The sequence below is a fragment of the uncultured Roseobacter sp. genome (assembly GCF_947488185.1).
In the GTDB taxonomy this organism is placed as follows: Bacteria; Pseudomonadota; Alphaproteobacteria; order Rhodobacterales; family Rhodobacteraceae; genus Roseobacter.
Genome location: NZ_CANKYM010000001.1, coordinates 841,109 through 897,185, shown reverse-complemented (window position 1 = coordinate 897,185; position 56,077 = coordinate 841,109). Strand labels below are relative to the sequence as shown.

Annotated in this window: 56 protein-coding genes (2 of these 56 cut by a window edge); 33 read left to right on the top strand and 23 right to left on the bottom strand. The window is 59.4% G+C overall.

Translation table 11 applies throughout. The annotated features are described in order from the left end of the window. Positions 1-555, top strand: partial view of a SpoIIE family protein phosphatase gene (locus tag Q1A52_RS04505; RefSeq protein WP_300011422.1) — the final stretch only. 726 nt of this gene lie to the left of the window's left edge; only the last 555 of its 1,281 coding nucleotides appear in the window; the start codon falls outside the window, past its left edge; its stop codon occupies positions 553-555. On the opposite strand, the gene Q1A52_RS04500 is transcribed toward Q1A52_RS04505, so the two are convergent. Beyond that, on the bottom strand, positions 543-980 hold the full coding sequence (locus Q1A52_RS04500) for an NUDIX hydrolase (protein ID WP_300011419.1): 438 nt from the start codon (positions 978-980) through the stop codon (positions 543-545). The genes Q1A52_RS04505 and Q1A52_RS04500 overlap by 13 nt on opposite strands. A gap of 81 nt (positions 981-1,061) precedes the next feature. Between Q1A52_RS04500 and Q1A52_RS04495 the strand changes: the two genes are divergently transcribed. The 8 genes from Q1A52_RS04495 to Q1A52_RS04460 all read left to right on the top strand — a co-directional run bounded on the left by Q1A52_RS04495 (position 1,062) and on the right by Q1A52_RS04460 (position 10,273). Next, a complete protein-coding gene (locus Q1A52_RS04495; protein ID WP_300011416.1) occupies positions 1,062-2,051 on the top strand; it encodes an Hsp33 family molecular chaperone HslO in 990 nt (329 codons plus the stop codon). Continuing rightward, positions 2,041-2,637 (top strand): CoA pyrophosphatase, encoded by a 597-nt coding sequence (locus tag Q1A52_RS04490; RefSeq protein WP_300011412.1) that lies wholly within the window; start codon positions 2,041-2,043, stop codon positions 2,635-2,637. The genes Q1A52_RS04495 and Q1A52_RS04490 overlap by 11 nt, the downstream gene beginning before the upstream one ends. Continuing rightward, positions 2,613-3,785, top strand: coding sequence for a CCA tRNA nucleotidyltransferase (locus Q1A52_RS04485; protein ID WP_300011409.1), 1,173 nt, complete (start codon positions 2,613-2,615; stop codon positions 3,783-3,785). The genes Q1A52_RS04490 and Q1A52_RS04485 overlap by 25 nt, the downstream gene beginning before the upstream one ends. A gap of 166 nt (positions 3,786-3,951) precedes the next feature. After that, on the top strand, positions 3,952-5,790 hold the full coding sequence (locus tag Q1A52_RS04480) for an ABC transporter ATP-binding protein (protein ID WP_300011406.1): 1,839 nt from the start codon (positions 3,952-3,954) through the stop codon (positions 5,788-5,790). Then, positions 5,787-7,619 carry an ABC transporter ATP-binding protein gene (locus Q1A52_RS04475; RefSeq protein WP_300011403.1) on the top strand — a complete coding sequence of 611 codons (1,833 nt, stop codon included), beginning with the start codon at positions 5,787-5,789 and terminating at the stop codon, positions 7,617-7,619. Before Q1A52_RS04480 ends, Q1A52_RS04475 begins: the two co-directional genes overlap by 4 nt. A 40-nt stretch (positions 7,620-7,659) precedes the next feature. After that, complete coding sequence (locus tag Q1A52_RS04470) at positions 7,660-8,889, top strand: class I SAM-dependent RNA methyltransferase (RefSeq protein ID WP_300011400.1); 1,230 nt, start codon at positions 7,660-7,662, stop codon at positions 8,887-8,889. A gap of 17 nt (positions 8,890-8,906) precedes the next feature. Further along, on the top strand, positions 8,907-9,686 hold the full coding sequence (locus Q1A52_RS04465; protein WP_300011397.1) for an ion transporter: 780 nt from the start codon (positions 8,907-8,909) through the stop codon (positions 9,684-9,686). An 86-nt stretch (positions 9,687-9,772) separates the two neighbouring features. Continuing rightward, positions 9,773-10,273, top strand: a complete 501-nt coding sequence (locus tag Q1A52_RS04460; protein WP_300011394.1) for a L,D-transpeptidase family protein — start codon at positions 9,773-9,775, stop codon at positions 10,271-10,273. 3 nt (positions 10,274-10,276) lie between these two features. On the opposite strand, the gene Q1A52_RS04455 is transcribed toward Q1A52_RS04460, so the two are convergent. Next, positions 10,277-10,804 (bottom strand): CAP domain-containing protein, encoded by a 528-nt coding sequence (locus Q1A52_RS04455; protein WP_300011391.1) that lies wholly within the window; start codon positions 10,802-10,804, stop codon positions 10,277-10,279. A gap of 165 nt (positions 10,805-10,969) precedes the next feature. Between Q1A52_RS04455 and Q1A52_RS04450 the strand changes: the two genes are divergently transcribed. Together Q1A52_RS04450 and Q1A52_RS04445 are read left to right on the top strand one after the other, a co-directional pair. Next, positions 10,970-11,581 carry a L,D-transpeptidase gene (locus tag Q1A52_RS04450; protein WP_300011388.1) on the top strand — a complete coding sequence of 204 codons (612 nt, stop codon included), beginning with the start codon at positions 10,970-10,972 and terminating at the stop codon, positions 11,579-11,581. Positions 11,582-11,721: 140 nt separating this feature from the next. After that, positions 11,722-11,898 carry a hypothetical protein gene (locus Q1A52_RS04445; RefSeq protein WP_299780050.1) on the top strand — a complete coding sequence of 59 codons (177 nt, stop codon included), beginning with the start codon at positions 11,722-11,724 and terminating at the stop codon, positions 11,896-11,898. 81 nt (positions 11,899-11,979) lie between these two features. Here Q1A52_RS04445 and hemH read toward each other — a convergent pair whose 3' ends face one another. Both hemH and Q1A52_RS04435 read right to left on the bottom strand, forming a co-directional pair. After that, positions 11,980-13,050, bottom strand: a complete 1,071-nt coding sequence (gene hemH / locus Q1A52_RS04440) for a ferrochelatase (RefSeq protein WP_300011385.1) — start codon at positions 13,048-13,050, stop codon at positions 11,980-11,982. A 55-nt stretch (positions 13,051-13,105) separates the two neighbouring features. Continuing rightward, the gene (locus Q1A52_RS04435; RefSeq protein WP_300011382.1) at positions 13,106-13,918 is read right to left on the bottom strand and encodes a methyltransferase domain-containing protein; all 813 of its coding nucleotides are present in this window, start codon (positions 13,916-13,918) and stop codon (positions 13,106-13,108) included. A 15-nt stretch (positions 13,919-13,933) separates the two neighbouring features. On the opposite strand from Q1A52_RS04435, the gene Q1A52_RS04430 reads away from it, so the two are divergent. Genes Q1A52_RS04430 through Q1A52_RS04415 form a run of 4 tightly spaced genes read left to right on the top strand, consistent with a single transcriptional unit; the run spans position 13,934 to position 16,232 of the window. Beyond that, entirely contained in the window at positions 13,934-14,665 is a 732-nt protein-coding gene (locus tag Q1A52_RS04430) for a ComF family protein (protein WP_300011379.1), read from the top strand. 39 nt (positions 14,666-14,704) lie between these two features. Continuing rightward, a complete protein-coding gene (gene grxC / locus Q1A52_RS04425) occupies positions 14,705-14,962 on the top strand; it encodes a glutaredoxin 3 (protein ID WP_195821000.1) in 258 nt (85 codons plus the stop codon). After that, a complete protein-coding gene (locus Q1A52_RS04420; protein ID WP_300011374.1) occupies positions 14,959-15,789 on the top strand; it encodes a carbon-nitrogen hydrolase family protein in 831 nt (276 codons plus the stop codon). Before grxC ends, Q1A52_RS04420 begins: the two co-directional genes overlap by 4 nt. After that, positions 15,789-16,232 (top strand): MarR family winged helix-turn-helix transcriptional regulator, encoded by a 444-nt coding sequence (locus tag Q1A52_RS04415; RefSeq protein ID WP_300011372.1) that lies wholly within the window; start codon positions 15,789-15,791, stop codon positions 16,230-16,232. Before Q1A52_RS04420 ends, Q1A52_RS04415 begins: the two co-directional genes overlap by 1 nt. On the opposite strand, the gene ubiG is transcribed toward Q1A52_RS04415, so the two are convergent. Beyond that, positions 16,229-16,975 (bottom strand): bifunctional 2-polyprenyl-6-hydroxyphenol methylase/3-demethylubiquinol 3-O-methyltransferase UbiG, encoded by a 747-nt coding sequence (gene ubiG / locus Q1A52_RS04410; protein WP_300011369.1) that lies wholly within the window; start codon positions 16,973-16,975, stop codon positions 16,229-16,231. The genes Q1A52_RS04415 and ubiG overlap by 4 nt on opposite strands. A gap of 48 nt (positions 16,976-17,023) precedes the next feature. On the opposite strand from ubiG, the gene pip reads away from it, so the two are divergent. The 6 genes from pip to infB all read left to right on the top strand — a co-directional run bounded on the left by pip (position 17,024) and on the right by infB (position 24,357). Beyond that, on the top strand, positions 17,024-17,995 hold the full coding sequence (gene pip / locus Q1A52_RS04405) for a prolyl aminopeptidase (RefSeq protein ID WP_300011366.1): 972 nt from the start codon (positions 17,024-17,026) through the stop codon (positions 17,993-17,995). Beyond that, positions 17,992-18,888 carry an ABC transporter substrate-binding protein gene (locus Q1A52_RS04400; RefSeq protein ID WP_300011363.1) on the top strand — a complete coding sequence of 299 codons (897 nt, stop codon included), beginning with the start codon at positions 17,992-17,994 and terminating at the stop codon, positions 18,886-18,888. Before pip ends, Q1A52_RS04400 begins: the two co-directional genes overlap by 4 nt. A 134-nt stretch (positions 18,889-19,022) precedes the next feature. Continuing rightward, positions 19,023-19,613, top strand: a complete 591-nt coding sequence (rimP, locus tag Q1A52_RS04395; protein WP_300011360.1) for a ribosome maturation factor RimP — start codon at positions 19,023-19,025, stop codon at positions 19,611-19,613. Further along, positions 19,614-21,233, top strand: a complete 1,620-nt coding sequence (gene nusA / locus Q1A52_RS04390) for a transcription termination factor NusA (protein ID WP_300011357.1) — start codon at positions 19,614-19,616, stop codon at positions 21,231-21,233. 22 nt (positions 21,234-21,255) lie between these two features. Then, a complete protein-coding gene (locus Q1A52_RS04385) occupies positions 21,256-21,876 on the top strand; it encodes an RNA-binding protein (protein ID WP_300011354.1) in 621 nt (206 codons plus the stop codon). A gap of 9 nt (positions 21,877-21,885) precedes the next feature. After that, a complete protein-coding gene (infB, locus tag Q1A52_RS04380; protein ID WP_300011352.1) occupies positions 21,886-24,357 on the top strand; it encodes a translation initiation factor IF-2 in 2,472 nt (823 codons plus the stop codon). A gap of 68 nt (positions 24,358-24,425) precedes the next feature. Here infB and Q1A52_RS04375 read toward each other — a convergent pair whose 3' ends face one another. The 4 genes from Q1A52_RS04375 to Q1A52_RS04360 all read right to left on the bottom strand — a co-directional run bounded on the left by Q1A52_RS04375 (position 24,426) and on the right by Q1A52_RS04360 (position 27,193). Then, positions 24,426-24,560, bottom strand: a complete 135-nt coding sequence (locus Q1A52_RS04375) for a hypothetical protein (protein ID WP_268247480.1) — start codon at positions 24,558-24,560, stop codon at positions 24,426-24,428. Positions 24,561-24,689: 129 nt separating this feature from the next. Further along, on the bottom strand, positions 24,690-25,088 hold the full coding sequence (locus Q1A52_RS04370) for a (deoxy)nucleoside triphosphate pyrophosphohydrolase (protein WP_299780064.1): 399 nt from the start codon (positions 25,086-25,088) through the stop codon (positions 24,690-24,692). A 6-nt stretch (positions 25,089-25,094) separates the two neighbouring features. Then, entirely contained in the window at positions 25,095-26,321 is a 1,227-nt protein-coding gene (gene argJ, locus Q1A52_RS04365; protein ID WP_300011350.1) for a bifunctional glutamate N-acetyltransferase/amino-acid acetyltransferase ArgJ, read from the bottom strand. A gap of 2 nt (positions 26,322-26,323) precedes the next feature. Beyond that, positions 26,324-27,193, bottom strand: a complete 870-nt coding sequence (locus tag Q1A52_RS04360) for a peptidylprolyl isomerase (protein ID WP_300011347.1) — start codon at positions 27,191-27,193, stop codon at positions 26,324-26,326. A gap of 173 nt (positions 27,194-27,366) precedes the next feature. Between Q1A52_RS04360 and secA the strand changes: the two genes are divergently transcribed. The 3 genes from secA (at position 27,367) to Q1A52_RS04345 (ending at position 32,796) form a co-directional block, all read left to right on the top strand. Continuing rightward, positions 27,367-30,078, top strand: a complete 2,712-nt coding sequence (gene secA / locus Q1A52_RS04355; protein WP_300011344.1) for a preprotein translocase subunit SecA — start codon at positions 27,367-27,369, stop codon at positions 30,076-30,078. A gap of 107 nt (positions 30,079-30,185) precedes the next feature. Then, a complete protein-coding gene (locus tag Q1A52_RS04350) occupies positions 30,186-31,214 on the top strand; it encodes a hypothetical protein (protein ID WP_300011341.1) in 1,029 nt (342 codons plus the stop codon). Between the two features lie 22 nt (positions 31,215-31,236). Next, on the top strand, positions 31,237-32,796 hold the full coding sequence (locus tag Q1A52_RS04345) for a phosphate ABC transporter substrate-binding/OmpA family protein (RefSeq protein ID WP_300011339.1): 1,560 nt from the start codon (positions 31,237-31,239) through the stop codon (positions 32,794-32,796). A 3-nt stretch (positions 32,797-32,799) separates the two neighbouring features. Here the strand turns inward: Q1A52_RS04345 and radC are convergent, their stop codons facing one another. From radC to dnaK, 3 genes are all read right to left on the bottom strand, one after another. Next, positions 32,800-33,561, bottom strand: a complete 762-nt coding sequence (gene radC / locus Q1A52_RS04340; protein WP_300011337.1) for a DNA repair protein RadC — start codon at positions 33,559-33,561, stop codon at positions 32,800-32,802. Between the two features lie 176 nt (positions 33,562-33,737). Beyond that, positions 33,738-34,892 (bottom strand): molecular chaperone DnaJ, encoded by a 1,155-nt coding sequence (gene dnaJ / locus Q1A52_RS04335; protein WP_300011333.1) that lies wholly within the window; start codon positions 34,890-34,892, stop codon positions 33,738-33,740. A gap of 76 nt (positions 34,893-34,968) precedes the next feature. Next, positions 34,969-36,879 carry a molecular chaperone DnaK gene (dnaK, locus tag Q1A52_RS04330; protein ID WP_300011330.1) on the bottom strand — a complete coding sequence of 637 codons (1,911 nt, stop codon included), beginning with the start codon at positions 36,877-36,879 and terminating at the stop codon, positions 34,969-34,971. A gap of 211 nt (positions 36,880-37,090) precedes the next feature. Here dnaK and Q1A52_RS04325 point away from each other — a divergent pair, with 211 nt between their 5' ends. From Q1A52_RS04325 to Q1A52_RS04315, 3 genes are all read left to right on the top strand, one after another. Next, complete coding sequence (locus tag Q1A52_RS04325; protein WP_300011327.1) at positions 37,091-37,693, top strand: alpha-ketoglutarate-dependent dioxygenase AlkB; 603 nt, start codon at positions 37,091-37,093, stop codon at positions 37,691-37,693. 74 nt (positions 37,694-37,767) lie between these two features. Next, the gene (locus Q1A52_RS04320) at positions 37,768-39,054 is read left to right on the top strand and encodes a caspase family protein (protein ID WP_300011323.1); all 1,287 of its coding nucleotides are present in this window, start codon (positions 37,768-37,770) and stop codon (positions 39,052-39,054) included. 143 nt (positions 39,055-39,197) lie between these two features. Next, positions 39,198-40,052, top strand: a complete 855-nt coding sequence (locus Q1A52_RS04315) for an NAD(P)-dependent oxidoreductase (protein ID WP_300011320.1) — start codon at positions 39,198-39,200, stop codon at positions 40,050-40,052. 3 nt (positions 40,053-40,055) lie between these two features. On the opposite strand, the gene Q1A52_RS04310 is transcribed toward Q1A52_RS04315, so the two are convergent. Next, a complete protein-coding gene (locus tag Q1A52_RS04310; protein WP_300011317.1) occupies positions 40,056-40,880 on the bottom strand; it encodes an ABC transporter permease in 825 nt (274 codons plus the stop codon). A gap of 118 nt (positions 40,881-40,998) precedes the next feature. Between Q1A52_RS04310 and cysQ the strand changes: the two genes are divergently transcribed. From cysQ to Q1A52_RS04280, 6 genes are all read left to right on the top strand, one after another. After that, on the top strand, positions 40,999-41,796 hold the full coding sequence (gene cysQ / locus Q1A52_RS04305; protein ID WP_300012179.1) for a 3'(2'),5'-bisphosphate nucleotidase CysQ: 798 nt from the start codon (positions 40,999-41,001) through the stop codon (positions 41,794-41,796). After that, positions 41,796-42,596 carry a 3-deoxy-manno-octulosonate cytidylyltransferase gene (locus Q1A52_RS04300; RefSeq protein WP_300011314.1) on the top strand — a complete coding sequence of 267 codons (801 nt, stop codon included), beginning with the start codon at positions 41,796-41,798 and terminating at the stop codon, positions 42,594-42,596. Before cysQ ends, Q1A52_RS04300 begins: the two co-directional genes overlap by 1 nt. 258 nt (positions 42,597-42,854) lie before the next feature. Next, entirely contained in the window at positions 42,855-43,748 is an 894-nt protein-coding gene (galU, locus tag Q1A52_RS04295) for a UTP--glucose-1-phosphate uridylyltransferase GalU (protein ID WP_299825715.1), read from the top strand. Positions 43,749-43,976: 228 nt separating this feature from the next. Continuing rightward, complete coding sequence (locus Q1A52_RS04290; protein ID WP_300011310.1) at positions 43,977-44,993, top strand: glycosyltransferase family 2 protein; 1,017 nt, start codon at positions 43,977-43,979, stop codon at positions 44,991-44,993. 205 nt (positions 44,994-45,198) lie between these two features. Beyond that, positions 45,199-46,185 carry a glycosyltransferase family 2 protein gene (locus Q1A52_RS04285; RefSeq protein WP_300012176.1) on the top strand — a complete coding sequence of 329 codons (987 nt, stop codon included), beginning with the start codon at positions 45,199-45,201 and terminating at the stop codon, positions 46,183-46,185. Then, positions 46,182-47,882 (top strand): beta-1,6-N-acetylglucosaminyltransferase, encoded by a 1,701-nt coding sequence (locus tag Q1A52_RS04280; protein ID WP_300011307.1) that lies wholly within the window; start codon positions 46,182-46,184, stop codon positions 47,880-47,882. The genes Q1A52_RS04285 and Q1A52_RS04280 overlap by 4 nt, the downstream gene beginning before the upstream one ends. 36 nt (positions 47,883-47,918) lie before the next feature. Here Q1A52_RS04280 and Q1A52_RS04275 read toward each other — a convergent pair whose 3' ends face one another. From Q1A52_RS04275 to Q1A52_RS04230, 10 genes are all read right to left on the bottom strand, one after another. Continuing rightward, positions 47,919-48,383: a PTS sugar transporter subunit IIA gene (locus tag Q1A52_RS04275; protein ID WP_300011304.1), complete on the bottom strand. Its 465-nt coding sequence runs from the start codon at positions 48,381-48,383 to the stop codon at positions 47,919-47,921. A gap of 42 nt (positions 48,384-48,425) precedes the next feature. Further along, positions 48,426-48,992, bottom strand: a complete 567-nt coding sequence (gene raiA / locus Q1A52_RS04270; RefSeq protein ID WP_195820973.1) for a ribosome-associated translation inhibitor RaiA — start codon at positions 48,990-48,992, stop codon at positions 48,426-48,428. Positions 48,993-49,243: 251 nt separating this feature from the next. Next, a complete protein-coding gene (lptB, locus tag Q1A52_RS04265) occupies positions 49,244-50,002 on the bottom strand; it encodes an LPS export ABC transporter ATP-binding protein (RefSeq protein WP_300011301.1) in 759 nt (252 codons plus the stop codon). After that, positions 50,003-50,455, bottom strand: coding sequence for an LptA/OstA family protein (locus tag Q1A52_RS04260; protein WP_300011298.1), 453 nt, complete (start codon positions 50,453-50,455; stop codon positions 50,003-50,005). Positions 50,456-50,497: 42 nt separating this feature from the next. Beyond that, entirely contained in the window at positions 50,498-51,079 is a 582-nt protein-coding gene (locus Q1A52_RS04255; RefSeq protein ID WP_300011295.1) for a hypothetical protein, read from the bottom strand. A gap of 33 nt (positions 51,080-51,112) precedes the next feature. Beyond that, complete coding sequence (locus tag Q1A52_RS04250; protein ID WP_300011292.1) at positions 51,113-52,075, bottom strand: SIS domain-containing protein; 963 nt, start codon at positions 52,073-52,075, stop codon at positions 51,113-51,115. Next, positions 52,072-52,686: a ribonuclease D gene (locus Q1A52_RS04245; protein ID WP_300011289.1), complete on the bottom strand. Its 615-nt coding sequence runs from the start codon at positions 52,684-52,686 to the stop codon at positions 52,072-52,074. The genes Q1A52_RS04250 and Q1A52_RS04245 overlap by 4 nt, the downstream gene beginning before the upstream one ends. A 42-nt stretch (positions 52,687-52,728) precedes the next feature. After that, positions 52,729-53,505: a PaaX family transcriptional regulator C-terminal domain-containing protein gene (locus Q1A52_RS04240; protein ID WP_300011286.1), complete on the bottom strand. Its 777-nt coding sequence runs from the start codon at positions 53,503-53,505 to the stop codon at positions 52,729-52,731. Then, positions 53,495-55,525 (bottom strand): phenylacetic acid degradation bifunctional protein PaaZ, encoded by a 2,031-nt coding sequence (gene paaZ, locus Q1A52_RS04235; protein ID WP_300012173.1) that lies wholly within the window; start codon positions 55,523-55,525, stop codon positions 53,495-53,497. The genes Q1A52_RS04240 and paaZ overlap by 11 nt, the downstream gene beginning before the upstream one ends. Positions 55,526-55,546: 21 nt before the next feature. Beyond that, positions 55,547-56,077, bottom strand: the final stretch of a protein-coding gene (locus Q1A52_RS04230) for a 2Fe-2S iron-sulfur cluster-binding protein (protein ID WP_300011283.1). Its footprint extends 534 nt past the window's final position; only the last 531 of its 1,065 coding nucleotides appear in the window; its start codon lies beyond the right edge, outside the window; it ends in the stop codon at positions 55,547-55,549.

Below are 56,077 nucleotides of genomic sequence, written 5' to 3'. Positions count from 1 at the left end.
GGGTATCTGTCGGCCAGCGCGCTGGACCAGAACATCGCGCTGGAGAAAACGGAGGACGGGTACAGGTCGCGACCGCCGGATGAGGCGATCGAGACGCTGAACGAGCTTGTTCTCGATGAAATGGAAACCGAACACTACTTCACTCTGATGCTGGCTGATGTTGATCTGAAGACCGGCAAAGTGGTGCTCGGGCAGGCAGGCCACCCGCACCCGGTCATTCAACGAATGGACGGCACGATGGAGCAGGATGGCACGGGCGGTTTTCCGGTCGGCCTGATGTCCGGTGTGACGTTTTCGAAGTTCGAGATGCAGCTGCACCCCGGTGACAGGCTGATGATCTTCTCGGACGGGATAACGGAATGTCCGGACGGCTGCGGCGCCCTGATCGGTGAGGAGGGGCTGGAGGAAATCCTGGACGGGCTGCGCGAGGTCAAAGGCCCCGACCTGTTCGACTCGCTGGTCGCGTCGCTCACAGAGATTTCCGGTCTGTCGGAGTTTCCGGACGATGTCTCAGGTGTCCTCTTTGAATTTACCGGACAACGTCAGGAAAAATAGCGCGCAAGAAACAGGCGATCCCCATCGTTGCCCAAGGCGTCCACGGCATCCCGTGGGGACAGAACCAGCGTTTCGTGGTCCGGCTCCGACGGCGCTGCCCTGCAGAGCACCGGGCGCGCGACATATATATGACAGACCTTTTCCGCCATCATGTCGTATTCGGGCATATAGACGAACCGGCGAAACGCGCCCAGTTTTCGAGGGTTTGCGATGCGCCAGCCGGTCTCTTCCATGACCTCGCGGTGCAGCGCCTGCACAGGGCTTTCACCGGGATCGATCCCGCCGCCGGGCAGTTGGATGTCCACGGTCTCTCCCAATTGGGCGGTCAGTAAAACAGCGCGATCCAAGGGCAGAATAGCATAGGCGCCGGGCCGCAAAACATATCTCTGGTCTGCGCGGGGTGCATGGCCGACACGTCTTATCATTCTGGCTTGCCCTCTTTTCAACGGACCCAAGACGGTTATATGGAGCCGGTATGCCGACCCTTTGGCGATAAGGAAACCCCAATGACACTCGGACACCAGATCGCGTGGGACGATACGGTCCTGCCTTTCCAACTTGATGCCAGCGACATCCGCGGCCGTGTTGCGCGGCTGGACGGGGCGTTGAATGGTATTCTGAAACAGCATGATTATCCGCCACAGGTCGAAGCCTTAGTGGCCGAGATGGCGTTGCTGACTGCCTTGATCGGACAGACCATCAAACTGCGCTGGAAACTGCAGCTGCAGGTCCAGTCCAAAGGGGCCGTGCGCATGATTGCCACGGACTACTACGGTCCCGAGGTCGAAGGCGAGCCGGCGCGGATCAGGGCCTATGCGAGCTATGATGCGGATCGGCTGACCGATGCGGCGCCGTTCGATCAGGTCGGCGAAGGGTATTTTGCGATCATGATCGATCAGGGCAAGGGTATGACGCCCTATCAGGGCATCACGCCGCTCGAAGGAGGCTCGCTTGCGGCCTGTGCAGAGACCTATTTTGCGCAATCAGAGCAATTGCCGACACGCTTCTCGCTGAGCTTTGGGAAATCGACCGAACCCGGCGTGGCCGAGCATTGGCGCGCCGGTGGCGTCATGCTGCAGCATATGCCCAAGGCCTCGCCCTTTGTCGCCGAGGGCGACGGCAACGGTGAAACGCTCACCGCGGCAGATCTGGTGCAGGACGATGAGGCGGAGAACTGGAACCGCGCGAACATCCTGCTCGACACGGTTGAAGAGATCGAGCTGATCGGGCCGACGCTGGCCCCGAATGATCTTTTGCTGCGCTTCTTTCACGAGGAACAGCCGCGCGTATTCGATGCGCAAACCGTCCGGTTCGGGTGCACCTGCTCGGAAGATCGCGTGCGTCAGAGCCTGTCGATCTATTCGGCGCGCGACATTGAAAAGATGACCACCGATGCGGGGCGCGTCACAGCAGACTGTCAGTTCTGCGGTGCGCACTACGATCTCGACCCTTTGTCGGTTGGGTTCGAAGCCGAAAAAAGCGGCGATGACGCCTGATCTGCAAACGCTGCGTGCGGCGCTGGGCCGTCCCGGCCGCCCCTCGTCTGATTTTGACCTGAACCCGGAGACGGTTCTGCCCGCCGGGCGCAAATTGCGTCCGGCGGGTGTTCTGGCGCCCATCGTGGCGCAGGAGGACGGGCTGCATCTGCTGCTGACCAAACGCTCCTCCGCGCTGAAACATCACCCGGGTCAGATTGCCTTTCCGGGCGGCAAGCAGGACGAGGGGGATGCGGATGTCACCGCCGCCGCGCTGCGCGAAGCACATGAGGAAATCGGTCTGCCGTCGGGCAATGTCCAGGTGCTTGGCACGCTGCCCGCGCATGAAACGGTCACCGGGTTCATTGTCACACCAGTCATCGGCCTTGTGACCGATTCCTTTGAGATTGTGCCCGAGCGGGGAGAGGTGGAGGAAGTTTTCTCCGTGCCGCTGACCCATGTGATGACGGAGGCGAATTACGTGATCCAGTCGCGCCGCTGGCGGGGGCAGCAGCGGTCGTATTTCGCAGTGCCGTACGGCCCCTATTACATCTGGGGCGCAACTGCGCGTATGTTGCGGGCATGGACCGACCAGATTTCGCAGTAGTCCCCGCAGACACCCCCTGGCTGACCGACCCGGCGGTGCGGGCCGTCTGTGATGCGCTGGGTGCGGATCAGGTTTTCATGGTCGGCGGCTGCGTACGCGATGCGGTGTTGCGGCTCAACGGATCGGACGTCGATATGGCCACGCCCCTGACGCCGCAGGAGGTGGTGCGACGCGCCGAGGCGGCGGGGCTGAAAACCGTACCCACCGGGATAGACCATGGCACGGTCACGGTTGTCGCGCAGGGCACCGGTTTTGAGGTCACCACCTTCCGGCAGGATGTGGACACGGATGGTCGGCGCGCCACGGTCGCCTTTTCAACGGACATCGTACAGGACGCGCGGCGGCGGGATTTCACGCTCAACGCGCTCTATGCCACGCCGGAAGGTCGGATCATCGATCCGCTGGGCGGCCTGCCGGATTGTCTGGCGCGGCGCATCCGCTTCATTGAAAACGCGCAGGACCGCATTCGCGAAGACTATTTGCGGGTGTTGCGGTTCTTTCGGTTTCATGCCTGGTATGCGGACCCCGAAAACGGGTTCGACGCCGAGGCTTTGGATGCGATTGCCTCCAACACCGATGGATTGGAGAGGTTGTCGGCAGAACGCGTGGGCATGGAGATGCGCAAGCTGCTGGCCGCACCCAATCCGGCGCCTGCTGTCGCCGTGATGCACCAGTCGGGCGTTTTGTCCCGCGTTCTGCCGGCGGGTGATCCAACCCTGCTGGGGCCGGTTGTGCATCTGGAAGAGCGGTTGAACCGCCGCCCCGACTGGCGCCTGCGCCTTGCAGCACTGGGCGGTTCCGATGTGCGGGACCGGCTGCGGCTCAGCAGCAAGGACGCCAAGGTGCTGACGGCCCTGAAAGCCGCCATGGGCGAGATGACGCCAGCGCCTGAAATCGCCTACCGGCAGGGGTTCGACATCGCCGCCTCCGTGGTCATTCTGCGTGCGGCTTTGGCCAATCAATCGGTGGACTTGGACGCTCTTGAGCCCTTGAAAACAGCGGCCAGCGCCCGGTTTCCCATACGGGCGCAGGATCTGATGCCCGCCCTCAGCGGCAAGGCATTGGGGGCGCGGCTGGAGGTGCTGGAACGGCGCTGGATCGCGTCTGACTTCCGGCTCACACGTGAAGAATTGATGACATCGGAATGAAGTGGTCGACAAGCCGCGACTTCTTTTGTACATACCAATTCATCAAGACGGAGGAATACGAAATGTATCGTGGGATTTGGTTCACCTGACTTTGTCATAACCACGCTCCTGAAGGCCTGCACCGCAGCGCCCGATCATTTCGAAATTTCCGACGAAGGCCCCCACTATGTTCCGTTTCTTTGAACGTCTTGTAGACCCCTATTGCCCCTATACAGAGACAAATACCCCACCGCAGACGTTGTGGCCGTTCATGCTGCAATACGCCCAGCCGTTCAAAAAGGTCTTTGTCTGGGCAGGCATCATGTCGGTCATTGTGGCCGCGATTGAGATCAGCCTGATCTTCTACATGGGCCGCGTCGTCGACGTGCTGGAGGGTGCGCCCGAAACCGTCTGGGAAACCTATGGCACTGAGTTGATTCTCATGGCCATTTTCATCCTGACCGCGCGGCCTCTGTTGCAGGCGCTGGATGTCTTGCTGCTGAACAACGCGATTCTGCCGAATTTCGGCACGATGATCCGCTGGCGAGCACATCGGCAGGTGTTGCGGCAATCAGTGGGCTGGTTCGAGAACGACTTCGCCGGACGGATCGCCAACCGGATCATGCAGACACCGTCCGCCGCGGGTGAAGTTGTCTTTCAGGTCTTTGACGCGATTTCCTTCTCGCTGGCCTATCTTCTGGGGGCGGCGATCCTGTTGTCATCTTCGGACCCACGGCTGCTGATCCCGCTGCTGGGGTGGTTCCTGCTTTACGGCCTGTTGCTGCGGTGGACCATCAAGCGGGTGGGTCCGGCCTCGCAGGCGGCCTCCAACGCGCGGTCGGTTGTGACCGGGCGTGTGGTTGACGCATATACCAACATTCATTCGGTGAAGATGTTCGCCCATCATGAACAGGAGCTGGACTACGCCAAGGAAGCCATCGAGGAGACGCGCAAAACCTTCCAGGTCGAGATGCGGATTTTCACCCTCATGGATGTGTCGCTGGTGCTGCTCAACGGTGTGCTGATCGTTGGCGTTGTGGGCTGGGCCATCCTGCTGTGGATGCAGGGGACGGCGAGTGTGGGCGTTGTTGCAGCGGCCACGGCGCTGACCCTGCGGCTGAACGCCATGACGGGCTGGATCATGTGGGCGCTGACCACATTTTTCCGCGAGTTGGGCGTGGTGTCCGAGGGGATGGAGACCATCGCGCAGCCCGTGACCCTGACCGATGATGAGCACGCGACACCGCTGAAACTGACCGATGGCACCATCGAGGTCAAAGGGTTGTCGCACCACTATGGGCGCGAGTCCGGCGGGTTGGACGGCATCGATCTGACCATCCGGCGGGGCGAGAAAATCGGCCTCGTGGGCCGGTCCGGTGCCGGGAAATCGACGCTGGTGAAGCTGCTGCTGCGGTTCTATGACCCCGAGAGAGGGCAAATCCTGATCGATGGTCAGGACGTCACCAAGGTTCAGCAGGACACGTTGCGTCTGGCGATTGGCATGGTGCAACAGGACAGCTCGCTTCTCCATCGTTCGGTCCGGGACAACATCCTCTACGGACGTGTGGATGCGACCGAAGAGGACATGTATTCTGCCGCCCGGCAGGCGCAGGCGCATGAGTTCATTCTCGATCTGGAGGACCCGCAGGGCCGCCGGGGCTATGACGCGCAGGTGGGCGAGCGCGGCGTGAAACTGTCGGGTGGTCAGCGGCAGCGGGTCACGCTGGCGCGGGTCATTCTGAAAAATGCGCCGATCCTGCTGCTGGATGAGGCGACAAGCGCGCTCGACAGCGAAGTGGAGGCGGCAATTCAGGATACGCTCTATGGCATGATGAAGGGCAAAACCGTGATCGCCATTGCCCACCGCCTGTCGACCATTGCCCAGATGGACCGGATTCTGGTGCTTGATCAGGGGCGCATTGTCGAAGATGGCAGCCATGACGCGCTTTTGGCCCAAGGCGGACTATATGCAGACTTCTGGGCCCGGCAGTCGGGCGGATTTCTGGCCATTGAGGAGGCGTCGTGAAGATATCAGACTGGATTGACGCCTTCCGGCCTGCGGAAGGCCCACCGCCACAGACGCTTGGCGCCTTCATGCGGTGGTGCCTTAGCGGGTCCTGGCCTGCGCTCTGGCTCGCCGCCTTCCTCTCCGCCGCCGCCGGGGCGATGGAGGCGGGCACGGCGTTGATCCTGGGCCTTGTCATTGATGCCACGGCGAGCGCTGGGCCAGAGGCGTTTTTTGACGGTCGGAACATCGGGATGATCGTCGCGGCGGTGGCGTTTTTCATGGTGGCGCGGCCGATATTCTTTGGTCTTTCCGCCTCGGCCAACGCGATCATCGTGCAGCCCAATGTGAATCCGCTGGTCCTGTCGCGGCTGCATCGCTGGACGCTGGGACAGACGGTCGGATTTTTCGACGATGATTTCGCAGGCCGGATCGCGCAGAAGCAGATGCAGGCAGCACGCGCTGTGACGGATGTCGTGTCCGAAGCCATCAACGTCGTGGCCTTTGCGCTGGCCTCGCTGGCCGGGTCGGTGCTGTTGCTGCTGGCGATTGACCTGCGCGTCGCGCTGGGGTTTGCCGTCTGGTTGGTGCTTTACTTTGCCATGATCAACTGGTTCCTGCCACGCGTCCGCAAACGCTCCGCCGGTCGGGCGGGGGCCCGGGCGATGGTCTCGGGCCAGGTGGTGGACACGATCACCAACATCAAGACGGTCAAGCTTTTTGCCCATGCGGATCACGAAGACCGCGCCGCCCTTGGCGCGATGCAGACCTTTCGTGCGCGGGCTTTGGAATTCGGATACCTCGCTGCAGGCTTTCGGTTTTCGCTGATGACGCTGGCCGGGTTGCTTCCCGTGCTCCTGCTGGGCGGCACGATCCTGCTCTGGCAATCGGGGCAGGCGAGCCAGGGGGATATCGTGGCGGCAGGTGCGGTTGCCATCCGCATCGCGCAGATGACCGGTTGGGTCAGTTTCACGCTGATGGCGATCTACTCCAACATCGGCGAGATCGAAGACGGCATTCGCACGCTGACCCCGCGCAATCGTGTCGAGGATGACCCCGAGGCCAGTGCTCTTCAGGTGCCTGACGGGCAGATCGTGCTGCGCGATATCGGCTTTGCCTACGGGCGGGATACCGGCGGGGTGCGGGACATTAACCTGACCATTAAGCCCGGCGAAAAGCTGGGGATCGTTGGCGCCTCCGGTGTGGGTAAATCGACGTTGGTGGCGCTGCTCCTGCGGCTCTACGATGCCGAAGAGGGTGCCATCGAGATCGACGGGCAGGAGATTACCGCCGTGACGCAGGAAAGCCTGCGCCGCAACATCGGGATGGTCACGCAGGAAACGGCCATGTTCAACCGCTCCGCGCTGGACAATATCATCTACGGGCGGCCTGACGTGGGTGAGGACGCGGTGATCGAAGCGGCGAAGAAAGCCGAAGCGCATGATTTCATTGTCGATCTGGTCGATCACCGGGGGCGCACCGGCTATGACGCGCATCTGGGCGAGCGCGGCGTTAAGCTTTCGGGCGGGCAACGACAGCGCATCGCCCTGGCGCGAGCGATTCTCAAGGACGCGCCGATTCTGGTGCTGGACGAAGCGACAAGCGCGCTGGACAGCGAGGTTGAGGCCGCGATTCAGGCCGCACTTGAGCGGGTGATGGACGGCAAGACGGTTCTGGCCATCGCGCACCGCCTGTCGACGCTCACGGAAATGGACCGGATCATCGTCATGGATGACGGGCAGATCGTCGAGAATGGCAGCCACGAGGAATTGCTGGCCAAGGGTGGGCTCTACGCGCAGTATTGGGACCGGCAATCGGGTGGGTTCATCCGAACGCAAGCGGCGGAATAGGGGCTTTTGTGCCGGTCGATCCTGCCGTAAGGCAGGCGGCATGACGGAATTCGTGATCAAGCATTTGGGTCTGCAGGGCGATGGCGTGGCCGAGGGTCCCTTCTTTGCACCTCTGACCCTGCCGGGGGAAACGGTCACCGGGCAGTTGGAGGGGTCTACCTTGCAGGATGTGAAGGTCCTGACCCCATCTGACCGCCGGGTCGCCCCTCCCTGCCGCCAATTCAAATCCTGCGGCGGCTGCCAGCTGCAGCATGCGGATGATGATTTTGTGGCAGAATGGAAGGTCGATGTGGTGCGTCGCGCGCTGGAAGCGCAAGGGTTAGAGACTGTTTTCAGGCCGATCCAGACGTCGCCCGCCCAGTCCCGCAGACGCGCGGGCTTTGCCGCGCGGCGCACCAAGAAGGGGGCCTTGGCCGGGTTCCACGGGCGCGCGTCTGATACCATTGTGGCCATTCCGGATTGTAAATTGGTGGCACCGGAGGTGCTGGACGGGATGCAGGTGGCGGAAACGCTGGCCACCGCAGGGGCGAGCCGCAAAACGCCACTTTCCGTCATGATCACGACAACCAAAACCGGCCTCGACGTGGCGGTCAGTAATGGCAAACCGCTGGACGGACCCTTGCGCCAGCAACTGGCGGCGATCTGCGATCAGATGGGGTTGGCACGGCTTGCATGGTCGGGTGAGGTTGTCGCCATGCGCACCCCGCCGGTGCATAGTCTGGACAGTATCGACATCACGCCGCCACCCGGCGCCTTTTTGCAGGCCACGGCCCATGGAGAGGCAGCACTGCTGGCCGCCGTGCGGGAGATCACCGACGGGGCCACGCGGATCATTGATCTCTTTGCAGGGTGCGGGACTTTCGCCTTGCCCCTGGCGCGGACCGCTGAAGTGCATGCGGTGGAGGGCGCGTCCGAGATGATCGCGGCACTGGATCAGGGATGGCGCAAGGCCAAAGGGCTGAAACGGGTCACGTCCGAAGTGCGCGACCTGTTCCGGCGGCCGCTCTTGCCGGACGAGATGACAAAGGCACAGGCGATTGTGCTGGACCCGCCGCGCGCGGGGGCCGAGGCGCAGGTCATTGAACTGGCAAAGACAACGACCCTTCGCATCGCCTACGTGTCCTGCAACCCGGTGAGTTTCGCCAGAGATGCGAAGGTCCTGCTAAACGCGGGCTTTACGCTTGATTGGGTACAAGTGGTCGATCAATTCCGCTGGTCGGCGCATGTAGAGCTTGCCGCCAGCTTCACCGCCCCCCATATGCGCGGATAGCTCTTGAGGAGAGATCGATGACGTTGCGCCAAAAACTGGATGTCTGGCTGGATCAGACCTGGGTGATCAACCTTGTGATGGGGGTGATCATTTTCAATGCGATCCTGTTGGGGATGGAGACGTCGCCAACCCTGATGGCGCAGGCGGGCACGTTGATCGTCGCGCTCGATACGGCCTGTCTGGGATTTTTCATCGCAGAGCTTCTGTTGAAGATTTTCGCGCGGGGGAAGCGGTTTTTCAAAAGCGGCTGGAACCTCTTTGATTTCGCCATCGTGACTGCCGCGCTGATCCCGGGATCACAGACCATGTCGGTGCTGCGGGCCTTGCGGATTTTGCGGGTGCTGCGGGTCATCTCAGTCGCGCCGCGCCTGCGCCGCGTGGTCGAGGGGTTTGTCACTGCGCTGCCGGGCATGGCGAGCGTCTTTGTGTTGATGGCGATCATTTTCTACATTGGCGCGGTGATCGCGACCAAGCTTTTTGCCGCCAGCTTCCCCGACTGGTTCGGCTCGCTGGCGCTGAGCGGGTATACCCTGTTCCAGATCATGACATTGGAGAGCTGGTCCATGGGCATCGTGCGCCCGGTGATGGAAGTCTACCCTTATGCCTGGGTGTTCTTCGTGCCCTTCATCATGATCACGACCTTTGCCGTGGTGAACCTGCTCGTGGGTCTGATCGTGAACTCCATGCAGGACGCGCATCAGGAAGAGGCGGGCGCGGTGACCGACGCTTACCGTGACGAAGTACTCACCCGTTTGATTGCAATCGAAAAACAACTGGCGAAAAAATCGGACACCTGACAAATTTGTGAGGTGGTTTAACCGATTTTCCATGATAATCGTGCCACAAGAGCAGAATGTCGAAAAGACAAACGGGACAGCAGAAAATGCGTCGCAGAGATTTGATGATCACCACGGTCGCCGCCATGGCGTTGGGTGGATGTGCAGGCAGTTCAAAGTTTCGCCGGTACGATGGGCCGGAGGTCACCTATGTCGTGGTCAATAAGGGCCAGCGTCGGATGCATCTTTTGCATCACGACGCGTTACTGAAAAGCTATGACATCAATCTGGGATTTGCACCGATTGGTCACAAGCAGATCGAAGGCGACGGCAAAACGCCGGAAGGTGTCTACCGCATCGACCGCCGCAATCCGAACTCTCAGTTTCACCTGTCATTGGGGATCTCTTACCCGAATGTAAATGATGTCGCCTTGGCCAAGGCCCTGGGGAAATCTCCGGGGGGTGACATCTTTATCCACGGTCAGAAAAACCCGTTCAAGCGAGATGACAAGGATTGGACTTGGGGATGTATCTCCGTCACCAACGATGAGATGGAAGAGATTTATGCGATGGTGCGTGATAACACGCTGATCTCCCTGAACGCCTGACGGTCAGACTGGGCCGGCACCGGGAATCGTACTGCCGGTGACCAGCGTCCACCAGATTTTACCATTGTTTTCCTGAAACCACGAAAACCCCATCTGGGTTGCATTCGGTGACAGGATCACGCGGCGCGTATCCGGTTTTTCCATCCAGGCCGCCAGTGTTTCCAGTTCGGATTCGTATGTCTCTGATATGTTCTCGCCGATGAGAACGCCGGGGTATCCCACGCGCTGAACCCGATCAATTGGCGAGGATCCATCGGAGCCAAAATGCCATGGACGGTTTTGGATGGACATGTCGCGAGAATGGGTCGCGGCGGCCGCATTCAGCTTGGGATCAAGTTCGAGGGGGGCCTGGCCGGAGGCGCTGCGCAGCGCGTTCACGGAGTCCAACATGCGAAATTGGATTTTGCCCGTATCCCCGCGACCGATTCGGTAAAGTTGGGGTGCATCCGCGCCACCGGTGACCACCGGACCGGGCGCGCAGGCCGCCAATGTTAACCCCAGCACGAGAAAAATCGAAATCAGGCGGATCATTTTGCACTCCTTAAGCGTTGCTTTACCGCATATCTTGCAATGCGTTGTAATTCAAACGCACATCAGGGCATGAAGTTCAGATGACAAGTGTTTGATTTGCGACTGCGACTTTCGCGCAATAAACTGCGCGAAATTCCTTGTCTTTCGTGCATATGGAGGCATCCGATGTCTGTTAAACGTTTCAAGTCCCCAAGCCGCCGGTCCTTCCTGGCTGGCAGCGCAGCCATGTTGGCCACGCCTGCGATTGCGCAGGACGCCTCTTCCGTGAATTCGGCTGCGACCACGCAGGGCGAGCGCGATCTGAGTGAGGTTGTGCGCCGGAATATTTCCAGCTTTCGCACACTGGACTGGCGCCCCTATTTCTCTAACCTGAAAAACGGCGCCGTATTGGTGGATATCGATAGTCGCGCCCTGCATTACTGGGCCGAAGATGAAAGCTTCTACAAGCTGTATCCGTCAAGTGTCCCGCTGACCGAAGAGTTGACGCGGCGTGGACGCACGAAAGTCGTGCGCAAAGTCGAAGGCCCCAGCTGGCGCCCGACACCCTCCATGCTCAAGCGCAATCCGGAATGGCCGGAATACATCGGGCCCGGTCCCGATAACCCGATGGGAACACACGCACTTTACCTCAGCTGGACCTACTACCGTATCCACGGAACGCACGATACACGCAAAATCGGGCGGCAATCCTCGAATGGCTGCATCGGTCTTTACAACGAGCATATCGCTGAGCTTTTCGGGCTAACCAAGGTCGGTACGCAAGTGTTGCTAATTTGACGACATTAACCTTGATCTGTTGGGCGGCGGGGGAATCCAGTTTGCAAACATCACGTTATGATGCTTTACCAACAATCACGAGGTAAGTCTTGGGTGCGTGCTATCGCTTTGCGTGGCTCGCCGATTCTGGAGGTTATGATATGAAAAAACTCGTTCTCGCCGCTGCTCTGACAGCCGCCGCATCGACAGCATACGCAGGTTCGCTTGCAGAGCCAGTCGTTGAAGCACCAGTTGTGGTTCAAGAAGCAGAAAGCTCGTCTTCCGGCGTTCTTCTGCCGATCCTGCTTCTGATCATTGTTGCTGCTGCCATTTCCTAATCGGAAATTCAGTACTTCAGTTTAAAAAGGCGGTGTGTTTTGCACCGCCTTTTTTACGTTTAAAAGAGTGATGAGACGACGTCAGTCGATCCATCCCTTGAGATTGTCATCGATCACATTCGATAGAGCTTCGATATGGGCCCGGTCATCGTTGAGGCAGGGAATATAGGTGAAGGTTTCGCCCCCCGCTTCCTCAAAACTCTCCTTGATCTCTTCATTGATCTCTTCGAGTGTCTCGATGCAGTCAGCTGAAAAAGCAGGAGCACAGACTGCGATATTCTTCTTGCCCGCTTCCGCCAGACGCGCGACCTCTTCGACGGTGTAGGGCTGCAACCATTCTTCGGGGCCGAATTTTGACTGGAATGTTGTTGTGATTTCAGTGTCTTTCCAGCCCAGACGTTCCTTGAGCAGGCGCGTCGTTTTCTGGCATTGGCAGTGGTAGGGATCACCTTCCATCAGGTAGCGGATGGGCACGCCGTGATAGGAACAGACCAGGATATCGGGTTTCTTTTCCATGTGGCCATAGGCCCGCTCAATCGATTGCGCCAGCGCCTCAATATAGTCCGTTCGATCGAAATAGGGCTCCACGGTGCGGGTCACCGGCTGCCACTTTTCATAGGTCAGCGCGCGAAAGAATTCGTCGTTTGCCGTCGCCGACGTGGCACCCGCGTAGTGCGGATAGAGCGGGAAAAACAGGATTTTCCGACATCCCGCTGCCGTCATTGCGGCCACCTTTGACCGGGTCGACGGGTTGCCGTAGCGCATGCAGAAATCCACCATCACTTCGTCACCGTGGCGTTTATGCATTTCGGCGGTGATCTTGGCGGCCTGGGCCTTGGTGATGGTCATCAGCGGGCTTTCGCCCTCCGACTCGTTCCAGATGGATTTATAGGCGGCACCGCTGGAAAACGGACGTTTCGACAGGATGATCAGCTGCAAAAGTGGTTGCCAGATCCACGGGCTGTAGTCGATCACCCGGCGGTCGGACAGGAATTCGTTCAGATAGCGGCGCATCGACCAATAATCGTAATTGTCCGGCGTGCCGAGATTCGCAAGCAGAATGCCCACCTTAGGTGTTGCGACCTCGGGATGGTCGTCTTTGGCATGTGCCGGGCGCACGGTCACGGGCGCGGAGGCGCGGCTGTCCAGCATGATATGGTCCTTGTGCAGCACGTATGCGCCTCAGATAGACAGTTTTACGCGGGCGTCAATCGCGCAGGGGGGTTTCAGGGACTGCCAGCGCATCCGCCAGACGCTGGCGGGCGGAGCCGGGGCGCAGCGGTTTTTGCTGGCTTTCATCCGGCGCCCATCCGGTCAGGAACACCATTTCGAACGTGGCCGGGATACGACCCTCACCCGTGGCGTAATGCGCAGTATAGAGCCGCGATGTCTCTTCAAAAAGAGCGCGCCGCGTCGGTGTCCGGTGCCGGTCGTGCAGCGCATTGCTTTCCCCCATCGCCCGCAGATCCCGCATCAGGTGCCAGGCGTCGCGGTATTCCACCGTCAGGGTGAGACTATCTGCCACGGGCAGGGCGAGGCCTGCGCGCTGCAGCAAGGCCCCCAGATCGCGGATTTCCCCCATGGGCGCGATGCGTGGTGACAGCCCGCCGGTCAGCGCGATTTCCGCCTGACCCAGACAGCTGCGCAATTGCTCAAGTGTTTGCCCGCCCAAGCTTGCCATGATCAGCATGCCATCGGGTTTCAAAGCGCGGCGGCATTGGATCAGCTGGCCCACCGGGTCGTTTGCCCAATGCAGCCCCATCGCGTGGATGACCAGATCGTGAGCGGCTTCGGATAAATCCAGTCGATCACTGTCTGCGCAGATCACCGCATTCGGCAGTCTTGGGATCCAGACTTGCGGGAAAGGCGTCACAACAACGGGCGCTGTAAACGACCTGTTAACCATCATGAGGCGATCCTGCACTTCGTCCGCCGCGGCCTCTTGCAGAAAGAGCGCGTCGGCGCGCGCGCGATGTCGCTGCAGGGCAGGAATGTCCGTCAGGATTTTTGGGCCAGTCATGAAGGGGACAATAGGGTGGCAGAACTGAGTTTTCAAACAGCGGTCTCGATGATCTATCCGCCACGGTGCCTGGGCTGTGGCGGCAAGGTGCTGAGTGACTTTGGTCTTTGCGGGACCTGTTGGCGCGACACCCTTTTTATCGGCGGGTCGATCTGCGATTGCTGCGGGACGCCGCTGCCGGGAGAGGATCACTCGGATACACTTAAATGTGATGACTGCATGCGCACGCCGCGCCCCTGGAAACAGGGGCGATCAGCGTTGATCTACAAGGATAACGGCAGGCGGCTGGTTCTGGGCCTGAAGCACGGCGACCGACAGGAGATCGCAAAGCCGGCGGCGCAATGGATGGCGCAGGCAATGGCAGATTTGCCCAAGGACAATATGATCATCGCCCCCGTGCCGCTGCATTGGACGCGGATGGTCAAGCGACGCTACAACCAGTCTGCACTTTTGGCCCAAGCCCTTGCAAAAAATGTAGGATTACCCGTTTGTCCGGACCTTTTGCAGCGGCAAAAACGTACGCTGCCGATGGAAGGTATGACGCGGGAAGTGCGGTTCTCATCCGTCAAGGGCGCGATCTCGGTGCATCCTCGGCGCAGGCACCGGCTGGTGTCCCGTCCGGTCCTGATCGTTGATGATGTGTTCACCTCCGGGGCGACGCTGTCGGCAGCTGCGGATGCCTGCCTTGCAGCAGGGTCAGGGCCGGTATACGTCGTAACACTGGCACGCGTGGTCAAGGATGCCTAAGTTCCTCACCAACGCTTCGCGCAATGAGGAAAGACCAGGATGCAAACCGTTGAAATTTATACCTCGCCGCTCTGTGGCTTTTGCCATGCGGCCAAACGCCTGCTGAAACAGAAAGGCGTCGACTTCGCCGAGGTCGATGTCTGGGCGAACCCGGACCGCAAGCCGGAGATGATCCAGCGCGCGAATGGCGGGCGCACGGTGCCGCAGATTTTTGTGGGTGAAACCCATGTGGGCGGTTGCGATGACCTCTACGCGCTCGAACGGGCCGGGAAACTCGACACGCTTCTGGCGGCATGAGAACCGCCCTCCTGCAGCTGAATGTCTCTGAAGATCCCGTGGCGAACCTTGAGGGTACGCTCGGGTATCTGCGGCAGGCGGCTGCGGAGGGGGCGGAGTTTGTCCTGACGCCCGAGGTCACGAATTGTGTCTCAACCAGTCGGACGCATCAAAATACTGTGCTGCAGCTTGAGGCGGATGACATCACGTTGGCAGCCCTGCGCAAAGAGGCCAAGGCCTTGGGTCTCTGGGTGTTGATCGGCTCTCTGGGGCTGAAGACAACCGATGCGGACGGTCGCTTTGCCAATCGATCGTTCATGATCAACCCCGGTGGCGAGATCGTCGCGCGCTACGATAAAATCCATATGTTTGACGTGGATGTCACACCCGAGGAAACATGGCGCGAATCGCAAGGGTATCGCCCAGGGACGCAGGCCGTTGTGGCGGAAACCGCCTTTGGTCCTGTTGGAATGACCATCTGCTATGATCTGCGGTTTCCCAAACTGCACGCGGCACTTGCGAATGCGGGGGCGCATATCCTGACCGTTCCAGCGGCGTTTTCGCCAGTGACCGGTGCCGCACATTGGCACACGCTGTTGCGGGCCCGTGCCATTGAAACCGGATGCTTTGTGCTGGCTCCGGCACAGACCGGGCTGCATGCCAGCGCAGGCCATAAAACACGCCGCACCTACGGGCATTCTCTGGTCGTAACCCCTTGGGGCGAGGTCCAAATGGACGCAGGAGAGACGCCGGGCGTTTACATCACGGACCTCGATATGGGAGAAGTGGCCAAGGCTCGGGCCCGCGTCCCCAGCCTTGAGAATGCGCGACCCTTTGATGGACCCTGATGAACGAAGACAGAAATGCCTTGGCGATTGCGCTCTTTAGCGAAGTGCTCGCAGCGGACCAGATGGTGCGCGCGCGGCTGAGCAAGGTGTTGCCGAAGGGCATGGAAATCTCTCATTTTTCGGTGCTCAACCATCTGGCGCGCACGATGGATGAACGTACGCCCGCACAACTGGCAGAGACATTCCATGTCACCCGCGGGGCCATGACCAATACTTTGAGCAAGCTGGAGTGGGCCGGTTACGTGCATATTCGGCCCGATTGGGATGACGCGCGGCGCAAGATGGTCGCGATCAGCCCGGCGGGACGGCAGGCGCGCGACCATGCGGTGGGGTCAATTACGCCGCTGATCAATCAGGTGGTCGAGAAGCTGGGTGACGCCCAAGTGCGCGAGGCGTTGCCGATTCTACGCGAGATGCGCCGTCAGCTGGGCGAAGAAACCTAGGCCGGTTTCAGGCTGGCGGTCACGTAGTTCACGCTCAGATCCCGGTCCGACAGCCGCCAGGACCAGGTGAGCGGGTTGAAGACGAACCCTTTGCGATCCACCGGATCGAGGCCAGCCTGCCGCATCAGGTCATAAAGTTCATCCGGCGTGATGAATTTTGACCATTCATGCGTGCCTTTGGGCAGCCAGCGCATCACATGCTCCGCGCCGATGATCGCCATCATGTAGGACTTTGGATTGCGGTTCAGGGTGGAGCAGATGTGCAGTCCACCCGGTTTCAGAAGTTTCCGGCAGGCGATCAGGTAGTCGATGGGGGAGGCGACATGTTCGACCACCTCCATGTTCAGGACGACGTCGAATTGCTCACCTGCCTCGGCCATATCCTCGGCGGTGGTGTGGCGGTAGTCGATCACCAGCCCGGATTGTTCCGCGTGGATTTTTGCCACGGGGATGTTGCGTTCGGCGGCATCAGCCCCCACAACATCCGCGCCCAGACGCGCCATCGGCTCCGCCAGCAGCCCGCCGCCGCAGCCGATATCCAGAATGAGCAGACCCTTGAACGGCGCTGGCGTCTTCAGATCACGGTCGAATTCGGCGGCGATCTGGGTGGTGATATAGTCGAGCCGGCAGGGGTTCAGCATGTGCAGCGGCTTGAACTTGCCGTTCTCGTCCCACCACTCCGCCGCCATCGCCTCGAATTTAGCAATCTCGGAGGGGTCAACCGTGGTTTGAGGCGCTTGCATTCTGATCTCCATGTGCTCAAGTGCGTTTTCGTATTATATAGGCCTGTAATGGACAAATTCTCGGACCAAAAGCGCGCAGTGCAATATCTGTACCCGCCGATCGATCCTTTCGATCAGCGGATGCTCGACGTGGGTCAGGGACATAAGGTCTATGTGGAGCAATGTGGTAACCCGGATGGCATTCCGGTGATTGTTTTACACGGCGGCCCGGGTGGTGGATGCAGCCCGGCGATGCGGCGGTATTTTGACCCAGAGGTCTACCGGGTGATTCTGTTTGACCAGCGGGGCTGTGGCCGGTCGCGTCCGCATGCGAGCGTGACGCACAACACCACCTGGCATCTTGTTGATGATATTGAGCTGATCCGGCATGAGCTGGACATTGATCACTGGATCGTCTTTGGCGGCAGCTGGGGGGCGACGCTGGCGCTGATTTATGCGCAGGCGCATCCCGATCATGTGCGTCATATCGTGCTGCGCGGCGTTTTCCTGATGACCCGCGCCGAGCTGGACTGGTTCTATGGTGGTGGGGCCGGCAAGTTCTGGCCCGAAGTCTGGGCGCGGTTCACGGCGCTGATCCCTGAAGACGAACGCGGCGATCTGATCGAAGCCTACAGGCGACGTCTGTTTTCTGGTGATATTGGGTTGGAGACACGCTATGCCAAGGCATGGTCCGCCTGGGAAAACGCGCTGGCATCGATCCATTCGTCAGGCTCCACCGGTGAAAGCCCCGGCGAATATGCGCGGGCTTTTGCCCGGCTCGAGAATCACTATTTCTCGAACAATGGATTTCTGGAATTCGATGGTCAGATCCTCGCCCATATCGGGCGGATTGCGCATATCCCCGGTGTGATTGTGCAGGGCCGCTACGATATGATTTGCCCCCCTGACAGCGCCTATGCCGTGGCGCAGAAGTGGGACAATTGCGATCTCAAGATGGTGCGCAATGCGGGTCATGCCCTGTCAGAACCCGGCATCAGCGCGGAGTTGGTGCGCACGATGGACCGGATTGGCGGCAAATGAGTCGGGCCTTGCGTCATATCGACAGGCGGGCGCTTTTTGCTTCCGGTGCGGCGGCGGCGCTGCTGGCAGCGACCGGTGTATCTGCTGGCCCGTCGCCCGTGCGCGGTGGACGGTTGCGCATGGCGCTGTCCGGTGCGATGCGCTCGGACAGCTTTGATACACGGTTCCCACAGGGCCTTTTTATGCAGGTCGCCATGGTGGGTATGGTGTTTGACACGCTGACCGAAGTCGGTGCCGACGGGACCCTGCGGGGTGAGCTTGCAGCCCGTTGGAAAGGCAGCGCAGACGCCAGGGTCTGGCACGTCGACCTGCGTCCCGGCGTCACCTTTCACAACGGCGCTCCCTTTACCTCGGGAGATGTGCTGGCCTCTCTGGCGCTGCATCGAGACACCCTCCTGTCCGATGTCGTAGAGATCGACGCGGTAGGTGCCCGTCAGATCCGGATCACGTTGACCGACCCTGATCCGGACTTCCCATATCGTCTGTCCGCGCCTGAGCTGGTGATCTACCCGTCAAACCACATGGCCGAGGCGATTATGGGCGGAATCGGCACCGGTCTCTACCGGGTGCACAAGTTTCTGCCCGGTCGGCAGTTGATCGGCCAGCGTGTCGATCAGCACTACAAGGACGGCGCGGCAGGCTGGTTTGACAGCGTCGAGCTTGTTTCCGTGCCCGCCGAGCCGGTGCGCGCCGAAGCCTTGCGCGACGGCTATGTCGATGCGGTCGATCTGGCCGAAGCGGCGCTGCTGGAGGGTGTGGCGGATGTCGCCCTGCTGCCGGACTCCAAACAGGTCACCTCTGCCGCAACCCTAAATCTGCACATGCCGCAGATGGTTGGCAGCCGTGCGCCTTTGGACAATCTGCGCGCGGCGGAACGGTGGTGGATGGGCTGACCTGATCAGGGGTTGCAGACTCAGGTCCGCGCGCGTATATCCTGCGGTAACAGCGGCGCGTTCGGGTCCAAACCAGACGCACCACCGAAACACGATACGGGCCGCGCGCCCGTTTTTTTGTGCCTGAAAGACTGATGACAAACGACCTGATTGCAAAAGCTGCCATTGATCGCCGCATGGCCGAGATCATCACCCCGGTGATCGAGGATATGGGGTTTGAGCTGGTGCGCGTGCGCCTGATGTCGGGGAAATCCACGATCCTGCAGATTATGGCCGACAAGCCCGACGGCGGCATCGAGGTCGATGATTGCGCCGAGATCAGCCAGGCGGTCAGCGCTATTCTCGATGTCGAAGACCCTATTCTCGACGAATATACGCTAGAGGTGTCCAGCCCGGGGATCGACCGTCCGCTGACACGGCTCAAGGACTTCGAGATGTTCGAAGGCTATGAGGCCAAGATCGAGACGGGCGAGATGATTGACGGCCGCCGCCGCTTTAAGGGTGAGTTGGCAGGCATTGAGGACGACGAAGTTCTGATCAATGTCGCCGAAGGCACCATCGGTTTGAAATTCGACTGGCTGTCGGATGCGAAACTGGTGCTGACGGACGATCTGATCAAGGAAATGCTGCGCCAGCGCAAAGCGAGCGGCGCAATTGACGAGACAAAGTTTGACGAAATTTCCGATGAGGTGTCATCGGAGGATTCCGCTGAGGGAGACCAATAAATGGCAATTACTTCTGCAAACCAGCTTGAACTGCTGCAAACCGCCGAGGCCGTGGCCCGCGAAAAGATGATCGACCCCGGTCTGGTGGTCGAGGCGATGGAAGAATCGCTCGCCCGGGCGGCCAAGTCCCGCTACGGCGCCGAGATGGACATTCGTGTGCATATTGATCGCAAGACGGGCCGCGCGACCTTTACCCGCGTGCGCACCGTGGTTGAGGATGAAGAGCTGGAAAACTATCAGGCCGAATTCACGGTCGAGCAGGCCAAGCAGTACATGGAAAACCCCGAAGTTGGGCAGGAATTCATTGAAGAGGTTCCCCCGGTCGAGATGGGCCGGATTGCCGCGCAGTCTGCCAAACAGGTAATCCTGCAAAAGGTGCGCGAAGCCGAGCGTGACCGTCAGTTCGAGGAATTCAAGGACCGCGCTGGCACCATCATCAATGGGCTCGTCAAGCGCGAGGAATATGGCAACGTCATCGTCGATGTGGGCGCGGGCGAGGCGATCCTGCGCCGTAACGAAAAGATCGGACGCGAAAGCTACCGCCCCAACGACCGTATCCGCGTCTACATCAAAGATGTCCGGCGTGAACAACGTGGCCCGCAGATTTTCCTGAGCCGCACGGCACCGGAATTCATGGCCGAGCTCTTCAAGATGGAAGTGCCGGAGATTTATGACGGCATCATTGAGATCAAGGCGGTTGCCCGGGACCCGGGTTCCCGCGCCAAGATCGCGGTGATTTCCTATGACAACTCCATCGACCCGGTGGGCGCTTGTGTTGGTATGCGCGGCTCCCGCGTGCAGGCCGTTGTGAACGAGCTGCAGGGCGAAAAGATCGACATTATCCCGTGGAACGAAGACCAGCCGACGTTCCTTGTGAACGCGCTGCAACCTGCGGAAGTCAGCAAGGTGGTTCTGGACGAGGAAGCGGGCAAGATCGAGGTGGTGGTGCCCGAAGAGCAGCTGAGCCTCGCCATCGGGCGTCGTGGCCAGAACGTGCGTCTAGCGTCGCAACTGACCGGGCTCGACATCGACATCATGACGGAAGAGCAGGAAAGCGCGCGCCGTCAGGCTGAGTTCGAGCTGCGCACCAAGCTCTTTGTCGATAACCTCGATCTGGACGAGTTCTTTGCCCAGCTTCTGGTGTCCGAAGGGTTCACCAACCTCGAAGAGGTAGCGTATGTTGAACTGGATGAACTGCTGGTCATTGACGGGGTGGACGAAGACACCGCGAACGAACTGCAGGCCCGGGCCCGCGATGTGCTGGAAGCGCAGAACAAGGCCGCGCTTGAGAACGCCCGCAGCATGGGTGTCGAGGACAGTCTGGTTGAATTTGAGGGCCTGACACCCCAGATGATTGAAGCGCTCGCAAAGGATGATGTGAAGACACTGGAAGACTTCGCCACCTGCGCCGATTGGGAGCTGGCTGGCGGATGGACAACCATCGACGGCGAGCGCGTCAAGGATGACGGTGTCCTGGAACCCTTTGATGTCTCGCTGGAAGAGGCGCAGGATCTGATCATGACCGCACGGGTCATGTTGGGCTGGGTTGATCCCGCCGATCTGGAAGCTGCCGCTGAAGAAGAGCTGGAAGAGGCAGACGCCGAGGAGACCGAGGCCTGATTTCAGGCCTCGGGGTCACCTGATGGGTCGCGGTGGCGCTCCCAAAGACCGCACCGACGGTCCAGACCGCAAGTGTATTGCCACGGGCGAGGTGCAGCCAAAATTTGGGCTGATCCGCTTTGTAGCAGGTCCGGAGGGGCAGATTGTGCCGGATATTCTTGGCAAACTGCCCGGGCGCGGGATTTATGTAGCGGCGGACAGGGGTGCGCTTGAAAAAGCGGTGCAAAAACGCCTCTTTGCCCGTGGCGCAAAACAACCGGTGACGGTGCCGGAAGATTTGGTGGGGGAAGTGGAACGGCACCTGGCGCGCCGGGTGATTGACCTCATCTCCCTGCAACGCAAGGCCGGCAAGGCGGTTGCCGGATACGAAAAGGTAAAAAGCTGGCTGCAGTTGGAAGAGGCAGAGGTTCTGATCCAGGCGGTGGATGGATCGGGGCGCGGGAAATCGAAATTGAGCACGCCGCACTATGGCCATTATATCGGCTGGCTGACGGCGGACGAATTGGGTTTGGCATTCGGACGTCAAACTGTGATACATGGGGCGCTCGCCTCTGGTGGACTCACGCAACGTGTTGTAGAGGAAGCCAACCGACTTAAAGGCGTGCGCGAAAACGAGGGTGGCAACGGCCATTCGAAAGGATAGACGAGCTTCATGAGCGATACTGACGGCAAGAAAACATTGGGTCTGCGTGGCGGTGGCGCGCGTCCGGGCAACGTAAAGCAAAGCTTTAGCCACGGGCGGACCAAGAACGTCGTGGTGGAGACCAAGCGCAAGCGCGTTGTGGTGCCGAAACCGGGTGCGGGTAAAACCGGATCGGGCGGCGCTGCCACAGGTGATCCGTCCCGGCGTCCGGCGGGTATTTCCGATGCGGAGATGGACCGCCGCCTGAAGGCCGTTCAGGCTGCCAAGGCGCGTGAGGTCGAAGAGGCGGCCGCACGGGAAGCCGATGAGAAAGCGCGCGCGGAAGAACGTGAGCGTCGTCGCGCCGAGCAGGAAGCCAAGGAACAGCAGGAACGCGAGCGCGAAGAGAGCCTCAAGGCGAAGGCCGAGGAAGACGCGCGCCGCAAGGAAGAGGCGGAAGCAGCGGCCAAGGCGGCTGCGGCGCCGGTTGAAGAGCCCGTTGTTGCACGTCCCACCAGCACCAAGGCGCCGGAAGCGGCCCCGCGCAAACAGCAGGACCGTGACCGCGATAACAAGCGCGGCAAGGGTGGCGAAGACAACCGCCGGTCCGGCAAGCTGACGCTTAATCAGGCGTTGCGTGGCGGCGAAGGCGGGCGGCAACGCTCCATGGCTGCGATGAAACGCAAGCAGGAACGTGCTCGTCAGAAAGCCATGGGTGGTCAGGTCGAGCGTGAAAAGGTCATGCGCGATGTGCAGGTGCCCGAGGCGATTGTCGTCTCGGAACTGGCGAACCGGATGTCTGAAAAAGTTGGCGAGGTCGTCAAGGCGTTGATGAACAACGGCATGATGGTCACGCAGAACCAGACCATTGACCAGGACACCGCCGAGCTGATCGTTGAGGAATTCGGTCACAAGGTGGTCCGGGTTTCCGATGCGGACGTTGAAGACGTGATCAAGGAAGTCGAAGACGACGCAAAAGATCTCAAGGCGCGGCCGCCAGTCATCACCATTATGGGTCACGTTGACCACGGTAAAACTTCGCTGCTCGATGCGATCCGCAACGCCAAGGTTGTTGCCGGTGAAGCGGGCGGGATCACGCAACACATCGGTGCCTATCAGGTGAAAACCGATGGCGGCCAGCTGCTGAGCTTCCTTGATACGCCCGGTCACGCCGCGTTCACATCAATGCGGTCCCGCGGAGCGCAGGTGACAGATATTGTTGTGCTGGTGGTGGCTGCGGATGACGCGGTGATGCCGCAGACCATCGAGGCGATCAACCATGCGAAGGCGGCAGAAGTGCCAATGATCGTGGCGATCAACAAGATTGACCGCCCGGCAGCTGATCCGGACAAGGTGCGGACAGACCTGCTTCAGCACGAAGTTATTGTCGAGAAGATGTCCGGTGAAGTGCAGGACGTCGAAGTCTCCGCGATCACCGGTCAGGGTCTGGATGAGTTGCTGGAGGCCATTGCGCTTCAAGCCGAAATCCTGGAGCTGAAGGCTAACCCGGATCGTGCGGCGCAGGGTGCTGTGATCGAAGCACAGTTGGATGTGGGCCGCGGACCTGTGGCGACTGTTCTGGTGCAGAACGGCACATTGCGTCAGGGCGATATCTTCGTTGTGGGCGAGCAATACGGTAAGGTCCGTGCGCTGATCAACGATCAGGGCGACCGCGTGAAGGAAGCCGGTCCGTCAGTGCCCGTCGAGGTTTTGGGCCTGAACGGCACACCCGAAGCGGGCGACGTCTTGAACGTGACCGAAACCGAAGCACAGGCTCGTGAAATCGCCGAATACCGTGCGAATGCGGCGAAAGACAAACGTGCGGCGGCAGGTGCGGCGACCACGCTCGAACAGCTTATGGCAAATGCGAAGGCCGATGAGAACGTCAACGAGTTGCCTATTCTGGTCAAAGCGGATGTGCAGGGTTCTGCCGAGGCGATCGTTCAGGCGATGGAAAAGATCGGTAACGATGAAGTACGCGTCCGCGTGCTGCATTCGGGTGTTGGCGCCATCACCGAAACGGACGTGGGTCTGGCCGAAGCATCGGGCGCACCGATCATGGGTTTTAACGTGCGGGCAAATGCTTCTGCACGGAACACGGCTAACCAGAAAGGTGTGGAAATCCGCTATTACTCGGTGATCTACGATCTCGTGGACGACGTGAAAGCGGCGGCTTCCGGCCTACTCAGCGCAGAAATCCGCGAAAACTTCATCGGGTATGCGACGATCAAAGAGGTCTTCAAGGTGACCGGCGTCGGCAAAGTTGCCGGTTGTCTGGTGACGGAAGGCGTCGCGCGCCGGTCTGCCGGGGTGCGTTTGCTGCGGGACAACGTTGTGATCCACGAAGGCACGCTGAAAACGCTCAAGCGCTTCAAGGACGAAGTTGCCGAAGTTCAGTCTGGTCAGGAATGTGGTATGGCGTTCGAGAATTACGACGATATCCGTGCCGACGATGTGATCGAGATTTTCGAGCGCGAGGAAATCACGCGGACTCTGAGTTAAGCAGCAGAACAAAAAAAAAGGGAACAGCGCAAACGCTGTTCCCTTTTTCATGTGTGTTTGAGTGCTTATCAGGCCGCTTTGGTGACCGGCGCGCCCGTATAGCTTGTGTCATCCACTTTCACGACGATACGTCCGTCGGGCAATGCCCTCACGTATAGCCCCTGAATCGACACAGCACTCCCCAGAGTGATCGTCCGTAACATGTCGTTCTCCTCCCCAGGATAATGACTATGAAACAATTATCTCAGTTTGATTAAATTACCATAAACAAAATTCGTGTTTTCCTCTAATAGGCGAAAAATTGCGAACAATGTCGCCCGCAGAGAGATTGCCTACAGCCAATCGCGCAGAATAGGGATCAAAGGCACGTCCGCAGCAGGCATAGGGTAGTCCCTGAGGGCTGTCGGTCGCACCCATTTCAGTGTCTGATTTTCACGTGACATCGGGGTGCCTTCCCACTTGCGGCAGGCAAAAAGCGGCATCAGCAGGTGAAAGTCATCGTAGCTGTGGCTGGCAAATGTCAGCGGGGCCAGACAGGACGCCCATGTATTGATCCCCAGCTCTTCCTCCAGCTCGCGGATCAACGCTACTTCGGGTGTCTCGCCCGGCTCGACTTTGCCGCCGGGAAACTCCCAGAGACCGGCCATGGATTTGCCTTCGGGCCGTTGCGCCAGCAGGACGCGCCCATCCACATCAATCAGGGCGACAGCGGAAACGAGAACAGTTTTCATGAGAGATTAGGACCGGTAATCGGCGTTGATGTCGATGTAGCCGTGGGTCAGATCGCAGGTCCAGACGGTGGCCCGGCCGTCCCCCAAACCGATGTCCACGCCGATGAACAACTCCTGGCCTTTCATATGTGCGGCGGCCTGCGCCTCGTCGTACCCCGGGCTGACCCATCCCTTTTCGGCCACAATCACGTCTCCGAACCGGATGGACAGCAGGTCGCGATCTGCTGCGGCACCGGATTTGCCCACGGCCATGACCACGCGGCCCCAGTTGGGGTCCTCACCCGCGATGGCGGTTTTCACCAGCGGGGAGTTCGCGACGGAAAGGGCGTGCGTTTTGGCGTCGGTATCCGTTTTGGCGCCGGTAACGTTGATCTCCACAAATTTCGTGGCACCTTCACCGTCGCGGACAACCTGATGCGCAAGGTCCAGCATGACCCCATGCAGCGCATCGGAAAACGCCAGATCGCCGCTGACGTCCACACCGGACGCGCCCGTCGCCGCGACCAGAAGCGTGTCGGAGGTCGAGGTGTCACTATCGACCGTAATGCAGTTGAAGGTGCTGGCGTTGTGACCCGACACCATCGCCTGAAGTTCTGCCTGCGGTATTTTCGCATCCGTAAAGATATAGACCAGCATTGTCGCCATGTCCGGCGCGATCATGCCCGAGCCTTTAGCGATGCCCGCGATGGTGACGGCTCTGCCCGCTATATCGACCGTGGCGCTGGCCCCCTTTGGGAAGGTGTCTGTCGTCATGATGGCCCGCGCTGCCGCGGCGATGCCTTTTGCGTCTTGTATGTCAGACAGAGTTTTCAGATGCGCGGTGATGCGGTCGAAGGGCAACGGCTCTCCGATCACCCCGGTTGAAGAGGTAAAAACGCGCTCTTGCGGGATATTGCAGGCGTTTGCGGTGGCAAGGGTGATTGCTCCCACCGCATCGTCACCATTGCGCCCGGTAAAGGCGTTTGCGTTGCCCGAGTTGACGAGGAACGCAGCCGCCGATCCGGAATCCCCCCCCAGCTTGGCCTGACAATCCAACACTGGTGCAGCCCGGGTCGCCGAGGTGGTGAATACACCGGCAATCGCCGTGCCGGGTGACATGCATGCAAGCATGACGTCATCGCGTCCCTGATACCGAACACCGGCAGCGATGGTGGCAAATGTCACACCCTCGACAGCGGGCAGGTCCGGAAACGCCTTGGGCGCCAGCGGCGAAACCGCGGAAATCTTGGCCATCGTTATTCCAGAAGGTCTGTCTGTTTCAGCACCGCCGGGTCGACTTCCAGATCGGCAGGGACCTGAACATCCGCCGCATCGGTTGCGTCCCGGATCGCTTCCTGCGCCGCAATCTGACTGAGTTCCTGGGTCAACTCTTCCCGGACATCTTCCAGCGCCGGGATATCCGCTTTGCGCGTTTCGTTGAGCTTGATGATGTGCCAGCCGAACTGGGTCTGCACCGGGGCCGAAACCTCACCCACCTCAAGCGCGATGGCCGCTGCTTCGAACGCAGGCACCATCATACCAGCGCCGAACCACCCCAACTCCCCACCGTTCGGACCGGACGGCCCCGTCGATTTTTCCCGCGCGGTGGCGCCGAAATCGGCACCCCCGTCAATGGTTTCCTTGACGGCCAAGGCGGCCTCTTCGGTTTCCACCAGAATATGGGAGGCGTTGTATTCCTCTTCGGGATCGATATCCCCGAATTGCCGATCATAGAGCGCCTGGAGGGCTTCGTCTGTGATCGCGTCCTGCAACACGGCCTCTACGACTTCGCCAGCCACCAGCGAACGGCGTTCATTCTCCAGCGATTTGGTGATCCGCAGGGGCAATTCGCCTTCGAAGTTCTGCGCCAGGGCACTTTGTTGAACCAGCTGCTCCAGAATGCCGTCATAAAGGACTTTGTCATCCAGTTGCTGATATTGTTGCGGCAGGCTGGCGCGCGCAGCGATCATGTGACCCAGTGTGATCTCGACACCATTAACTGTCGCGACAACCGTTTCGGCGGTGGGCGGCTCTGCATTGGCTTCCGTTTCTGTCTGGGCCCAGGACGGCATAGCCAATGTGACCAGCAGCGCGGCGCCGGCCATGAGGGTGAGGTGTTTTTGCATGGATTGGTCCTTGGGCTGCGTCACGGCAGGGCGCGACATTGACACGGTTTGGCGTGACCCTTACATCGCCCTATGGGCGCGGCTAGGGTGCTGCGTTCCCTTTCTATCTATGGGCTGTGCCGCAGACGAGCAAGCAAATCGGCGCCATTCCCTAAACTTCGGCTGGAGAACGCATGCTGGGCATCGGAACAATCGCAAAAAAGGTCTTTGGGACACCAAATGACCGCAAAGTCAAAGCGACCCGCCCGCTGATCGAGAAGATCAACGCGCTTGAGCCAGAGTTCGAAAAACTGAGCGACGACGGCATCAAGGAAAAGACCGAAGAGCTGCGCAAGCGCGCGCTGGATGGCGAAAACCTTGACGACCTGCTGCCCGAAGCCTTTGCCAACTGCCGTGAAGCGGCGCGCCGGGCCTTGGGCCTGCGCGCCTTTGATACGCAGCTCATGGGGGCAGTGTTCCTGCATCAGGGCAATATTGCGGAACAGAAGACCGGTGAAGGCAAGACGTTGACCGCGACATTCGCCGCCTACCTGAACGGTCTAACCGGTAAGGGCGTGCATATCGTCACTGTGAACGAATACCTCGCCAAACGCGATGCCGCTTGGATGGGGCAGGTCTTTGGCGCGCTCGGTCTGACCACGGGCGTGGCTTATTCCGAGATGTCCGAGGAGGACAAGCGCAACGCCTATAGCAGTGACATTACCTATGCGACGAATAACGAGCTTGGGTTTGACTATCTGCGCGACAATATGAAATCCGAGCTGAGCCAGATTTTCCAGAAGCATCACAACTTCGCGATTGTGGACGAAGTGGATTCGATCCTGATCGACGAAGCGCGCACGCCCTTGATCATTTCCGGTCCGGCGCAGGACCGGTCCGAGATGTACAAGACCATCGACGTGGTGATCCCGGAGCTGGACGACAGCCATTTCGAGCTTGATGAAAAGACGCGGAACGTGACCTTCACAGATGAGGGCAACGAATTCCTGGAAGACCTGCTGCGGTCGCGCGAGTTGCTGGAAGAGGGGCAAACCCTCTACGATCCGGAAAGCACGACCATCGTGCACCACGTGAACCAGGGTCTGCGGGCGCACAAGCTGTTTCAGCGCGACAAGGACTATATCGTCCGCGATAACGAGGTGGTGCTGATTGATGAATTCACCGGCCGGATGATGGCGGGACGTCGTCTGTCGGACGGTTTGCACCAGGCGATTGAGGCCAAGGAACACGTGGCCATCAAACCCGAGAACGTGACGCTGGCCTCGGTGACGTTCCAGAACTACTTCCGTCTTTACGACAAGCTGGCAGGCATGACCGGTACGGCCCTGACCGAAGCAGAAGAGTTCCAGGAAATTTACGGGCTGGGTGTGGTCGAAGTACCCACCAACAGGCCGATTGCCCGGATTGACGATGACGATCAGGTCTACCGCACCGTCCGCGAAAAATATTCTGCCATGCTGGACCAGATCAAGGAAAGCAACGGCAAGGGCCAGCCGGCGCTGGTTGGCACCACCTCGATCGAGAAGTCCGAAGTGCTGAGCAAGATGCTGACGGATGCCGGGATCAAGCACAACGTTCTGAACGCGCGCCAGCACGAGCAGGAAGCGCAGATCGTCGCGGACGCAGGCAAATTCGGCGCGGTGACGATTGCGACCAACATGGCTGGCCGCGGGACGGACATCCAGCTGGGCGGCAACGTGGACATGCAGGTGATGAACGCCATCGCTGCCGATCCCGAAGCCGATCCCGAGGAAATCCGCGCCAAGGTCGAAGCCGAACATGCGGGTGAGAAAGCCAAGGTGCTGGAGGCCGGCGGGCTCTATGTTCTGGCCTCCGAGCGCCACGAAAGCCGCCGGATCGACAACCAGCTGCGGGGTCGGTCAGGACGTCAGGGGGACCCCGGCCGGTCGTCGTTTTACCTGAGCCTCGAAGACGACCTTATGCGTATTTTTGGGTCCGAGCGTCTCGAAAAGGTGCTGACAACGCTTGGCCTGAAGGAGGGGGAAGCCATTATTCACCCCTGGGTTAACAAGTCACTGGAGCGGGCACAGGCCAAGGTCGAAGGGCGCAATTTCGACATCCGCAAGCAGCTCTTGAAGTTCGATGACGTGATGAATGAGCAGCGCAAAGTGGTCTTCACCCAGCGTCGCGATATCATGGAAGCCGCCGATCTCAGCGAGATCACGACCGACATGCGGCACCAGGTGATCCACGATATGATCGATCAGTACCTGCCGCCGAATACCTATGCGGACCAATGGGACTCCGAAGGTCTGTACGATGCGGTGAAGGAGCAGCTTGGCGTTGACGTGGCGGTCATGGACTGGGTTGAAGAAGAAGGCGTCGATGATGAGGCGATCCAGGAGCGTCTGGTCGCGGCCACTGACGAATTCATGGCCAACAAGGCCGAGCAGTTCGGCTCCGAGAACATGCGCAACATTGAAAAGCAGCTTTTGCTGCAGGCCATTGACAGCAAGTGGCGCGAGCATCTGCTGACGCTGGAACACCTGCGATCTGTTGTCGGGTTCCGCGGATATGCCCAGCGTGATCCGCTAAACGAGTACAAGAACGAGTCCTTCCAGCTTTTTGAAGGCATGCTTGATAGCCTGCGGTCGGACGTTACGCAGAAGCTTTCGCAGATCCGGCCTCTGTCCGAAGAAGAGCAAAGCGAGATGCTTGAGCAGATGCGGGCGCAGCAGGCAGCGGCTCAGACTGCGGCAGCGGTTGCGACGGCGGGCAGTGCGGAAGCCGGTGAATCGGGCGGTGATGCGGCACCAGGCTTTGTCGAAGGCGATCCGTCGACCTGGGGAAATCCCGGGCGGAACGAGCAATGCCCTTGTGGGTCTGGAAAAAAGTTCAAACACTGTCACGGACGCCTCGTCTAACCTGTCTGCCTTCTTCTTGCCCGAATGACTCCCCTCCGCGGTCACAACTCAGCCGTGTTTACCTTTCATTAAGGTTTTGTCCGACTGGTGGAGAGGGATCAAAACAGATGTCGCATAAGACAGAAATCATGACGGCTGTAGGCACTTTAGCCTGCGCTGTCGGCATCGGTTTCGTGATGCAGAGCGGCGAAGTTGCCGAGCTTCGTTATGGGTCCGCGCAGGCGTCTCCTGAAAAGCTCAAAGTACAAAGCGCGTTGCCGCTGGATGTCATTGAATTCCCCGACACACCGTTCTCCAAAGATGAACCGGCATTGGACATCAGCGAAATCATCCTGACCTCTGCCGATGTCGAGACTTTGCGTAAACTACCAACACTGGATGAACCGGTTTTGGTCTACGCCTCAGCGGTCAGTCCTCTTTATGAGCCTGCCGCGCCTGAGAGCCGCCCAAAACATCTCTGCCCCGTGAAATTGTCTGCCGAGCCCTTTGCCGCCGCTATGGTAAAGCTGAGCCTGACAGCCCCGTGCATGCAGAACGAACGGGTGACTGTGCGCCACGAGGGGCTGGAATTCACTGAAACCACATCCGCGTCCGGCGGGTTGGACATGACCGTACCGGCTCTGTCCGAAGATGCGAAATTCGACGTCATATTTGTCAATGAGTACATGGCGCATGCTCAGGCATCGGTGCCCAGCGTTTCGCTCTATGATCGCGTGGCCGTCCAATGGGAAGGTAACAACACCGTTCAGCTTCACGTACGGGAGTTTGGTGCCCATTATGGTGAACCAGGTCACGTTTGGGCCGGCGCCATGCGCGACATTTCGGTTGTGACGGATGGATCTGGTGGCTTTCTGACACGCCACGGGGACAGTGCCGCTGCAAACGCCAGAATGGCCGAAGTTTATACCTATCCGGCGAAGATCGCGCAGACCATGGACGCGCTGGACGTCAGCATTGAGACGGAAGTGACAGCGGCCAACTGCGGTCGCGAAGTAGAGGCAACCGCGTTGAAACTGATGAGCGGAACCGCGCTGCCGGCCCGCACGGTATCACTTTCCGTGCCAGGATGTGGAGCCGTTGGCAACTTTCTGGTGTTGAATAATCCGCTCGAAGACCTGACAGTCGCATCGAACTGACACTGCGACGAGGTCCTTTCAAATGAAATTGAGACGTGCGGCGGCTTTCGCTGCACTTTTTCTATGCAGTCTCTGGCTTCCTGTGGTCGCGCAGGATGTTACCCTGACATCGCGCGATGGCCGTATCGAGCTGACCGGTACCTTGCTTGGGTTTGACGGAGAGTTCTACCGCATCGACACGCTGTACGGCGAATTGACCGTGGATGGCTCCGGCGTTTTGTGTGACGGGCCCGGCTGTCCCAATCTGCAGGACTACGTGGCAGAACTTAGTATCTCCGGATCGGCAACCATGGGCGCGGTCCTGATGCCTGCGCTCATCGAAGGGTTTGCCTTGCGTAATGGGTACATTGCTCTGCGCATGGTCGAGGAAAAAACACGTTTCAACTACAGCCTGACCGACGAACGGACTGGCAAGCTTGCAGCCGTCTTCTTCTTTCGCGTGACCAATACAGACGAAGGCTTTGCCGATCTGTTGGCCAATGAGGCGGATATTGTCATGGCGCTGCGTGAAATTCGCGAAGACGAGCTGTTGCGTGCCGCGGAAGCGGGCATGGGGGACATGACCGGCAACAACCGCAGCCGTGTGCTGGCCCTGGATGCCGTGGTGCCCATTGTTGCGCCGAACAATCCCGTCCGGGACATCTCGCCCGTTGATCTTGCGCGCGCGTATGCGGGTCAGATCACCAATTGGTCCGACCTGGGGGGACCTGATGCGCCCATCGCCCTGCACGCGCCCGCGCCTGAAACCGGTTTGGGGCAGGCCATTGAGGATGAGATCATCGCCCCTGCTCAACTGCAGATGTCATCCAGAATAATACGCCATGCGCGGGGTGCCGACTTGTCAGATCACGTGGCGCGGGACGCTTTTGCACTGGGTGTGGCGAGCTTTGCCGAGGTTGGAAACGCACAGGCCCTTACGCTGACAGGCCTTTGCGGGCGGCCCTTGCGCGCAACCCGGCGCACGATCAAGACAGAGGACTACCCCCTTACCGCACCGATGTTTATCTACCTGCCCGCCCGGCGTTTGCCCAGGATTGCGCGCGAGTTTCTGGCCTATACGCGTGGCCCCTCAGCGCAGATCGTGATCCGGCGCGCCGGGTTCGTTGATCAGGCTCCGGAAGAGGTGCCGGTGGATGATCAGGGCAACAGGTTTGTCAATGCAATCGCCTCTGCAGGCGCCGAGGTGCCGCTCTCCGAGTTGCAACGCATGGTCTCCGTATTGTCACCCATGAAGCGGCTGACGACCTCCTTCCGCTTTGAGGCCGGGTCTGTTCGGCTGGATGCCCAGTCGCGCTCCAATATCCAGCAATTGGCGCGCGGGCTGGAACAGGGGCGGTATGACGCGCGTAAGCTTTTGCTTGTCGGGTTCAGCGATGGCGAAGGGCCAGCTGAGGCCAACCGCGGCATTGCTTTGCGCCGCGCGGAGGCGGTGCGCAGTGCAATCATCGAGGCGGCGGAAACTGCCGATCTGGATCATGTTGTGATAGATGTGGATGCCTTTGGTGAGGCGATGCCCATGGCCTGCGATGGCAGCGCCTGGGGGCGTCAGGCCAATCGCCGGGTCGAGGTCTGGGTGCGCTAAAGCTCAGAGATAGCCTTCGCTGCGAAAACTCAACTCACGCGATTTACCGATGATCAGGTGGTCATGCAGCGTGAGCCCGAGGGCCTGACAAGCGGCGTTGATCTGGTCAGTCATGGCGATATCGCCCTGTGAAGGTGTTGGATCGCCTGAGGGATGATTATGTACCAAAATCAAAGCGCTGGCATTCAACTCCAGCGCTCGCTTGGCAACTTCGCGTGGATAAACCGGCACATGATCGACAGTGCCCTGGGCCTGCTCTTCGTCGGCGATCACCACATTCTTCCGGTCCAGATACAGTACGCGGAATTGCTCGGTCTCCCGGTGGGCCATGGTGGTGTGGCAGTAATCTAGCAAGGCGTCCCAACTGCTGACGACGTTTTGTTCGAGTACGCGGGCGCGGGCCATCCGGTGGGCCGAGGCTTCGACAATTTTCAGTTCGGTGATCACTGCGTCGCCAACGCCGGAAACGTCGCGCAGCCGTTCCGCGGGCGCGGTCAACACGCGGTTGAAATCGCCAAACCGGTCCATCAGGGCGCGGGCCAGCGGCTTCACATCGCGGCGCGGGATTGCCCGGAACAGAACCAACTCCAACATCTCGTAATCTGGCATGGCGGCTGCGCCGCCTTCCATGAAACGAAGGCGCAGCCGCTTGCGGTGATCTGCGATGTAGGAGGGTGTCGTGCCGCTGGGAAGGGGGACAGGCTCTGCTTCGTCAAGCAGGAAGGGCAGGGTGGATTCGGCGAATGTATGTGGATCACTACTCATGAACCCGAGTGTGCGGAGTCATGGTTTCTGATTGGTTAACCCGAGCGTCAAAACAGTGATCGGGCCTGCTCCGCAGCACTAAGGGTGGCGGACCCTTGGGCAACAGGCGAACTGACAGGTAGGGTGGGCTTTAGGCCACCCTAGGTGAAGTCCCATTGTACGTTCCGGCCGTAAGGTTACCCCTTCATGGAATCCCAGAAGGTTTTCACGGAGGAAAAGAAGCTGGAAGTCTCCGGGTTGTTGTTCTCAGAGAGGTCCTCGAATTCAGCCAGCAGTTCCTTTTGCCGGGCGGTCAGGTTCACCGGGGTTTCCACCGCCAATTCGATGAACATATCCCCTGATCCGGCGCCGCGCAGCGCGGGCATGCCCTTGCCGCGCAGACGCATCTGGCGACCGGATTGGCTGCCCGAAGGGATTTGCACGCGTCCACGCCCGCCGTCGATGGTCGGTACCTCGATGGACCCGCCAAGCGCGGCCTTTGCCATGGAAACGGGCACGCGGCAGAAGAGGTTCCCGCCTTCGCGCGAGAACAGCTCATGCTCGATCACATCGATGAAGATATAGAGATCGCCCGAGGGGCCCCCCCGCATGCCCGCTTCACCTTCACCGGCGAGACGGATGCGGGTGCCGGTTTCGACCCCGGCAGGGATGTTCACGTTAAGCGCCCGCTCTTTTTCGATGCGGCCAGCGCCGTTGCAGGATTTACAGGGATTGTTGATGTGCTGACCGAGGCCGGAGCACGTCGGGCAGGTCCGTTCGACCGTAAAGAATCCCTGCTGCGCGCGCACTTTCCCCATGCCGGAACAGGTCGGGCAGGTTGTCGGTTCCGCGCCGCCCTCTGCGCCGGAGCCGTTGCAGCTGTCACAGCCGACTGAGCCCGGTACGTTGATCGTCTTTTGCAGACCGGCGTAGGCGTCTTCGAGCGAGATGCGCAGATTGTAGCGCAAATCGGAGCCCCGTGCGGCCCGGCGTCCACCGCCGCCGCGTTGGCCGCCCATGAAATCACCGAAGAGGTCGTCGAAGACGTCCGAGAAGGCAGAGCCGAAATCGCCCTGACCGCCGCCGAACCCGCCACCGGGACGACCGCCGCCGCCACCCATGCCGCCTTCGAATGCAGCGTGACCAAAGCGGTCGTAGGCGGCTTTCTTGTCGGCGTCTTTCAGAACTTCATAGGCCTCGTTGGCCTCTTTGAACTGGGATTCAGCTTCTGGATTATCCTTGTTGCGGTCCGGGTGGAGTTCTTTCGCCTTCTGGCGATACCCCTTTTTAATCTCGTCCGCGGAAGCGCCTTTGGCGACACCAAGCACGTCGTAATAATCACGTTTTGCCATCCGATAGTCCCCTTACTGGAACGTGAGAGGCCGACCCGGAGGTCGGCCTATGCAGTGGTTCCGGGTATCGCGCAACTTATGCGCGCTTGTCGTCGTCGAGATCTTCGAACTCGGCATCGACGATATCGTCATCACCATCGCGCGGCGCGTCGGCGGCCTCTGCCACGTCCTCACCCTCTTCCTGCGCGGCCTTGTAGATGGCCTCGCCAAGCTTCATCGCCGCTTCGGTCACGTTCTGGATGCCGGATTTGATCTTCTCGGCATTTTCGGTTTCCAGCTCGTCCTTGAGCGCGGCAATTGCCAGTTCGATGGCTTCGATGGTGGTCGGATCGACCTTGTCGGCATGCTCTTCCATCGACTTCTCGGTCGAGTGGATGAGGCTTTCCGCCTGGTTCTTGGCTTCGATCAACTCGCGGCGTTCCTTGTCGGCTTCCGCGTTCTCTTCAGCGTCCTTGACCATCTTGTCGATGTCTTCGTCCGACAGACCGCCCGACGCCTGAATCGTGATCTTTTGCTCTTTCATTGTGCCCTTGTCGAGCGCACCCACCGACACGATACCGTTGGCGTCGATGTCAAAGGTGACTTCGATCTGCGGCATGCCACGCGGGGCGGGCGGGATGTTTTCAAGGTTGAAGGCGCCGAGGATCTTGTTGTCGGACGCCATCTCACGCTCACCCTGGAAGACACGGATCGTCACCGCGTTCTGGTTGTCTTCGGCGGTCGAGAAGATTTGCGATTTCTTCGTCGGGATCGTGGTGTTGCGGTCGATCAGGCGGGTGAAAACACCACCCAGCGTTTCGATACCCAGCGACAGTGGGGTCACGTCGAGCAGCACCACATCCTTGACGTCGCCTTGCAGGACACCGGCCTGAATGGCAGCACCCATGGCGACCACTTCGTCGGGGTTCACACCCTTGTGCGGCTCCTTGCCGAAGAATTTGGTTACTTCCTCGACCACTTTCGGCATGCGGGTCATACCACCCACCAACACGACCTCGTCGATGTCGGAGGGACTGAGGCCTGCGTCTTTCAGGGCCGCCTGGCAAGGCTTGATCGAATTCTTGATCAGGTCGCTGACCAGCGATTCCAGCTTGGAGCGCGTCAGCTTCATGACCATGTGCAACGGTTGACCATTGGCCCCCATGGAAATGAACGGCTGGTTGATCTCGGTCTGGCTGGCGCTGCTGAGCTCGATCTTGGCTTTCTCCGCCGCTTCTTTCAGGCGCTGCAGGGCCATTTTATCAGCGGTCAGGTCCACCTGATGCTCTTTTTTGAATTCACCCGCCAGGTAGTTGACGATGCGCATGTCGAAGTCTTCACCGCCGAGGAAAGTGTCCCCGTTGGTGGATTTCACCTCAAACAGGCCGTCGTCGATTTCCAGAATGGTCACGTCGAAGGTCCCGCCACCAAGGTCATAAACCGCGATGGTTTGTGTCTGCTCTTTGTCCAGACCATAGGCCAGCGCCGCCGCTGTGGGCTCGTTGATGATCCGCAGCACTTCGAGGCCCGCGATCTTGCCCGCATCCTTGGTCGCCTGACGTTGGGCGTCGTTGAAGTAGGCAGGCACGGTGATGACTGCTTGCGTGACGTCTTCGCCGAGATAGCTCTCGGCGGTTTCTTTCATCTTGCCGAGGATGAAAGCGGAAATCTGAGAGGGCGAGTATTTCTCACCCTTGGCTTCCACCCAGGCGTCGCCATTGCCGCCATCAATGACGTTGAACGGCATGTTCTTCTTATCCTTGGCGAGGTCCGCATCGTCAAACCGACGACCAATCAGACGCTTGACGCCAAAGACGGTGTTTTCAGGGTTGGTGACGGCTTGCCGTTTCGCGGGCTGACCCACGAGGCGCTCATCATCTGTGAAAGCAACGATGGACGGGGTCGTCCGTGCGCCTTCGGAGTTTTCAATTACACGGGGCTGACTGCCATCCATGATGGAAATGCAGCTGTTGGTGGTGCCTAGGTCGATACCAATCACTTTGGCCATTTTTAGATCCCTCATTTACTCAAGGCGATGACACGGAGCATTGGCCCGTTATGGCGCCGTTGCCCCGATCTGGATAACACAGGAAGCGGGTCGCTTCGTGCGGTTCGCAGCGTATATAAGGAGGGGTCTCGGGCGCTGCAACCTTTAGGCGCGGCATCCTCGGGGATTCTTATGGCAAATTCTGCTCAATTGGCGCTTCGACGGGGGACGCATGGCACATTTGACGGTTGCGGGCTTCGAAATCCACACATCTTACCTCGCGCCAGACGCGCAACACGCCTTGCTCGACGCCCTGCGGGAGGTGGTCCGGGCCGCGCCCTTCGTTGATCCGGTGACCCCCAGCGGTAAAAAGATGTCGGTGCGCATGACGGCTGCCGGGCAATACGGCTGGATCACCGACCGGCAGGGCTACAGATACGCGCCACAGCATCCCCAAGGGACGCCCTGGCCGAATATTCCCGAAAGCGTTCTGGAGATCTGGCGCGACCTGACGGGGCTGGCCCACATGCCAGAGTGTTGTCTGATCAACTATTATGGCAAAGGCGCGCGCATGGGCCTGCATCAGGACAAGGACGAGGCCAGTTATGACTGGCCGGTGGTGTCCATATCGCTTGGCGATGACGGGCTGTTTCGCATGGGCGGAACGCAACGGGGCGGCAAGACGCAATCGATCTGGCTGAACTCCGGGGATGTCGTGGTCATGGGCGGTGCCGCGCGGCTGGCCTATCACGGCGTCGACCGCATCCGTTTTGGGTCCAGCACGTTGCTGCCCAAGGGCGGGCGCATCAACCTGACGCTTCGGGTGACGACATAGCGACAGCCATGAACAATTGAAATGACACCAGCGCTGTGCAACGATCAGTCGTTTTCAATATGCGCGTCTCATTCATGCTGTTTCTTCGCCCCTTTTTTCTTGTAACCCTTTTGGCGCTGTCCCTGCCTGTCGCCGTGTCGTCAAAGGATCGTGTGGCGCTTGTGCTGGGCAATTCCGACTACGCGCATCTGGGCTACTTGCCGAATGCGGCCCAGGACGCTCAGGATGTCTCAGATGCATTGCGCGCGCTGGAGTTCGAAGTTTTCGAAGGCATTGATTTGACGCGCAAGCAGATCGGGCGGTTGGTATTCCGAGTGATGTCGCGGCTGGATGAAGACGATCTGGCCCTCTTCTACTATGCCGGACATGGGGTTCAGTTCGGGTCACAAAACTACATTCTGCCCGTCGATGCGACAGGTACCACCGAAGAAACGGTGCAGAAATCGGCGATCCGACTGCAGTCCATTATCAAAGATATCGAACAAAGGGCGAGCAGGAACGTGGTCATCATGGATGCCTGCCGGGACAATCCGTTTGCCCAAGGTCTGGATGAACCGCTCCAGAGCATGGGCGCAACGGGTCTTGCAGAACTCAAAGGCGGGCTCAGCACCTTCGTCGCCTTCGCGACCGAACCGGGGCTGGCTGCATCGGACGGTGCTGGCAGGAACAGCCCCTTTACCGGCGCTCTACTGCGTTACATCAACGATGAAGAAAAGGACGTGCACGAGCTGATGCGCAAGGTCCGCTATGATGTTGTTCAGGAAACCAACAGCGCGCAGACCCCTTGGGAAAGCTCCTCTTTGCTCAAGAAAATATGTCTCGCACAACCGGGCGGCCATTGTGCGCAACCGGTCAGCTTGCCAACGCCCGCGCCGCAACCGGAAACGACCACCCCGGCTCAATCGCAGCCGCAGTGGCCCGACCTGGTTCTGACGCATGTGGTGTCCGGGCTTGATCCGAATGGCGATGGGTTTCTGGCTCTGCGCGCGGGGACGTACAGCGGTGCGGTGCGTCTTGCGAAAATGACCGAAGGTACACGGCTGCAGTTTCTGGGGCAGGACGGTGTTTGGTTCCACGTGCGCACGGAGACCGGGCTGGAGGGGTGGGCGCATTCCAACTGGATCAGGTTTACAGGTGCGCAGACCAGCGCCGCCCAGACCACCTGCGAGGCGCTGTGGCAGCAACGCAACGCGTATTTCCACCGGCGGGGCTATTGTTTCCAGTCGGCGCGGGGGCAAGCGGCGTTTTCCAATCAGAACTGCATTCCCGGGCTTAGCGCGGCAAACGTGCCGTTGAGCTCTGCCGAACGGGCCGCGGTGTCGCAGATCAAGGCGCAGGAACGGGCGATGGGGTGCCTCTAGACCGTTTCGACGGTAAGGCAAATGGCGAAGACCAGCGTGAACGCCCAGAGATGTCCACGTGATTGCCAAGCCAATTCTGTTATGGGACATGCAAATGAACTTGGTGCCTGACGTGCAGGCCCGCTGTCCAGGGAGAGTGTTGAATGGAACGAATCGGGGTTGTTGGACTGGGCCGCATGGGCAGTGCCATTGCGCGGCGCATGTCCGCCATGGGACATTCGGTGCAGGGATGGACACGCAGCGGTCGTGCGGTGACCGGTGTAGACAGCGCCCCGGATCTGGGCAGCCTGGTGGCGCGCAGCGATACCCTGATCCTCAGCCTCTTTGACGACGTGGCGGTGTCTGAGGTGCTGGAGGCGCTGATTGGCTGCGATTTGACGGGCAGACAGATCATTGACACCAGCACGGTGGTGCCCGACATCCTCAAGACCCGCATGGAAGCGATCAGAGCGGTCGGAGCAACGGCGGTCGATGCACCAATTTCGGGGGGCCCGGATCTGGTCATGGCCGGGAAATGCGGGATTTTCATGGGCGGTGAGGAGGCTGCGGCCGCGCGGGCTCAGGACACACTTGCGTGGCTTTCCAGTCGCATCTTTCACGTGGGCCCGCTGGGGGCTGGCCTCGCGATGAAGGTGATCAACAACGGTATGATCCAGACTTACTTCAACGGTCTCGCGGACTTCATGCCCTTGGCAAAAAGGGCTGGATTGCCACTCGAAACAGCGCTGAAAATTCTCAGCGGCGGGCCTGCAGGCATGCCGATGGTCGCCGACCGCATTCCAAAGGTGTTGGGTCAGGACAAGGAAATCGGATTTACGATCAACGCAACCTACAAGGACGCGGATGTCTTCCGGCGCGTCATGCAGTCTTTTGATCTGCCGTCGCCGATGCTGGATAGTTTTGCGGAGATGAGCGGCACCGCCATAGAGGCCGGTTTGGGCGAAGATGATCCCGCTGCCTTTATCCGTTTTGCCTACGAGGGTGACGCAAAGCCTTGATCTTCAACGTCGCGCGTTCCAGCTGAGCGAGGCGTGCCGACGGGTATAGAATTCCCCCATCAGGCCGATCATTACAAGCACCACGCCGACCCAAACGGCATAGTGCCAGTCCGTATAGCGGGGATTGTAGTTGATGAAGACAAAGCCCCGCGTCTGGTCGATGGCGTGAAACAGCGGGTTCCAGTCAAACATTGCCAGCATGAAGCCCGGCAGACTGTTCGCCACGAACATTTTTCCTGACGCGATCATATTTGCCCGCTGGTAAATGGTCGAAAAGATACTGACCACTTGCGGCATCCAGGGTTTCAGAGCCAGGAGCACAAGGCCCAGTGCCACACCCGTGAACCAGGCCACCATCAGCATGCCAAAGGCCGCCGCCGGTTCCTCGATGACCACCGGGGCAATTGCGACGTGATACCCAAAGAGAATGATGCCCAGCGAGAGCACCTGAATGTAGAGCGCGCCAATGGCGGCAGAGGCGATGGCAATAATCGTGTTCATCGGCGCATGCTGCATCATTGGGCTGGCAGGCCCTTCCGATCCGACGACCGCACTCATCGATTTCGTGTGGGTGATAAACAGGAAAATGCCCGACATGATATAGAGCAGGAAATCGCCCCGGATCGCGGAACCGCGCAGGCCCAGCACCGAGAACATAAAATAGAACGCAAGCACGAAGATCAGCATCTGCAGAACATTGATGAAGATCGCGGCAAAGGCGTTATTGTGCGTTTTGCGCACGGATCTGACAACGGAGTGATATACCAACTCCAGTATCGTCAGCGCAGAAGTTAATCCGCCCTCATTGCGTTTTGTTGCCTGAAACATGACCGCTTTGCCTTTTAACCTTCGCGAGTATCGCACGGAATTCTTGCTGTTCCGTTAGAGCTTGACCATAAGGGGCATCGTTTTGAACATCAATGATCGTGGAATGGATGGTGACGTCATGGATTATGTGAAACTGGTTGAGGTCATGCGTCGGCTGTCGATTGAGGCTGGTGCGAAGATCATGGAGATTTATGAATCGGATGATTTTGATGTGAAAGCGAAATCGGATGACAGCCCGGTCACGGCGGCAGATGAAGCTGCGGATGCGTTGATTTCGGCTGGCCTGCGTGCCGCGTTTCCCGACGTCATGCTGGTGACCGAGGAACAATCGGCGACACATGATACCTCGGGCGATACATTCCTGATCGTTGACCCACTCGATGGGACCAAGGAATTCATTCACCGACGGGGCGATTTCACCGTGAACATTGCTCTGGTCGAAGGGGGTGTCCCGACGCGGGGGGTTGTCTATGCGCCTGCCAAGGGTCGGATGTTCTACACTGATGCCAATGGTCAGTCTGTCGAGGAAACGGGTGATCTGGTCGTGGATCAGGTGGGGGGTCTGACACCGATGTCGGTGTCTCAGGCTGACAACACCGCTCTGATGGTCGTTGCGTCGAAGTCCCACCGGGATCAGGCGACCGATGACTACATCAACAAATACTCTGTCAGAGATATGAAGAGTGCGGGCTCGTCGCTCAAATTCTGTCTCGTAGCAACCGGGGAGGCAGATCTTTACCCGCGTCTCGGTCGCACGATGGAGTGGGATACAGCGGCAGGCCACGCGGTGCTGTCGGGTGCGGGGGGATCCGTTGTTCGGTTCGATGATCTGAAACCGCTTAGATACGGCAAGGAGGATTACGCAAATCCGTTTTTCATCGCTCACGCGCCAACCGTCGATCTGAAAGACAGCTGATGTCGGTCCTGATCGTAATCCCGGCGCGTTATGCGTCCAGCCGCTATCCGGGTAAACCTCTTGTGGGCCTGAAGGGCGCATCAGGCCAGTCACGCAGCCTGATCGAGCGCAGCTGGCTGGCTGCGCAAGAGGTTGCCGGTGTCGCACGGGTCGTCGTGGCCACTGACGACGACCGTATCAGAGAGGCGGCGGAAGCGTTTGGCGCAGAGGTCGTCATGACATCCTCCAATTGGGTGAACGGCACGGAGCGTTGCGCAGAGGCACATGAGATTTTGGGTGGGGGATATGAGATCGTCGTTAACCTGCAAGGCGATGCGCCTCTGACGCCGCAGTGGTTCATCGAAGATCTGGTCACCGGGCTGCGGGCGGCACCGCAGGCGGAGATCGCGACGCCGGTGCTGCGCTGCGATGGGGCTACGCTCAACGGTCTTTTGAATGATCGAAAAGCAGGGCGTGTTGGCGGCACAACGGCCGTTTTCGACGCAAGCCGCCATGCCTTATACTTTTCCAAAGAGGTGATCCCTTTCACACCGCAAACCTATCCGGATGCAGAAGAAACACCTGTTTTTCATCATGTTGGCGTTTATGCATATCGTCCCGAAGCACTGGCTGCCTACCCGACATGGCCGATGGGCCCATTGGAACAGCTTGAGGGCCTTGAACAGTTGCGATTCATGGAAAATGGCCGGGCCGTGCTCTGCGTGGAAGTCGCAGCGAAAGGGCGTCACTTCTGGGAACTGAACAACCCTCAGGACGTGCCGAAGATTGAAGGGATGATGGCACAAATGGGTTTGGATTGAGCGTAGATTGGCTCGGTTTTCCACATGATCTCGCTCTCTGAAAACACCGAGAAAAATGTGCTGACCAGTTGCAACAATGATTAATATTATGCCCGTTATGCGAGTATATTGGCGAGACTCCGCTATAATTCGTGAAATCGAACCAATTGTGCTCAAAAATAGCTTTAATTGACGAGCAAGTCGTGTTTTTGACGCATTCGAGCACTAGTTTTATGCTCGCGGGGTGCGATTGATTTTTTTAAGTGTGAGGGCAACAGTATGAAACGCAAGGTAACCAAGGCGATTTTTCCCGTGGCTGGGATGGGAACACGCTTTCTTCCTGCGACCAAGTCGGTACCCAAGGAAATCATGACATTGGTGGATCGCCCGTTGATTCAATACGCGATCGACGAGGCGCGCGCTGCCGGCATCAAGGAATTCATTTTCGTGACGTCACGCGGCAAGGGTGCGCTGGAAGATTACTTTGACCATGCTCCCCAACTCGAACAGGAATTGCGCAAGAAGGGCAAACACGACCTTCTTGAAGTGCTCGAAACAACCAACATGGACAGCGGCGCAATCGCCTATATTCGCCAGCACAAGGCGTTGGGTTTAGGACACGCCGTCTGGTGCGCGCGCCGCTTGATTGCAGACGAGCCTTTTGCAGTTATCCTGCCGGACGATGTGATCGCCGCCGACAAGCCCTGTCTGCAGCAGATGGTCGAGGCCTATGCGGAGACAGGCGGCAACATGGTCGCGGCGATGGAAGTTGCGCCTGAGAAATCTTCTTCCTATGGGATGCTGGATGTCTCCGAGGACATGGGCTCGATGGTCAAGGTCAAAGGCATGATCGAAAAGCCCAAAGCAGAGGAATCGCCCTCCAATCTTGCGGTGATCGGACGCTACATCCTGTCGCCGTCGGTGTTGACGAACCTGAACAAGATGAAATCCGGCGCCGGTGGTGAAATTCAGCTGACGGATGCAATCGCGCAGGACATCGAGAAGAAGAGCAATGTCTATGGATACCGCTTCCGCGGGCAGCGTTTCGATTGCGGCTCCAAATCCGGATTCCTGCAGGCGACAGTTGCTTTCGGCCTTGATCGGGATGATCTGCGTGAGGACCTGTCTGCGTATCTGCATGACGTCGTCAGCATGGGAAAAGCGGCAGAGTAACGGCGCGCACCAACTAACAAGAATGGCTTAGCGACGGCGCAGAGGTATCCCTGTGCCGTTTTCTTTTTGCCACGCCAGGACCTGTTTGCAGACTTTCGGGGCAGCAGGCAGGGCACAGGCCGACGCGGGTCAGGGAAAAGCTTGGCTGCGCAATCAATTCGGGCAATATGGCGACAAGATCGTAACGGCTTTGCCTCTACGGCCCCCTCGGTTCTGAAAGGTCGCGTGATGGCGCCGCCCACGCTTTGGTCCAGATACAAGTTGCGGCTGCGGCGCAAGCGATTGCTGTGGCGCGGTTTTCGCAGTCGCCACAAGCTGACGTCTGTGCAGAACCATACGCGGCAGATTGCGCCGACGGATATCCTGCTTTTCGCGACGGTGCGTAACGAGGCCCTGCGGCTGCCCTACTTCCTGCAGCACTACAGAGCGCTTGGCGTGCGCCACTTTATGATCATCGACAATGGCAGTGACGATGGCACGGTGACGCTGCTCACGGACGCACCGGATGTCTCAGTGTGGCGCACGGATGCGAGTTACAAATCGGCGCGCTTCGGAATGGACTGGCTGACATGGTTGATGATGCGTTATGGCCACGGCCATTGGACGGTAACGGTGGATGCAGATGAACTGCTGATCTACCCGGATCACGAAACGAGACCTCTTCCTGACCTCACCAAGTGGCTTGACGCGAGAGAGCAGCGGATGATGGGGGCGATGATGCTCGATCTTTATCCCAAGGGGCCACCCGATGATCAGGCTTACACGCCCGGGCAAAATCCCTGTGAGGTGCTCCAGTGGTTCGATGCGCATGGGTACTGGGTCCAACGGCAGGCCAAGATGGGAAACCTCTGGTTACAGGGCGGGGTGCGGGCGAGATGTTTTTTTGCGAAAGATCCGGTGCGTGCACCGACGTTGAACAAGATTCCATTGGTCAAATGGAACCGGCGCTATGTCTTTGTAAATTCGACACATAATGCGCTTCCCTCGGGATTGAACCGTACTTATGACGAGACCGGTAGATCCAAAGTCAGCGGGGTGCTTTTGCACACCAAGTTCTTGCCCGGATCGGCGGAGCGTGCGCGACAAGAGCAAATGCGTAAGGAGCATTTTTCCAACTCGGCGCTCTACGATGAGTATTACGATGCGGTGGCTGAAGACCCTGATATGTGGGCCCCGGACGCCACCCGTTTCACTGGTTGGCAGCACCTTCTGGACCTACGCTTGATGTCGCGTGGGGATTGGTAGTGTCCTGCTGACCGCGCTGCCTCTCAAAAACGCTTTAAATCATTGCGAAAATGGAGTTTTTGAGCAATAAAATATCAATAAGTCGCGATTAACCAAAAAAGCGGCACAAGATCGACCGCAGGCAGATGGGGACAGGGGTCCTTTGAACACCGGCGGTGGGGCGGTGGAGAGGGCTGAAGCTTTGGGTGTTCTGGGATCTTACCGGATGCGTCTGGCGCGCAAGCGTCTGCGTGTACGCGCGCGGCGCAAAAGCTTTGACCTAAAGCGGATTGTCGACAGAACCGCGCAACTGCGCGATGGGGATATCCTGCTGTTTTCGACCCAGCGGAACGAGAAGGTGCGCCTCCCCTATTTTCTGGAGTACTACCGCGAGATGGGCGTGTCCCATTTCTTTATCGTCGACAACGACAGTACCGACGGGTCGGCGGATTACCTTGCCGATCAACCGGATGTGTCTCTGTGGCGGACGAAAAGCAGCTACAAGAAATCGCGTTATGGGATGGATTGGCTGAACTACTTGCAAAGCAAATACGCCCACGGCCACTGGTGCGTCGTGGTCGATCCCGATGAATTCCTGCTCTATCCGTTTTGCGATACGCGACCTCTCCGGGCGCTGACCGATTGGCTCGACAGCTGCTCCATTCGGGCCTTTTCGGCGATGCTGCTGGACATGTACCCCAAGGGACGGCTGGAGGATCAGCAATACCTGCCCGGTCAGAATCCCATCGACATTGCCTGCTGGTTCGACAGTGGCAATTACACGATGTCGCGCAACCATCTTTATGGAAACCTGTGGATTCAGGGTGGGCCGCGCAGCCGCGTGTTTTTCCCGGAGGAGCCAAAGCGCGCACCTGCGTTGAACAAGGTTCCCCTGGTCAAATGGGACCGACGCTATGCCTACGTGCACTCGACGCATATGTTACTGCCGCGGGGCCTGAACCTCGTCTATGACGAATGGGGTGGAGAAAAGGCATCTGGGATTCTGTTGCACGCCAAGTTCCTTGATACCTTTGCCGACAAGGCGAGCGAAGAGATCGAACGCCAGCAGCATTACGCCGAGTCCCACGAATACCGGGCATATGCTCAAGGCCTGACAGAGGATTCGGAGCTCTGGTGCAAGTGGTCTGAGAAATACATCAACTGGAGGCAGTTGGAGATACTCGGCCTGATGTCCAAAGGAAACTGGGCGTGAGCGTCGGCGTCGTCATGTTGGTACACACCGCCTTTGGGCGGGCGGAACAAGTTGTGCGCCACTGGTCGGCTGCGGGCTGCCCGGTTGTGATCCATGTGGACAAGAGCGTGCCGCGCAGGGCTTTCGGCGCATTTACGCAGTCGCTGGCAGATGTCCCGAACGTGTCGTTTTCAAAACGCTATCGGTGCGAATGGGGCACCTGGGGGATCGTGGCGGCGACACAAACGGCGTCAGAACAGATACTCTCCAGCTTTCCGGATGTGCGGCATGTCTACCTCGCATCTGGCTCCTGCTTACCGCTGCGCCCGGTTCAGGAGTTAATCGACTACCTCGCGGATCGACCCAAAACCGATTTTATCGAAAGTGCGACGACGGCTGATGTTCCCTGGACGGTTGGTGGTTTGGACGCCGAACGGTTCACCCTGCGGTTCCCGTTTTCATGGAAGCGCCAAAGGTTCCTTTTTGACCGCTACGTCGCCTTGCAACGTCGGTTGCGGGTGAACCGGCAGGTGCCCGGAGGTCTTGTGCCGCATATGGGATCACAATGGTGGTGCCTGACCCGGCAAACGCTGTCCGCGATTCTGCAGGACCCGGCACGCACAGAATATGATCATTACTTCCGCCGTGTCTGGATTCCGGACGAGAGCTATTTCCAGACGCTGGTACGCCAATACGCGATCAACATTGAAAGCCGATCGCTGACGTTGTCCAAGTTCGACTTTCAGGGCAAACCGCATATCTTCTATGACGATCATCTGCAGCTGCTACGTCGATCAGATTGTTTTGTCGCGCGCAAGATCTGGCCGCACGCGCATCGGCTCTATGACGCATTCCTTACCGACCCGTCTGGTGCGATGAAAAAGACAGAGCCCAATCCCGGCAAGATCGACCGGATTTTTGCCAAGGCGGTGGAGCGGCGCACGCGAGGCCGTGCCGGTCTTTATATGCAGAGCCGCTTTCCCCGCGAAGATTGGGAAAACGGTGTGACCGCCGCGCCCTATTCCATGTTCCAAGGATTTGCCGAGCTTTTCGAGAATTTTGAGCCCTGGCTTGCCAAAGCGACGGGCGCGCGAGTGCATGGTCATCTCTTTGCACCGGAGCAGGCTTACTTTGCGGATAATCAGACTGCGATGAATGGTGCCTTGAGCAACAGCGCGACTTTGCGTGACTACAACCCGCACGGTTTTTTGACCAACCTGATTTGGAATACCCGCGGCGAGCGGCAATGCTTTCAGTTTGGCCCGCGGGACAACCAGGTGATAAACTGGCGTGTGGCCAAGGACCCCAATGCGCAGATTTCCGTGATCAGCGGGGCGTGGGCCGTGCCGCTCTTTCGGTCAAACGCCAATTTCATGGACTTGCGTAAAGCCGCTGCACAGTTGCAAAAGACAGAAAGCGAGCACCTGGATGTTTTGCGCTCCACCTGGGTGAAGGCGCGTGTACGTATCTGGACGATGGCGGAATTCATCGAAGCACCGATGGAGCCTCTCCAGACGATACTGGATGAGATCGGGCCAAACACGGCACGCCGCCTATCCGAAGTGCCGCGCATGGTGGACCTGAACGGCTTTGGCCAGTTTCTGCAGAACCTTAAGAACCAGGGCATGCATCCCTATCTGATGGGAGACTTCCCCGTAGAACAGGCCGACTCGGGTATTGATCGAGACAGACCGCGCAAACCCTATCTCGTGCGGTGACGAGCCAGCCGAACGTCTCATATCTGCAGCGCAGATTTAAGCTGCCTGTTCTGATTCCGCTGATGTGAGGATGGTGTGCAGCGTGCTGGGGTTCGGATTCGCCCGAAGCTTTGCACAGATTCCCGGATCGCGCAGTGTACGGGAGACAAGGGCAAGCGCCTTGAGGTGCTCTACACCGGCATCTTCCGGGGCAAAGAGCGCAAAGGCGACGTCAACCGGTTGACGGTCCACGGCGTTGAAGTCGATGGGTTTGTCGAGCAACACAAATGCACCCACGACTTGGTCCAGCCCATCAAGCCGTGCATGGGGCAGGGCAATGCCATGTCCCACCCCGGTGGGCCCTAGCGCTTCTCGCGCCAGCAGCGCGTCGAGAACGTGGCCCGATTTCAGCCCATATGCCTGTTCCGCAAGATCGCCAAGATCTTGCATAAGGCGTTTTTTACTCGAGGCGGAGGTCAATACCTTCACAGCCTCGGGCTTGAGGAGTTTGTTAAAATCCATTCTGCTCGCACTTTCGGGAGGCTCCATCGCCTCGAAGAAATCCTACTGCGGGTCTATCCAGCCAATGTTTCCGTCATCGCGACGGTATACGACATTTAGGCCCTCTTTGCCCTCGTTTCTAAAGACCAGAACCGGTGCACCAGCAAGCTCCATCTGCATTACGGCTTCACCTACGGAGAGAGAGGGGATCTTGGTTTCCATCTCGGCGACGATGATCGGTTGCAGTGTCTCTGGTTCCTGCGCCTCTGAGTCGGCATCTGATGCGAGGATATAGGAGGACGCGCCGTAGATTTCAACCGGTTCCGCCCGATCTTTGTGATGATCTTTCAACCTACGCTTGTAGCGACGCAGCTGTTTTTCCATCTTGTCGCAGCACGAATCAAAGGCGGCATAAATCTCGGTCTGGTGCGCTTTTGCCTGTGCCGTCAGGCCCGTAGACAAATGGACGGTCGCCTCGCAGACAAACTCATGCGCCGACTTGGAAAACACCACAACCGCTTCGGTCGGGCGTTCGGCATATTTTTTTACTGCTTCACCCAATTCTTCTTTCACGTGGGTCTGCAGCGCTTCGCCGATGTCGATCTGTTTGCCGCTGATTTGATACCGCATAGTCTCTCCTTCGAATGGTTGATCCTGCATCGGGTTTCCGGGCGCAGATACGCCGGGACAACGGGTCAGAGGATCACGGAAAATGGCATTCCATATGATGATTGTCTTCCGGGCCTTGGCAGGCAGGCTGATGCGCGGTCAGACAGAAACTGGTACGTGCCATGGCTTCATTCAGCCCGATAACCGACACCAGAGTCAAACAAAAGCGGGTGGCGTGCGCGGAAAAAAGCGTTAACGCGCGCGTGCCCGGATCAGGAGATTTTGAAGTTGTCACCGAGGTAGACGCGGCGCACGTTTTCGTTCTCGACGACCTCGTCCGGAGTGCCCGACATCAGAACGCGACCTTCGTGCAGAATATAGGCGCGGTCGACGATTTCGAGGGTTTCGCGGACATTATGATCGGTGATCAGCACGCCAATGCCGCGTTTCTTGAGGTCGGCGACGAGGTGCCGGATGTCGCCAACAGAAATGGGATCAACCCCGGCAAAAGGTTCATCCAGGAGCAGGTATTTGGGATTGGCCGCGAGGCAGCGGGCGATTTCGACCCGGCGCCGTTCACCCCCCGACAGGGCGAGGGCAGGCGCGCGTCGCAGATGTTCAATTGAGAATTCGCTGAGCAGTTCTTCGAGCCGTTCGCGGCGCTTGTGGCGATCCGCTTCGGCGATGTCGAGGATGGCGCTGATGTTGTCCTGAACGGACAAACCCCTGAAAATGCTCATCTCCTGCGGTAGATAGCCAATGCCCAACCTTGCGCGACGATACATCGGCAAGGCGGTGACATCCTGACCATCTATCACCACGGTGCCACCTTCCGGTGTGACCAGACCGGCGACGGCATAAAAGGTGGTTGTCTTGCCGGACCCATTTGGCCCCAGCAAAGCCACCACTTCCCCGCGCTCCAGGTACATGGAAAAATCGCGGATCACAGTCTTCTTGCGATAGGATTTACGCAGATGTTCTACGTGCAGCCCCGCAAAGCCTTCGGCGACGGTCAGGGTGGGTCGTGCCATTTAATTGTCGCCGGTCTGCAGAATGGTCTTTACCGATCCAGCCATCTGGGCGGTGCCAGTGTCGAGCTGCACCGTCATCTTGTCGGCCGTCAGGGCAGAGGGGCCCTGGGTCAGCAGCACGTTGCCGGTCATCACGATGGTACCATCGTCAATGTTGTAGTCCGCGCGTTCTGATTCGGCGGCATCGGGACCAGACACCAGCGTCACGCCGCCAGTGGCTTCCATCCGTTCGATCCCTTCCGTGTCTTCGCGGTAAACAACCAGCAACCGTTTGGCGGACAGCCGCATTTCGCCCTGACCGACCACGACATTCCCCGTGAACACGGCCTCTCCGGTGCCCTGATCAACCGCGAGATTGTCCGCGGTGACTTCCACTGGCAGGCCGGTGTCTTGTTGAAGGCTACCGAAAGCAACCTGCGTTCCCTGCGCAAGTAATGCCGACGCGGTGGCCATAAGGAAAAGGGGCAGGATAAATATTCTTAACAAAGTCACGGGTCAGTCTTTCACCTGTTTCGGCTGGTATATCAGTTTCACACCGTTTGTGAAAACCAATTGAGCCGGCGCGTCCGTTTCGGGGGACATCAGCCGCATGGACCCCGCCACCAGCTCGCCTGCAGGGGTGGTTGCAAATACTGTATCGGGGGAATGGAGGTCCAAGGCGGCAATTCTCGCTATCAGCGCTTCGCTGGTGATGATGTACCCTTGCGACGTGGTGATCACAACGTTGCCGGTCAAGTCCGCGACGTCCTGTCCAACGTTAACCCGCGCCGTTTTCGACTTTATGTTCACAGTTGTGCCACCGACCATCTCGATCTTCACAAAGACATCCTCTGCGCGGTTGGCGCCGGTCAGGCCGTTTGGAGTCACGACTTTCTCCGCCACAAAGGCGATCTGGTCACCGTTCGCCGTCGTCCCTGAATAATAGGGGCCCGAGATTTGCTGGTTCAGCAGCCGGTCCTGCACCTCGGTGTCGGCGAAGGGGATCGATTCCGTGGGGTCGACGACACGGGACAAAAGAAACAGGGTCGAAAGTAGGCCAAGGGCCGCAAGCGGCAGGGCCACTTTCAGCCAGGCCACCGTTCGTGAATACCGATCCCCCCGCATCGTGGCCTACCCCAGACCGACGCGCAGACAATCATGGATGCGGATCAGGCCAAGTGGCTTGGCCGGTCCCGTGGTGTCGACCACAAAGAGGCTGGTGATCTGACGGGCCTGCATCATGGCGACGGCCTTTTCAGCCAGCGCGCCGGGATCGATGGTCACGGGCGAGGGTGTCATGACGTCCTGCGCCGTCAACGACAGCAGCCCGTCCATATGTCGTCGCAGGTCGCCATCCGTGATAATGCCCGCAAGCAGCCCGTTTTGGTCAACAACTCCTACCACGCCAAAGCTTTTCTGGCTGATCTCGATCAGCGCGTCCGACATCGGCGTTTCCGGGCGGACCAGAGGCAGTTGATCACCGGTGTGCATCAGGTCCGATACACGGCTGAGTTGTGCGCCCAGTTTGCCGCCGGGATGAAAGTCGCGGAAGTTTTCAGGGGTGAAGGCGCGGTGCTCCATCAGCGCAATGGCCAGCGCGTCGCCCAGGGCCAATGTCATCGTCGTGGACGAAGACGGCACAACACCGGTACCGCAGGCTTCCCCCAGTTTTGGCAGCAACAGCACCACGTCGCATTCACGCCCGAGGCTGGAGCCTTCGGCGCTGGTGATGCCCAGCAGCGGAATATCGAAGCGACGCGCATAGGCCACGAGATTTGCAAGCTCCGGCGCCTCACCCGAATTGGAGATCGCCAACACCACATCCGCACTGGTGATCATGCCGAGATCGCCGTGGCTCGCCTCCGCCGGGTGCACGAATTGCGCGGGTGTGCCCGTGCTGGCCATGGTGGCGGCGATCTTGCGCGCGATATGGCCGGATTTGCCAATGCCGGTGACGATCACGCGGCCCTTGCTGTTCAGCAGCAGGTCGATGGCGTCGCGAAACCGCGCATCCAGCCCCTCGGCCAGCGTGGTGAGCGCATCGGCCTCGGTCCGGATCACCCGGCGGGCAGTATCAAGAAAGGGCGTGCTCATGAATGTGCAAAGATGTCCGTGTCGGGCCAGCCTTCGAGGTCCAGCCGCGCCCGGATCGGCAGGAAATCAAAGCAGGATTGCGCCAGTTCCATGCGCCCTTCCCGTTCCAGCATCACGTTCAGCGCGTCCCGCAGCCGGTGCAGGTAAAGCACGTCAGAGGCTGCATAGTCGACCTGCGCATCGGTCAGGGTGTCTGCACCCCAGTCGCTGGATTGCTGCTGTTTCGAGATGTCGATGTTCAGCAATTCCTGCAGCAGCTTGGCCAGCCCGTGCCGGTCGGTGAAAGTCCGCACGAGGCGGCTGGCGATCTTGGTGCAATAAACTGGCGCGGCGGTCGCGCCGAAGGTGTTCAGCATCGCGGCGATATCGAACCGCCCGAAGTGAAAGAGTTTGAGCACAGCCGGATCCTCCAGCAAGGCGCAAAGGTTCGGTGCGTCGGTCTGGCCTATGGCGATCTGTACCAGATGTGCTTTGCCGTCGCCGCCCGACAGCTGCACGACGCAGAGTCGGTCACGGTGCGGATTGAGGCCCATCGTCTCGCAATCGATGGCAACAACAGGACCCAGGTCAAGCCCGTCCGGAAGGTCATTTTTATATACGCTATGTGTCATGTGCTCCCTATAGCCTGCCTTATTGGCTTGGGAAAGCACAGGTTACGCGGCGAGATCGGCGAGGTCTGGCCGTGGAAACCTGTGCAGCAGCGCGGTCACCATCGCGCGACACTCCTGTTCGCGCCAGTCCTCGGTGTAGAGGGCGGCGGGCAGGTCGGGGTGTTTCAACACCAGCCGCCGCCAGTTGTGCACGATCAGGCAGCGCAGCACGGCACGGTCAACCGGCGACAGATCGGTGCCTCTTGGCAAGGCGCTGTCGATCTCGGTCAGGATACGGTGCAGCTTGCTGTAATCTGCGCTCAGCGTCTCGGACGTCAGCTGTCGGCGCAGCCAATCCGGCACCGCATCACCGCGCAGCGCCAGCGTGTTGTCCGGCACTGCGCGCCCGGCGGGGCCAATGTAGACACGCGGCATCATTTGCGTGAACCCCGCAGTTTCCAGCAGGTTGCGCCGGTCGCCATTTGCCTCTTCGGTCAGCAGAACCACCCATCCGTCGGGCACGTCATCCGGTGCGGCATAGATGCGGCGGCTGGCCTGAATAGTTTCGCGACGTCCATGTTCCGTCAGGCTATGTAGGCTGGTGCGTCCTGATTTGGCGGAGGTGATCCAGCCGTCGTTGCGCAGCCTGTGCAGGGCCACACGGGTTGCTTCTGCCCGGACGTTCATCCGCCCCATGAGCGTGGACAGCACCGGCCCGTCGATGCCTGCGCCCGCGTCCGGCACAAGATCACCGAAGACGGTCACCAGCAGGGACCAGACCCGCTGGCCCCCCAGATCGGTCAGGGCGGTTGTCAGATGGTCCAGTGGATCAGAAAGCATTCATCGTCAGCAATTCATATTCGGCGACCGCTTCGCTGTCCTGATTGGTCAGGGTCACGTGCCAGCGTACTTCGCCATAGTCTTCGTTGCGCGGGGTCTTGGCCTTGACGGTCAGCCGCACGTTGATGCTGTCCCCGGGTTGCACCGGCGCCATGAAACGCAGGCTGTCGAGGCCCGTGTTGGCCAGCACCGGGCCCGGATCGGGTTGCACGAACATGCCCGCCGCAAAGCTGAGCAGCAGATAGCCGTGGGCAACGCGTCCGGGAAAGAAGGGGTTCGCCGCCGCCGCGTCGTCGTCCATATGCGCGTAAAAGGTATCGCCGGTGAAATGGGCAAAGGTCTCGATATCCTCAAGCGTGATCTCGCGCGGCCCGGCGTTGAGGGTGTCGCCGATATTCAACGCGCCAAAGGGGCGGGTGAAGGGATGCGCGGCGTTCTGGTTTTCCGTCGCACCCGGCACCCATTGCCCGGTGATCGCCGACAGCACATCCGGGCTGCCCTGTATCGCCGTGCGCTGCATGTAATGCATGACGCCGCGAATGCCGCCGAGCTCCTCGCCGCCGCCAGCGCGGCCCGGCCCGCCATGCACCATATGGGGCAGCGGGGAGCCGTGACCGGTGGCTTCTTTCATCGATGTCCGATTGTTGAAATAGAGCCGCCCGTGGAAGGCAGCCGCACCCATCGTGATCTCTGTCGCGACCTCCGGGTCATTGGTGATGACAGAGGCCACAAGCGAACCTTTGCCTCGGTTGAGCAGATGGGTGGCGTGGCCCAGATCACGGTAACCCATGATGGTCGAGACAGGCCCGAAGGCTTCGGTATCGTGCAGCCGTTGCGCGCCGTCTGGGTCTGCGCAGTGAAACAGCATGGGCGGCAGGAAGGCGCCCTTGTCCGGATCCGCGCCCTGTACCTCGAAATCCGCCGGGTCACCAAAGACGCGTTCGGCTTCCTGTGCGATCACTTCCGCTTTTTCCAGAACGTCCCGTTTCTGCGCGTTAGAGACCAATGCACCCATGCGCGAGGTCTCCAGGCGCGGATCGCCAATAGTGGTTTTGGCCAGTCTGTCGGAAAGGGCGGCGATGACTGCATCGACCTGCGGCTGCGGGACCATGATGCGCCGGATCGCAGTGCATTTCTGCCCGGCCTTGGCAGTCACTTCGCGGTGTACCTCTTTCGCGAAGAGGTCGAATTCAGGGGTTCCGGGCGTGGCATCCGGCCCCAGGACGGAGGCGTTGAGACTGTCCTGCTCTGCCATGAAGCGCACAGAACGCTCCAGCAGATGCGGGTTGGCGCGCAGTTTCAGCGCCGTATCCGCCGAGCCGGTGAAGCTGACCGCATCCTGACAGTCCAGATGGTCCAGCATGTCACCCAGGCCCCCAGTGACCAGTTGCAGCGCGCCCTCAGGCAAGAGGCCGCTGTCAAGCATCAGCCGCACGCAGCGTTCCGTCACGTAGCAGGTTGCGGTAGCCGGTTTCACGATGGCAGGAACCCCGGCCAGCAGGGTAGGAGCCAGCTTCTCCAGCATACCCCAGACAGGGAAGTTGAAGGCGTTGATATGTACCGCGGTGCCCTGCAGCGGGGTTGCGATATGGCGGCCGACGAATTGACCGTGTCGACCCAACTGCTCGACCGGCCCGTCGAGATAGACCCGTGCATCCGGCATCTCGCGGCGTCCCTTGGAGGCAAAGACCAGCATCGTGCCGACCCCGCCATCGACGTCGATCATGTGATCCGATTGCGTGGCCCCGGTATCAAAGCTGAGGTCATAGAGCGTTTGCCTGTTCTCCTTCAGATGCAGCGCCAGCGCCTTGAGCACGCGTGCGCGGTCGTGAAAGGTGAGTTTGCGCAGGTTGGGCCCGCCGACGTCGCGGGCGAAACCGAGCATGGCCTGCACATCCAGCGCGTCGTTGCCCGCGGTTGCGATGACCTCGCCCGTGATGGCGCTTGCGATCGACCGTGCGCCCGCGCCGGGACCAATCCACTGCCCGGCGGCAAAGCTCATGACATCGCGCAGGTTCATATCCTTGGGCATGGGGGCTCCTTAATGGGTGTCGTATTCTACGACGATTTTATCACTCAGCGGGTAGCACTGGCAGGTCAGCACCATGCCTTGCTCCACTTCGTAATCCTCAAGCGCGTGGTTCGAGAGCATCTCGTACTCGCCCTCCAGCACCCGCGCCTTGCAGGTGGAACAGACGCCCGCCTTGCAGGCAAAAGGCGCGTCCAGCGCATTGTCGAGCGCGGCTTCGAGCACCGATTGATCCTTGGGCATGGTGAAACGGCGCGTCACACCTTCGACGGTGACCTGCGCCTCGGTGCCTTTCTGGTCGGCGGCACGCGCTGCGATCTCCTGCTTGGCCAGACGTCCCTGCTGGCTCTCTGTGAAAAGCTCGAACTTGATCTGATCAGGCTCTAACCCGTGGGTTTTCAGGCTATCGGCAATGGCCAGCATCATCGGTTCGGGTCCGCAGATGAAGGCGGTATCAACCGATGTGACGTCGATCCAATGTTGAAAGAGCTTGTCGCATTTCTCCTGATCGACACGCCCGGTGAAAAGCTCCATGTCCTGACC

Excerpts from the sequence above, each read along its gene's own strand:
- Q1A52_RS04495 (WP_300011416.1), top strand. The coding sequence starts at position 1,062 with ATGACACTCGGACACCAGATCGCGTGGGACGATACGGTCCTGCCTTTC.
- Q1A52_RS04460 (WP_300011394.1), top strand. The coding sequence starts at position 9,773 with ATGCGTCGCAGAGATTTGATGATCACCACGGTCGCCGCCATGGCGTTG.
- raiA (WP_195820973.1), bottom strand. The coding sequence starts at position 48,992 with ATGCGGTATCAAATCAGCGGCAAACAGATCGACATCGGCGAAGCGCTG.
- Q1A52_RS04480 (WP_300011406.1), top strand. The coding sequence starts at position 3,952 with ATGTTCCGTTTCTTTGAACGTCTTGTAGACCCCTATTGCCCCTATACA.
- Q1A52_RS04310 (WP_300011317.1), bottom strand. The coding sequence starts at position 40,880 with ATGTTTCAGGCAACAAAACGCAATGAGGGCGGATTAACTTCTGCGCTG.
- galU (WP_299825715.1), top strand. The coding sequence starts at position 42,855 with ATGAAACGCAAGGTAACCAAGGCGATTTTTCCCGTGGCTGGGATGGGA.
- pip (WP_300011366.1), top strand. The coding sequence starts at position 17,024 with ATGGACAAATTCTCGGACCAAAAGCGCGCAGTGCAATATCTGTACCCG.
- Q1A52_RS04300 (WP_300011314.1), top strand. The coding sequence starts at position 41,796 with ATGTCGGTCCTGATCGTAATCCCGGCGCGTTATGCGTCCAGCCGCTAT.
- Q1A52_RS04420 (WP_300011374.1), top strand. The coding sequence starts at position 14,959 with ATGAGAACCGCCCTCCTGCAGCTGAATGTCTCTGAAGATCCCGTGGCG.
- Q1A52_RS04275 (WP_300011304.1), bottom strand. The coding sequence starts at position 48,383 with ATGGATTTTAACAAACTCCTCAAGCCCGAGGCTGTGAAGGTATTGACC.
- rimP (WP_300011360.1), top strand. The coding sequence starts at position 19,023 with ATGACAAACGACCTGATTGCAAAAGCTGCCATTGATCGCCGCATGGCC.
- Q1A52_RS04320 (WP_300011323.1), top strand. The coding sequence starts at position 37,768 with ATGCTGTTTCTTCGCCCCTTTTTTCTTGTAACCCTTTTGGCGCTGTCC.
- ubiG (WP_300011369.1), bottom strand. The coding sequence starts at position 16,975 with ATGCAAGCGCCTCAAACCACGGTTGACCCCTCCGAGATTGCTAAATTC.
- Q1A52_RS04315 (WP_300011320.1), top strand. The coding sequence starts at position 39,198 with ATGGAACGAATCGGGGTTGTTGGACTGGGCCGCATGGGCAGTGCCATT.
- Q1A52_RS04345 (WP_300011339.1), top strand. The coding sequence starts at position 31,237 with ATGAAATTGAGACGTGCGGCGGCTTTCGCTGCACTTTTTCTATGCAGT.
- Q1A52_RS04385 (WP_300011354.1), top strand. The coding sequence starts at position 21,256 with ATGGGTCGCGGTGGCGCTCCCAAAGACCGCACCGACGGTCCAGACCGC.
- Q1A52_RS04285 (WP_300012176.1), top strand. The coding sequence starts at position 45,199 with ATGCGTCTGGCGCGCAAGCGTCTGCGTGTACGCGCGCGGCGCAAAAGC.
- Q1A52_RS04485 (WP_300011409.1), top strand. The coding sequence starts at position 2,613 with ATGGACCGACCAGATTTCGCAGTAGTCCCCGCAGACACCCCCTGGCTG.
- Q1A52_RS04325 (WP_300011327.1), top strand. The coding sequence starts at position 37,091 with ATGGCACATTTGACGGTTGCGGGCTTCGAAATCCACACATCTTACCTC.
- hemH (WP_300011385.1), bottom strand. The coding sequence starts at position 13,050 with ATGCTGGACAGCCGCGCCTCCGCGCCCGTGACCGTGCGCCCGGCACAT.
- Q1A52_RS04500 (WP_300011419.1), bottom strand. The coding sequence starts at position 980 with ATGATAAGACGTGTCGGCCATGCACCCCGCGCAGACCAGAGATATGTT.
- cysQ (WP_300012179.1), top strand. The coding sequence starts at position 40,999 with ATGGATTATGTGAAACTGGTTGAGGTCATGCGTCGGCTGTCGATTGAG.
- grxC (WP_195821000.1), top strand. The coding sequence starts at position 14,705 with ATGCAAACCGTTGAAATTTATACCTCGCCGCTCTGTGGCTTTTGCCAT.
- Q1A52_RS04400 (WP_300011363.1), top strand. The coding sequence starts at position 17,992 with ATGAGTCGGGCCTTGCGTCATATCGACAGGCGGGCGCTTTTTGCTTCC.
- radC (WP_300011337.1), bottom strand. The coding sequence starts at position 33,561 with ATGAGTAGTGATCCACATACATTCGCCGAATCCACCCTGCCCTTCCTG.
- nusA (WP_300011357.1), top strand. The coding sequence starts at position 19,614 with ATGGCAATTACTTCTGCAAACCAGCTTGAACTGCTGCAAACCGCCGAG.
- Q1A52_RS04240 (WP_300011286.1), bottom strand. The coding sequence starts at position 53,505 with ATGCTTTCTGATCCACTGGACCATCTGACAACCGCCCTGACCGATCTG.
- Q1A52_RS04415 (WP_300011372.1), top strand. The coding sequence starts at position 15,789 with ATGAACGAAGACAGAAATGCCTTGGCGATTGCGCTCTTTAGCGAAGTG.
- dnaK (WP_300011330.1), bottom strand. The coding sequence starts at position 36,879 with ATGGCCAAAGTGATTGGTATCGACCTAGGCACCACCAACAGCTGCATT.
- Q1A52_RS04455 (WP_300011391.1), bottom strand. The coding sequence starts at position 10,804 with ATGATCCGCCTGATTTCGATTTTTCTCGTGCTGGGGTTAACATTGGCG.
- Q1A52_RS04250 (WP_300011292.1), bottom strand. The coding sequence starts at position 52,075 with ATGAGCACGCCCTTTCTTGATACTGCCCGCCGGGTGATCCGGACCGAG.
- Q1A52_RS04465 (WP_300011397.1), top strand. The coding sequence starts at position 8,907 with ATGACGTTGCGCCAAAAACTGGATGTCTGGCTGGATCAGACCTGGGTG.
- infB (WP_300011352.1), top strand. The coding sequence starts at position 21,886 with ATGAGCGATACTGACGGCAAGAAAACATTGGGTCTGCGTGGCGGTGGC.
- argJ (WP_300011350.1), bottom strand. The coding sequence starts at position 26,321 with ATGGCCAAGATTTCCGCGGTTTCGCCGCTGGCGCCCAAGGCGTTTCCG.
- Q1A52_RS04470 (WP_300011400.1), top strand. The coding sequence starts at position 7,660 with ATGACGGAATTCGTGATCAAGCATTTGGGTCTGCAGGGCGATGGCGTG.
- secA (WP_300011344.1), top strand. The coding sequence starts at position 27,367 with ATGCTGGGCATCGGAACAATCGCAAAAAAGGTCTTTGGGACACCAAAT.
- lptB (WP_300011301.1), bottom strand. The coding sequence starts at position 50,002 with ATGGCACGACCCACCCTGACCGTCGCCGAAGGCTTTGCGGGGCTGCAC.
- Q1A52_RS04350 (WP_300011341.1), top strand. The coding sequence starts at position 30,186 with ATGTCGCATAAGACAGAAATCATGACGGCTGTAGGCACTTTAGCCTGC.
- Q1A52_RS04290 (WP_300011310.1), top strand. The coding sequence starts at position 43,977 with ATGGCGCCGCCCACGCTTTGGTCCAGATACAAGTTGCGGCTGCGGCGC.
- Q1A52_RS04435 (WP_300011382.1), bottom strand. The coding sequence starts at position 13,918 with ATGACTGGCCCAAAAATCCTGACGGACATTCCTGCCCTGCAGCGACAT.
- Q1A52_RS04450 (WP_300011388.1), top strand. The coding sequence starts at position 10,970 with ATGTCTGTTAAACGTTTCAAGTCCCCAAGCCGCCGGTCCTTCCTGGCT.
- Q1A52_RS04260 (WP_300011298.1), bottom strand. The coding sequence starts at position 50,455 with ATGGCCACCGCGTCGGCATTACTTGCGCAGGGAACGCAGGTTGCTTTC.
- Q1A52_RS04245 (WP_300011289.1), bottom strand. The coding sequence starts at position 52,686 with ATGACACATAGCGTATATAAAAATGACCTTCCGGACGGGCTTGACCTG.
- Q1A52_RS04490 (WP_300011412.1), top strand. The coding sequence starts at position 2,041 with ATGACGCCTGATCTGCAAACGCTGCGTGCGGCGCTGGGCCGTCCCGGC.
- Q1A52_RS04360 (WP_300011347.1), bottom strand. The coding sequence starts at position 27,193 with ATGCAAAAACACCTCACCCTCATGGCCGGCGCCGCGCTGCTGGTCACA.
- Q1A52_RS04445 (WP_299780050.1), top strand. The coding sequence starts at position 11,722 with ATGAAAAAACTCGTTCTCGCCGCTGCTCTGACAGCCGCCGCATCGACA.
- paaZ (WP_300012173.1), bottom strand. The coding sequence starts at position 55,525 with ATGAACCTGCGCGATGTCATGAGCTTTGCCGCCGGGCAGTGGATTGGT.
- Q1A52_RS04370 (WP_299780064.1), bottom strand. The coding sequence starts at position 25,088 with ATGAAAACTGTTCTCGTTTCCGCTGTCGCCCTGATTGATGTGGATGGG.
- Q1A52_RS04375 (WP_268247480.1), bottom strand. The coding sequence starts at position 24,560 with ATGTTACGGACGATCACTCTGGGGAGTGCTGTGTCGATTCAGGGGCTA.
- dnaJ (WP_300011333.1), bottom strand. The coding sequence starts at position 34,892 with ATGGCAAAACGTGATTATTACGACGTGCTTGGTGTCGCCAAAGGCGCT.